The sequence below is a fragment of the Kitasatospora sp. NPDC034035 genome, from assembly GCF_055575755.1.
Window position 1 is genome coordinate 286,192 of sequence record NZ_JBVISA010000006.1, and the last position, 57,671, is coordinate 343,862.

General features: G+C 72.7%; 44 protein-coding genes, 1 pseudogene and 1 riboswitch (2 of these 46 only partly in view). Of the genes and pseudogenes, 34 read left to right on the forward strand and 11 right to left on the reverse strand.

Annotation, left to right across the window (positions count from 1 at the left end):
• Positions 1 to 540, forward strand: the 3' portion of a protein-coding gene (locus ACZ52J_RS11520) for an NADPH-dependent FMN reductase (RefSeq protein ID WP_360498732.1). Its footprint begins 54 nt before the window's first position; only the last 540 of its 594 coding nucleotides appear in the window; its start codon lies beyond the left edge, outside the window; it ends in the stop codon at positions 538 to 540.
• A gap of 86 nt (positions 541 to 626) precedes the next feature.
• Here ACZ52J_RS11520 and ACZ52J_RS11525 read toward each other — a convergent pair whose 3' ends face one another.
• From ACZ52J_RS11525 to gcvT, 7 genes are all read right to left on the reverse strand, one after another.
• Entirely contained in the window at positions 627 to 1,313 is a 687-nt protein-coding gene (locus ACZ52J_RS11525; RefSeq protein ID WP_465617715.1) for a hypothetical protein, read from the reverse strand.
• Between the two features lie 283 nt (positions 1,314 to 1,596).
• Positions 1,597 to 2,172 (reverse strand): hypothetical protein, encoded by a 576-nt coding sequence (locus tag ACZ52J_RS11530; RefSeq protein ID WP_465617717.1) that lies wholly within the window; start codon positions 2,170 to 2,172, stop codon positions 1,597 to 1,599.
• A 41-nt stretch (positions 2,173 to 2,213) separates the two neighbouring features.
• Entirely contained in the window at positions 2,214 to 4,043 is a 1,830-nt protein-coding gene (locus ACZ52J_RS11535; RefSeq protein ID WP_465617719.1) for a hypothetical protein, read from the reverse strand.
• A gap of 185 nt (positions 4,044 to 4,228) precedes the next feature.
• The gene (locus tag ACZ52J_RS11540; protein WP_465617721.1) at positions 4,229 to 5,596 is read right to left on the reverse strand and encodes an L-serine ammonia-lyase; all 1,368 of its coding nucleotides are present in this window, start codon (positions 5,594 to 5,596) and stop codon (positions 4,229 to 4,231) included.
• Positions 5,597 to 5,754: 158 nt separating this feature from the next.
• On the reverse strand, positions 5,755 to 7,023 hold the full coding sequence (gene glyA, locus ACZ52J_RS11545) for a serine hydroxymethyltransferase (protein WP_465617723.1): 1,269 nt from the start codon (positions 7,021 to 7,023) through the stop codon (positions 5,755 to 5,757).
• Positions 7,024 to 7,107: 84 nt separating this feature from the next.
• Complete coding sequence (gcvH, locus tag ACZ52J_RS11550) at positions 7,108 to 7,485, reverse strand: glycine cleavage system protein GcvH (protein ID WP_360498743.1); 378 nt, start codon at positions 7,483 to 7,485, stop codon at positions 7,108 to 7,110.
• A gap of 112 nt (positions 7,486 to 7,597) precedes the next feature.
• Positions 7,598 to 8,719 (reverse strand): glycine cleavage system aminomethyltransferase GcvT, encoded by a 1,122-nt coding sequence (gene gcvT, locus ACZ52J_RS11555; RefSeq protein WP_465617787.1) that lies wholly within the window; start codon positions 8,717 to 8,719, stop codon positions 7,598 to 7,600.
• A gap of 230 nt (positions 8,720 to 8,949) precedes the next feature.
• Positions 8,950 to 9,070: riboswitch (glycine riboswitch) on the reverse strand.
• Between the two features lie 231 nt (positions 9,071 to 9,301).
• Here gcvT and ACZ52J_RS11560 point away from each other — a divergent pair.
• From ACZ52J_RS11560 to ACZ52J_RS11595, 8 genes are all read left to right on the forward strand, one after another.
• On the forward strand, positions 9,302 to 10,105 hold the full coding sequence (locus tag ACZ52J_RS11560; protein WP_360498745.1) for an enhanced serine sensitivity protein SseB C-terminal domain-containing protein: 804 nt from the start codon (positions 9,302 to 9,304) through the stop codon (positions 10,103 to 10,105).
• 115 nt (positions 10,106 to 10,220) lie between these two features.
• A complete protein-coding gene (locus ACZ52J_RS11565) occupies positions 10,221 to 11,174 on the forward strand; it encodes an enhanced serine sensitivity protein SseB C-terminal domain-containing protein (RefSeq protein ID WP_465617725.1) in 954 nt (317 codons plus the stop codon).
• A 503-nt stretch (positions 11,175 to 11,677) separates the two neighbouring features.
• Entirely contained in the window at positions 11,678 to 12,667 is a 990-nt protein-coding gene (locus ACZ52J_RS11570; protein ID WP_360498747.1) for an ABC transporter permease, read from the forward strand.
• A gap of 54 nt (positions 12,668 to 12,721) precedes the next feature.
• Positions 12,722 to 14,488, forward strand: a complete 1,767-nt coding sequence (locus ACZ52J_RS11575; protein ID WP_360498749.1) for an ABC transporter substrate-binding protein — start codon at positions 12,722 to 12,724, stop codon at positions 14,486 to 14,488.
• 98 nt (positions 14,489 to 14,586) lie between these two features.
• Positions 14,587 to 15,597: an ABC transporter permease gene (locus ACZ52J_RS11580; protein ID WP_360498751.1), complete on the forward strand. Its 1,011-nt coding sequence runs from the start codon at positions 14,587 to 14,589 to the stop codon at positions 15,595 to 15,597.
• Positions 15,594 to 16,664, forward strand: coding sequence for an ABC transporter ATP-binding protein (locus ACZ52J_RS11585; RefSeq protein WP_360498753.1), 1,071 nt, complete (start codon positions 15,594 to 15,596; stop codon positions 16,662 to 16,664). The genes ACZ52J_RS11580 and ACZ52J_RS11585 overlap by 4 nt, the downstream gene beginning before the upstream one ends.
• 34 nt (positions 16,665 to 16,698) lie before the next feature.
• Entirely contained in the window at positions 16,699 to 17,742 is a 1,044-nt protein-coding gene (locus ACZ52J_RS11590; RefSeq protein WP_360498755.1) for an ABC transporter ATP-binding protein, read from the forward strand.
• A 158-nt stretch (positions 17,743 to 17,900) separates the two neighbouring features.
• On the forward strand, positions 17,901 to 18,560 hold the full coding sequence (locus tag ACZ52J_RS11595; protein WP_465617728.1) for a trimeric intracellular cation channel family protein: 660 nt from the start codon (positions 17,901 to 17,903) through the stop codon (positions 18,558 to 18,560).
• Here ACZ52J_RS11595 and ACZ52J_RS11600 read toward each other — a convergent pair.
• Entirely contained in the window at positions 18,466 to 19,233 is a 768-nt protein-coding gene (locus ACZ52J_RS11600; protein ID WP_465617730.1) for an IclR family transcriptional regulator, read from the reverse strand. The two genes, ACZ52J_RS11595 and ACZ52J_RS11600, sit on opposite strands and share 95 nt — an antisense overlap.
• Positions 19,234 to 19,440: 207 nt before the next feature.
• On the opposite strand from ACZ52J_RS11600, the gene ACZ52J_RS11605 reads away from it, so the two are divergent.
• The 4 genes from ACZ52J_RS11605 to ACZ52J_RS11620 all read left to right on the forward strand — a co-directional run bounded on the left by ACZ52J_RS11605 (position 19,441) and on the right by ACZ52J_RS11620 (position 23,951).
• A complete protein-coding gene (locus ACZ52J_RS11605; protein WP_465617732.1) occupies positions 19,441 to 20,622 on the forward strand; it encodes a cysteine desulfurase family protein in 1,182 nt (393 codons plus the stop codon).
• A 47-nt stretch (positions 20,623 to 20,669) separates the two neighbouring features.
• A complete protein-coding gene (gene mnmA, locus ACZ52J_RS11610; RefSeq protein ID WP_465617734.1) occupies positions 20,670 to 21,806 on the forward strand; it encodes a tRNA 2-thiouridine(34) synthase MnmA in 1,137 nt (378 codons plus the stop codon).
• Between the two features lie 178 nt (positions 21,807 to 21,984).
• Entirely contained in the window at positions 21,985 to 23,214 is a 1,230-nt protein-coding gene (locus ACZ52J_RS11615) for an alpha/beta hydrolase family protein (protein WP_465617736.1), read from the forward strand.
• 179 nt (positions 23,215 to 23,393) lie between these two features.
• Positions 23,394 to 23,951 (forward strand): Uma2 family endonuclease, encoded by a 558-nt coding sequence (locus tag ACZ52J_RS11620; RefSeq protein ID WP_465617738.1) that lies wholly within the window; start codon positions 23,394 to 23,396, stop codon positions 23,949 to 23,951.
• 16 nt (positions 23,952 to 23,967) lie between these two features.
• On the opposite strand, the gene ACZ52J_RS11625 is transcribed toward ACZ52J_RS11620, so the two are convergent.
• The gene (locus tag ACZ52J_RS11625) at positions 23,968 to 24,204 is read right to left on the reverse strand and encodes a hypothetical protein (protein WP_465617740.1); all 237 of its coding nucleotides are present in this window, start codon (positions 24,202 to 24,204) and stop codon (positions 23,968 to 23,970) included.
• An 11-nt stretch (positions 24,205 to 24,215) separates the two neighbouring features.
• Positions 24,216 to 24,437, reverse strand: a complete 222-nt coding sequence (locus tag ACZ52J_RS11630) for a P-loop NTPase family protein (RefSeq protein ID WP_465617742.1) — start codon at positions 24,435 to 24,437, stop codon at positions 24,216 to 24,218.
• An 81-nt stretch (positions 24,438 to 24,518) separates the two neighbouring features.
• Here ACZ52J_RS11630 and ACZ52J_RS11635 point away from each other — a divergent pair, with 81 nt between their 5' ends.
• The 18 genes and pseudogenes from ACZ52J_RS11635 to ACZ52J_RS11720 all read left to right on the forward strand — a co-directional run bounded on the left by ACZ52J_RS11635 (position 24,519) and on the right by ACZ52J_RS11720 (position 51,917).
• Positions 24,519 to 25,043, forward strand: a complete 525-nt coding sequence (locus ACZ52J_RS11635) for an LOG family protein (protein WP_465617744.1) — start codon at positions 24,519 to 24,521, stop codon at positions 25,041 to 25,043.
• Positions 25,044 to 25,056: 13 nt separating this feature from the next.
• Complete coding sequence (locus tag ACZ52J_RS11640; RefSeq protein WP_465617746.1) at positions 25,057 to 25,746, forward strand: SDR family oxidoreductase; 690 nt, start codon at positions 25,057 to 25,059, stop codon at positions 25,744 to 25,746.
• A gap of 36 nt (positions 25,747 to 25,782) precedes the next feature.
• Positions 25,783 to 26,793: a methionine synthase gene (locus ACZ52J_RS11645; RefSeq protein ID WP_360498771.1), complete on the forward strand. Its 1,011-nt coding sequence runs from the start codon at positions 25,783 to 25,785 to the stop codon at positions 26,791 to 26,793.
• 19 nt (positions 26,794 to 26,812) lie between these two features.
• Positions 26,813 to 29,098: an NAD-dependent DNA ligase LigA gene (ligA, locus tag ACZ52J_RS11650; RefSeq protein WP_465617748.1), complete on the forward strand. Its 2,286-nt coding sequence runs from the start codon at positions 26,813 to 26,815 to the stop codon at positions 29,096 to 29,098.
• A gap of 385 nt (positions 29,099 to 29,483) precedes the next feature.
• A pseudogene (locus ACZ52J_RS11655) lies at positions 29,484 to 31,238 on the forward strand (putative bifunctional diguanylate cyclase/phosphodiesterase); the annotation flags it as partial.
• Positions 31,239 to 31,437: 199 nt separating this feature from the next.
• Positions 31,438 to 31,734 carry an Asp-tRNA(Asn)/Glu-tRNA(Gln) amidotransferase subunit GatC gene (gatC, locus tag ACZ52J_RS11660; protein ID WP_030057414.1) on the forward strand — a complete coding sequence of 99 codons (297 nt, stop codon included), beginning with the start codon at positions 31,438 to 31,440 and terminating at the stop codon, positions 31,732 to 31,734.
• 5 nt (positions 31,735 to 31,739) lie between these two features.
• Complete coding sequence (gene gatA, locus ACZ52J_RS11665) at positions 31,740 to 33,233, forward strand: Asp-tRNA(Asn)/Glu-tRNA(Gln) amidotransferase subunit GatA (protein WP_465617750.1); 1,494 nt, start codon at positions 31,740 to 31,742, stop codon at positions 33,231 to 33,233.
• Entirely contained in the window at positions 33,230 to 33,490 is a 261-nt protein-coding gene (locus ACZ52J_RS11670; protein ID WP_360498777.1) for a hypothetical protein, read from the forward strand. Before gatA ends, ACZ52J_RS11670 begins: the two co-directional genes overlap by 4 nt.
• 87 nt (positions 33,491 to 33,577) lie before the next feature.
• Positions 33,578 to 35,080 carry an Asp-tRNA(Asn)/Glu-tRNA(Gln) amidotransferase subunit GatB gene (gene gatB / locus ACZ52J_RS11675; protein ID WP_465617789.1) on the forward strand — a complete coding sequence of 501 codons (1,503 nt, stop codon included), beginning with the start codon at positions 33,578 to 33,580 and terminating at the stop codon, positions 35,078 to 35,080.
• Between the two features lie 297 nt (positions 35,081 to 35,377).
• Positions 35,378 to 35,536, forward strand: coding sequence for a hypothetical protein (locus ACZ52J_RS11680; RefSeq protein ID WP_360498779.1), 159 nt, complete (start codon positions 35,378 to 35,380; stop codon positions 35,534 to 35,536).
• A 134-nt stretch (positions 35,537 to 35,670) separates the two neighbouring features.
• On the forward strand, positions 35,671 to 38,718 hold the full coding sequence (locus ACZ52J_RS11685) for a helix-turn-helix transcriptional regulator (RefSeq protein ID WP_465617752.1): 3,048 nt from the start codon (positions 35,671 to 35,673) through the stop codon (positions 38,716 to 38,718).
• A gap of 459 nt (positions 38,719 to 39,177) precedes the next feature.
• On the forward strand, positions 39,178 to 42,135 hold the full coding sequence (locus tag ACZ52J_RS11690; RefSeq protein WP_465617791.1) for a putative bifunctional diguanylate cyclase/phosphodiesterase: 2,958 nt from the start codon (positions 39,178 to 39,180) through the stop codon (positions 42,133 to 42,135).
• Positions 42,136 to 42,462: 327 nt separating this feature from the next.
• Positions 42,463 to 44,307, forward strand: coding sequence for an acetolactate synthase large subunit (locus tag ACZ52J_RS11695; protein ID WP_360498782.1), 1,845 nt, complete (start codon positions 42,463 to 42,465; stop codon positions 44,305 to 44,307).
• A gap of 32 nt (positions 44,308 to 44,339) precedes the next feature.
• Positions 44,340 to 44,864, forward strand: coding sequence for an acetolactate synthase small subunit (gene ilvN / locus ACZ52J_RS11700; RefSeq protein WP_238951331.1), 525 nt, complete (start codon positions 44,340 to 44,342; stop codon positions 44,862 to 44,864).
• Positions 44,865 to 45,016: 152 nt separating this feature from the next.
• Positions 45,017 to 46,015 (forward strand): ketol-acid reductoisomerase, encoded by a 999-nt coding sequence (gene ilvC, locus ACZ52J_RS11705; RefSeq protein WP_360498784.1) that lies wholly within the window; start codon positions 45,017 to 45,019, stop codon positions 46,013 to 46,015.
• A gap of 242 nt (positions 46,016 to 46,257) precedes the next feature.
• Positions 46,258 to 47,844, forward strand: a complete 1,587-nt coding sequence (serA, locus tag ACZ52J_RS11710; RefSeq protein WP_396287769.1) for a phosphoglycerate dehydrogenase — start codon at positions 46,258 to 46,260, stop codon at positions 47,842 to 47,844.
• Positions 47,845 to 48,180: 336 nt separating this feature from the next.
• On the forward strand, positions 48,181 to 48,342 hold the full coding sequence (locus ACZ52J_RS11715) for a hypothetical protein (protein ID WP_465617754.1): 162 nt from the start codon (positions 48,181 to 48,183) through the stop codon (positions 48,340 to 48,342).
• 218 nt (positions 48,343 to 48,560) lie between these two features.
• Positions 48,561 to 51,917, forward strand: coding sequence for a S8 family peptidase (locus tag ACZ52J_RS11720; RefSeq protein ID WP_465617756.1), 3,357 nt, complete (start codon positions 48,561 to 48,563; stop codon positions 51,915 to 51,917).
• Positions 51,918 to 51,967: 50 nt separating this feature from the next.
• On the opposite strand, the gene ACZ52J_RS11725 is transcribed toward ACZ52J_RS11720, so the two are convergent.
• A complete protein-coding gene (locus ACZ52J_RS11725) occupies positions 51,968 to 54,469 on the reverse strand; it encodes a YfhO family protein (protein WP_465617758.1) in 2,502 nt (833 codons plus the stop codon).
• 145 nt (positions 54,470 to 54,614) lie between these two features.
• On the opposite strand from ACZ52J_RS11725, the gene ACZ52J_RS11730 reads away from it, so the two are divergent.
• The 3 genes from ACZ52J_RS11730 to ACZ52J_RS11740 form a co-directional block, all read left to right on the forward strand.
• Positions 54,615 to 55,193 carry a Uma2 family endonuclease gene (locus ACZ52J_RS11730; RefSeq protein WP_465617760.1) on the forward strand — a complete coding sequence of 193 codons (579 nt, stop codon included), beginning with the start codon at positions 54,615 to 54,617 and terminating at the stop codon, positions 55,191 to 55,193.
• Between the two features lie 99 nt (positions 55,194 to 55,292).
• Positions 55,293 to 56,333 carry a 3-isopropylmalate dehydrogenase gene (locus tag ACZ52J_RS11735; protein ID WP_465617761.1) on the forward strand — a complete coding sequence of 347 codons (1,041 nt, stop codon included), beginning with the start codon at positions 55,293 to 55,295 and terminating at the stop codon, positions 56,331 to 56,333.
• 246 nt (positions 56,334 to 56,579) lie between these two features.
• Positions 56,580 to 57,671, forward strand: partial view of a branched-chain amino acid aminotransferase gene (locus ACZ52J_RS11740; protein ID WP_465617763.1) — the 5' portion only. 21 nt of this gene lie beyond the right edge of the window; the window shows 1,092 of its 1,113 coding nt (coding positions 1-1,092); the start codon lies at positions 56,580 to 56,582; its stop codon lies beyond the right edge, outside the window.

A 57,671-nucleotide genomic window follows, 5' to 3' on the forward strand; every position in this document is an offset into this window, starting at 1 on the left:
GGCCGCTTCGGCCCGGTCGTCGCCGACTGGCTGCTCGGTCACCTCGACGCCCGCGGCGACGCGACCACCGACCTGGTCGATCTGGTGGAGACCCCGCTGCCGACCACCCTCCCGTCCTTCGGCGGCGAACCGTCGCCGGGCGACGCCGAGTTGCTGGCCGCCGTGTCGCCCCGGCTGGAGGCCGCCGACGCCTTCGTCATCGTCACGCCCGAGTACAACCACAGCTTCCCGGCCGCGCTGAAGAACGCCATCGACTGGCACAACCGGCAGTGGCACGGCAAGCCGATCGCCTTCGTCTCCTACGGCGGCCTCTCCGGCGGGCTCCGCGCCGTCGAGCAACTGCGGGTGGTTATGGCCGAGTTGAACGCGGCGACGATCCGCAACACGGTCAGCTTCCACGGCGCCGCCCACTGCTTCGACGCCGATGGCAAGGCCATCGACCCCGCCGCCGACGCCGCCGCCAAGACCATGCTCGACCAGCTCACCTGGTGGGCGCAGGCGCTGCGCAACGCCCGGCAGGCCCACCCGTTCGCGGCCTGAGCCGACCGGCGGCGGACGACGGTTCGGGGGTCAGGGTCGGCGGGGTCCGGGTCGGCGGACGGGGGGCCGGGCCTGGCGGGCGGGGGTCAGCCGGTGGCCGCCGGGCACTGGGCGGTGAAGCAGAAGCCGGTGAGCTCCGCGTCCCGGAGGGCCTGGAGGAGGGTGGGCCAGTCGCCCTCCGGGCCGGCCACGATGACCGAGTAGGCGACGCCGTCGGGGCCGACCAGGACGTGGTCGACCGCGCGTCGGACGGTGCCGGTCTCGGCGTGGTTGTAGGAGTACTCCAGCTCGGCGGTGCCGTTGGCGGTCTGCTCCAGCCGGAGACGGCGGTAGCCCGCGGACGCCTTGGTCTCCGCGAGGTTGGCGTCGATCGACTTGGCCTGCTCATAGGGGGACTGGGTGGTCATGGAGAACACCTGGACCAGGCTGGACTGGTTCGGGGTCTCGTAGAACGTGGAGCCGTTCTGCTCCCTCCGCTGCCACCCGTCCGGGACGAGGAGGGTGAACCCGTTCGGGTCCTGGACCCGGTTGAGGTGCAGCCCGGTGGGGGTCGGCGCGGGCGCCGGGGTGGTGGGCGTGGGCGAGGGCGTGGCGGAGGGTGACTCCGAGGCCGTGGGGGACGACGAGGGGGAGCCGGACGCCGTGACCGGTGGCGTGCCCGTCAGGGTCGCCGCACCGGTCGGCTTGCTCCCGCCCTCGTGCCGCGTCAGCAGGTACCCGCCGCCGCCCGCGAGCACGCCGAGGAGCGCCCCGGCGAGGGCGGCCACCAGCACCCGCCGGGACCGCCGCGTTCCGGCGGACGGCGGGCGCCCCGGTCGAGGGGCGCGCGGTGTGATCAGCGGTGGTGCGATCAGCGGTGGTGCGACCGGAGGCGGCCCGATCGGAGGCGCGAAGGGCGGGGCCGTCGGCGGAGGGGGCGCAGGCGTGGCCGGGGGAGCCGCCGGAGGCGGAGGCGTGGCCGCCCTGCCCGCCGGCAGGTGGTCCACCCACTGCTGGCCGTCCTTGTCCCAGTACTTGCCCGTCATCCCTGCTCCCCCTGTGCTCCCCGGTCCCCGCTCAGTGCAGGAACTGCTCGATCGCCTCGACGACCGCCAGCGCCGAGGCGAGTCCGGAGACTACCGTGGTCGAGCTCCGCAGGAGGTCGCGGAGCCGTTCCAGCCGGGTGCGCGGGGCCGTGCCGGTCTGTTCGAGGGCCGTGCCGACGGCGTCCAGCTCCTGCTCCACCTCGGCCACGCCGTTGCCCTCGACCCGGGTGAACATCGGCAGGTGGCCCCGCAACTCGCGGACCGCCGCGAGCAGTTCACGGGCCGAGGCGTCGAGGCGGATCGAGGCGTCGACGGCCGTCGAGTCCTGACCGGTGGCGACCGCCCCGCCGGTCATCGCGCCGATCGATACCCCGCCGGGCGCCGGGGCGGGCACCGTCAGACCGCGCAGGTCCGGCAATGGGTCGGGCGCCCCGGCCCGCTGCGAGCGGTCCTCCGCCCGGGTGCCGGAGCCCGCGGCGACGGCCCCGCCGGTCATCGCGCCGATCGATACCCCACCGTTCGAGGCCCCATTGCTCGACACCCCGCCGCTCGCCGGTGCCGGGGGAGTGCTCTCCTCGTCCTGCGGCACGTCCTGCTCCTCGTTCATCGGAAATCTCAACTCCCTGTCAAGGACGCGAATCCGCGTCGTTAGGAGGGCTTCCCGCCGGACGGCGGAGCCGCCACTGCGCCCGACTGCGCCGTGCCCCCGTTGGTGGCGACGGCGCCGCCGCTCATCGAACCGATGTGGACCCCGCCCTCCATCACCTGGATCACGGTCTGCTCGAAGCGGTCGGTCTCGTACCCCGACCGCTCCAGCGCGACCCGCACGCCCTCGATGATCCGCTCCTCGATCGACTTCAAGTACCGTATGACGTCCAGCTCCTGGAAGATCGAGATGGTCGACGTGGTGGCGGCCTCGCGCAAGGAGACGACCGGGCGGGCGGCCACCACCAGCTGGTCGTCGTCATCCGTGCCGCCCGTGGCCCGGCGTCCGCCCGGGCGCAGCAGCGAGCGGAGCGCGGCCGGCCCGGCGGTGAACGCGGACATCGCCGGGCCGCGGCGTCCCGGTCGGGTGCCCTGCTGGGCCACCGAGTCCGCCAGCAGCTCGTAGTCGCGCCGGACCGGCCCGAGCACGTGCGGGACGACCTCCACCATCAGCAGGTTCCCCTGGGTGTGCACCCGCAACTGCACCGTCAGCACCACCTGTTCGTCCCAGGCGCCGACCCGGACCCGCAGGAAGTGCCGGCGCCGTTCGCCGCCCTCGTCGACCGCCTCGGCGATGTGCCGGGCGATCTCCTCGGGCCCGCGCGGGACCTCGCCGCGCGCCGGGCCGTACGGGAGGTAGACGACGTGCTCGATCTCCAGGTCCCGCAGGCGGTCCAGGCTGGTGTCGGCGGCGGCCTGCCGCAAGGCGGCCAGGCGCGGGATGACCAGGTCGAGTACGGCCCGGGCGATCAGGCCCTCCTCGGCGGCCGCCGGGGCGTCCTTGCGGCGCCTCAGCTCCAGGGTGAACCGCCAGACGCTGAACGGGAGTCCGGCGCCGAGGAAGGGATCGGCCGGATCGTAGACGACGAGCTGCGAGTACTGCTCGTCGGCGATGGCCCGCTGCAGCGCCGGGTAGCGCGGCCGGGCCGGCAGCCGGCGCGGATGCTTGGGGAAGTTCTCGCGGGTCAGCTCCCGGCGGAGGACCTGGGCGACGTGCAGGCGGTGCCAGCCCACTGTCGCGGCGAGCGCCAGCGGGAACAGCGTGCCCTGCCAGGCCCCCTCCTTCAGTGTGGCCAGCGCCAGTGCCCAGTAGAGGATCTGGGCGATCACGGCGAGGACGGAGAGGAGCCCGCCGGCGGCGCGCCGGGCCTCGGACGCCCGGGAGCCGCCGGGCGTGGTGGGGGCGGCTGGGGCGTAGAGCGCGTACTCCCGGACCTCCGCGGGCTTGGCGTACCAGGACAGCAGGCAGACCAGGGCGTACAGGACGGCGAAGGTCGCCGTGAACGGTGGCATGTAGTGCGAGAGCACGCCGAACACGGTGTCGGCCGCCGACTCCTGGCCGTACGGATCGTCGCCGTAGTACCCGCCGGTCAGTCCTTCCCCGTAGGACTTCCAGTCGGCGGCGGACGGTGGGTGCTGGAGCAGCGGCCAGTACTCGGTGCAGAAGAAGCCCAACCAGACCAAGGCGAGCACCGCGCCCGTGCGAGCCTCCAGTGCCCGGGCCCGGAGGGCGTGCGCCAGCACCGTGACCAGGTCGAAGCCCAGGGACGGCGGGACGGAGCGCTCGTCGTGCTCGACCAGTTCGGTGATGACACGCCGGCGGTAGTCCGGGTCGAGGTAGACCCCGGCGCAGAGCAGCCGGGTGGCCTCGGACCTCGCGTACGGCGATCCCGGCGATCCCGGTGTTCCCGACGATGTCGGCGGTGGCGCCGGCGGTGGCGGTGGAACGGACGGCGGCTCGGCGGGCCGCACCGGCCCGGGCTGGAAGGTCATCCGCCTCCCCCTCTGGCGTGAACCAACTCGCCGAGATTATGGACCTGCTGACGGTCCGTCGGCCAGTAAGAATGCGCAAGGGGAAGTGCGCGGTGAAACGCGCAGCGGGCATGCGAAGGCCCCCGGGTGGAGGGGGCTCCACCCGGGGGCCGGGGCGTCGTGACCGGCGCGCGGTCAGTGCCCGGTCAGCACTCGATGACGTTCACGGCGAGGCCGCCGCGCGAGGTCTCCTTGTACTTGATCTTCATGTCGGCCCCGGTCTCCTTCATCGTCTTGATCGCCTTGTCCAGCGAGACGTGGTGCCGGCCGTCGCCGCGCAGCGCCATCCGGGCCGCGGTGATGGCCTTGACCGACGCCATGCCGTTGCGCTCGATGCAGGGGATCTGGACCAGGCCGCCGACCGGGTCGCAGGTGAGGCCGAGGTTGTGCTCGATGCCGATCTCGGCGGCGTTCTCGACCTGCTCGGGGGTGCCGCCGAGGACCTCGGCGAGGCCGCCCGCGGCCATCGAGCAGGCGGAGCCGACCTCGCCCTGGCAGCCGACCTCGGCGCCGGAGATGGAGGCGTTCTCCTTGAACAGCATGCCGATGGCGCCGGCCGCGAGGAGGAAGCGGACGATGCCGTCGTCGTCGGCGCCCGGGATGAAGTTCAGGAAGTAGTGCAGGACGGCCGGGATGATCCCCGCCGCGCCGTTGGTCGGCGCGGTGACCACCCGGCGGCCGGAGGCGTTCTCCTCGTTGACCGCCATCGCGTAGAGGGTCACCCACTCCATCGCGTTGGCCGGCCCGATGCCCTCGGCGCGGAGCGTGCGCGCGGCAGCGGCGGCCCGGCGGCGGACCTTGAGGCCGCCCGGCAGGATGCCCTCGCGGGTCATGCCGGCCCGCACGCAGTCCTGCATCACGGACCAGATCTCCAGCAGCCCGGTGCGGATCTCCTCCTCGCTGCGCCAGGCCTTCTCGTTCTCCAGCATCAGGCCGGAGATGGAGAGCCCCGTCTCCCGGCTGAGCCGCAGCAGCTCGTCACCGGTGCGGAAGGGGTACTTCAGCACGGTGTCGTCCGGCTTGACCCGGTCGGCGCCGATCGCGTCCTCGTCGACGACGAAGCCGCCGCCGACCGAGTAGTAGGTCTTCTCCAGCAGGGTGGAGCCGTCGGCCGCGTACGCCCAGAGGGTCATGCCGTTGGCGTGGTAGGGCAGCGACCGGCGGCGGTGCAGCACGAGCTGGCTGTCGGGGTCGAAGTCGATGGAGTGCTCGCCGAGCAGGTGGAGCTTCTTCTCGGCGGTGATCCGCTCGACGTCCTTGTCGGCCTGGTCGACGTCGACGGTGCGGGGCGAGTTGTCCTCCAGGCCCAGCAGGACGGCCTTCGGGGTGCCGTGGCCGTGGCCGGTGGCACCCAGCGAGCCGTACAGCTCGGCACGCACGCCCGTCACCTGGGTCAGCAGGTCTTCGGACCGCAGTCGGCGGGCGAACATCCGGGCGGCGCGCATCGGGCCCACGGTGTGGGAGCTCGAGGGGCCGATGCCGATGGAGAAGAGGTCGAAGACGCTGATGGCCACGGGGGACGTCCTTGTCTGGTCTCGTGGAAGTACTTGCGGGCGGGGGCCGACACGGCTCGGGGCACCGCGCGCACTTACCAGTGTGCGCGGTGCCCCGGAGCCCCAGGTGTCGCGGCGGGGTGAGGCCGGTCACCCGGCCCGGACGATCACCGAAGTGATCAGAGGTTCGGGTACAGCGGGTACTTCTCGGCCAGCGCGGTGACGCGGGCCTTCAGGGCGTCGGCGACGGTCTCGTCGAAGGCGGGCTTGAGCGCCTCGGCGATGATGTCGGCGACCTCGCGGAAGTCCTCGGCCTGGAAGCCGCGGGTGGCCAGGGCCGGGGTGCCGATACGCAGGCCCGAGGTGACCATCGGCGGGCGCGGGTCGTTCGGGATGGCGTTGCGGTTGACGGTGATGCCGACCTCGTGCAGGCGGTCCTCGGCCTGCTGGCCGTCGAGCTCGCTGTTGCGCAGGTCGACCAGGACCAGGTGCACGTCGGTGCCGCCGGACAGGACGGACGCGCCGGCCTCGGCGACGTCGGCCTGCAGCAGGCGCTCGGCCAGGATCCGGGCACCGTCCAGGGTGCGCTGCTGGCGCTCCTTGAACTCCTCCGAGGCCGCGACCTTGAAGGCGACCGCCTTGCCGGCGATCACGTGCTCGAGCGGGCCGCCCTGCTGGCCGGGGAAGACCGCGGAGTTGATCTTCTTCGCGTACTCGGCCTTGGACAGGATGACGCCGCCGCGCGGGCCGCCCAGGGTCTTGTGGGTGGTGGTGGTGACCACGTCCGCGTAGGGCACCGGGTTCGGGTGCAGCCCGGCGGCCACCAGGCCGGCGAAGTGCGCCATGTCCACCATGAGCAGCGCGCCGACCTCGTCGGCGACCCGGCGGAACTCGGCGAAGTCCAGCTGGCGCGGGTAGGCGGACCAGCCGGCGATGATCAGCTTCGGCTGGTGCTCCTTGGCGAGGCGCTCGACCTCGGCCATGTCGACCTGGCCGGTCTTCTCGTCGACGTGGTACGCGACCACGTTGTAGAGCTTGCCGGAGAAGTTGATCTTCATGCCGTGGGTCAGGTGACCGCCGTGGGCCAGGTCCAGGCCCAGGATGGTGTCGCCCGGCTGGATCAGCGCGAACATCGCGGCGGCGTTGGCCTGCGCGCCCGAGTGCGGCTGCACGTTGGCGTGCTCGGCGCCGAACAGGGCCTTGATGCGGTCGATCGCGATCTGCTCGACCACGTCGACGTGCTCGCAGCCGCCGTAGTAGCGACGGCCGGGGTAGCCCTCGGCGTACTTGTTGGTGAGCACCGAGCCCTGGGCCTCCATGACCGCCACCGGGGCGAAGTTCTCGGAGGCGATCATCTCCAGGGTGGTCTGCTGGCGGTGCAGCTCGGCGTCGACCGCGGCGGCGATCTCCGGGTCGAGGGCGTGCAGGGACTGGTTGAGAACCGTCATGGTGTGGTCTTCCCGGGGAGGAGAGCGGAGGGACGGCGGGGGAGGGCGGGCCGCTGTGCTGCGGCCCGCCCGATCACGAGCGGGTCAGCTGCTGTGGGTGAGCGCGTCGTACTCGTCCGCGCTGAGCAGCTCGTCGGTGGACTCCACGCGCACCTTGAACAGCCAGCCACCCTCGAAGGGGGCGCTGTTGACCAGGCCGTTGTCGTCCAGGACGTCCTGGTTGACCTCGACGACCTCGCCGGTCACCGGGGAGTACAGGTCGCTGACCGACTTGGTGGACTCCAGCTCGCCACAGGTCTCGCCGGCGGTCACGGCGTCGCCGACGGCCGGCAGCTGCACGTAGACGATGTCACCGAGCGCGTCGGCGGCGTGCTTGGTGATGCCGATGGTGGAGACACCGTCCTCAGCGGCGGTGAGCCACTCGTGCTCCTTGGTGTACTGCAGGTGCTGGGGGTTGCTCATGGCGTCATTCTCCAGGATGGGAAGCGGGTACGGCGAAGCGGGCCGCCGCGTGGACGGCTTCGACGTGCGGGTATGGGGAAAGGCGGGTGTCGGCGGGGCGCTCGGCGGGCGCTCAGCGGGCGCGCTTGTAGAACGGCAGCGCCACGACCCGGACCGGCTCGTGCTTGCCGCGCACGTCCACCGCGACGGTGGTGCCGGGGGCGGCGTGGGCCGCGTCGACGTAGGCCATCGCGATCGGCTGTCCCAGCGTCGGGGACGGCGCGCCGGAGGTGATCCGGCCGATCGGGGCGCCGTCGGCGGAGACCACGGTGTACTCGGCGCGCGGGACGCGCTTGCCCTCGGAGACCAGGCCGACCAGCACCCGCGGCGGGTTGGCCTCGGCCGCGGCGGCGGCCTGCTCCAGCGCCTTGCGGCCGACGAAGGCGCCCTCGTTGGTGGTCTTGTCGAAGCGGACGACGCGGCCCAGGCCGGCGTCGAACGGGGTGAGGTCGGTGGACAGCTCGTGCCCGTACAGCGGCATGCCCGCCTCCAGGCGCAGCGTGTCGCGGCAGGAAAGGCCGCACGCGACCAGGCCGCGGCCCTCGCCGGCGGCGGTCAGCGCCTGCCAGATCTCCTCGGCGTCGACCGGGTGGCAGAAGATCTCGAAGCCGTCCTCGCCGGTGTAGCCGGTGCGGGCCAGCAGCACCTCGCGGCCGGCCACGTGGGCCGGGAGGATCGCGTAGTACTTGAGGCCGGGCAGGTCGGCGTCGGTGGTCTCGGCCAGGATCGCGGTGGACTCCGGGCCCTGGACGGCGATCAGCGCGTAGGTGTCGCGGTCGTCGGTGACGACGGCGTCGAAGCCCTTGGCGCGGGCGATCAGCTCGTCGAGGACCAGCTGGGCGTTCGAGGCGTTGGCGACGACCAGGAAGGCGTCCTCGCGCAGGCGGTAGACGATCAGGTCGTCCAGGATGCCGCCGTCCTCGGCGCAGATCATGGTGTAGCGGGCGCGCAGCTCACCCAGCGCGGAGACGAAGCCGACCAGCGCGTGGTCCAGCATCTCGCCGGCCTGCGGACCGGTGACGGTGATCTCGCCCATGTGGGAGAGGTCGAACAGGCCGGCCTTGGTGCGGACGGCGAGGTGCTCCTCGCGCTCGCTGCCGTAGCGCAGCGGCATGTCCCAGCCGGCGAAGTCGGTCATGGTCGCGCCGAGGGCGCGGTGCAGCGCGTCGAGCGCGGTCAGGCGGAGGGACGACATGGCCAGGAACTCCTCGGTCGGGGCACTCATGGGTGCACGCGCCGGACCGGACCCTCTCGGGGGCCGACCCTGCGCGCGGGCATGCGGCGGCGTGGGTCTCCCCATCTGTCGTCGAACCTGAGAGCTTCACCGCCCGCCGGCCCGCAGCTGTTTCCAGCATCCAGGACAGCATGGCGGCTTGCACCGTGGGTGGGCGCGCGACAGGGCCGCGCGCCGCTTTCCAGATGTGCCTAACCCGTGCGGTAGGGGGGCCTGAGAGATTCCGGGGAGGACTTGCTCCTTCGGCGCCGGCTGTGCCACTCACACACTCACTCACTGGTGCGGCACTCCGGGCTCTCCCGCGCGGGTTCGAGCGGCCGGTATGGAGTTGTGGGGCCCGCGGCGCATGCCGTCGGACGCGCACATCATGGCACGTCCCGGACGAGGAAGGGAGAGGGGACCCGGTCACACGGTGAGAGGGGAGCCGGTCACACGACTAGGGGGGAGCCGGTCACACGACACAGAGGCGAACACGAGCCCTAGACTGCTCCGCGTCGGCGCAGCAGAGGGCGGCCGACCGGCAGAGGGCGGAATCGGCGGCGCATGGGGTACCCGGTGGAGCAGCAGCAGGGGTGGGGCGGCCCGGAGGGGGCGCCGGCGGGCGGCACGTGGCCGGCCAACGAGCTGGAGCAGGTGCTGACCGCGGCCCTGGGCGACCCGGGCGCGACGCCGCGGGTGATCGAGGTGCTGGCCCGCAGCCAGGTGTGGGTGCCGCTGCCCGGCGGGGCCGACCCGCAGGGGCAGTCGCTGGACCTGCCGACCATCGAACTGGGCGGCGACCCGTACGTACCGGTGTTCTCCTCGCAGGAGGTGTTCCTGCAGCAGGCGCCGGGAATGGCCTTCGCGATCGCGCCGGTCTGGGAGTTCGCCCGCGGGCTGCCGCTGGGCGTGGGCATCGCGGTGAACCCGGACGCGGCGGTGGGCATCCCGGTGCCGCCGCAGGGCGTGGCCGAGCTGCGCCGCGGTCCGCGCCAGGACCGGTGGGAGGCCGCCGAGGACCCGGCGGCGCCTACCGGCGGCCGGGTGGCGCTGCGCGAGCCGGTGCCGGGCGAGGACCCGGAGCACTTCCTGGCCGCCTGCCGGGCCGAACTGTCGGCCCTTCCCGGGGTGTTGACCGCCCGCCGGGCGCTGGCCAGCATCGAGGGCGAGCCGACCGTGATGTTCGTGGGCGTCCAGTTGGATCCGGCGGCCCCGGCCGACCCGGCCGCGGTGAACGACGCGCTCGGCCGAGCGCTGGGAACCGCGCCGCTGCCGGGCGGCGTCCACCTCGTACTGCTCGACCTCGCCGACGACCCGGTGGTCGAGTGGCTGCTCACCCGGGTCATGCCTTTCTACACGCGGGTGTGAGCGGGGTTCGTATCCAAGGCACGTCGCCGTGGCGGTGGCCGGTGCCGCGCCATAGGGTGCGTGCAGACGGCCGACGGCCGGTGGTTCGAGGAAAGAGGCGCGGCGAGGTGGGCGCATGAGTGCGGGAACGGGAGCGGGCGGGGTGCCGGGGCCCTGGGGCCAGGCACCGGCCGGGCGCCCGGGAGCGGATCCCGGCGTGTTGGAGCACGCCCTGCGCGAGGTCGCGCCGGAGCGCTACGACGCGTACGAGCGCCTGCTGCACGCGCTGGCGGACGGCCGGGTCTGGATGCTGCTCTGGCACGGCACGCCGGGCAGTCCTGACGCGCAGTACGGGAACATGGAGATCAGCGGCCACGGCTACGCGCCGGCCGTCACCTCGCCCGAGCAGCTGGCCGCCTCCGGCTGGGGGCGGGCCCACGAGGTCGTCTCCGGCCGGGAGATCGCCGGCTCGCTGTACCGCACCCGCTGGGGCCTGTGGCTGAACCCGCACGCGCCCGGCGGCGGCGTCGGCGTGCCCTGGGCCGACCTGCGGCGGGTCGCCGCGGGCCTGGACCGGCTGCCGGCCGGTCCGCTGAAGCTGAGCGAGCCGCAGGTCAACGCCCAGCCGTTCTTCGCGCTGCTGGAGCGGCAGGCCGGCGAGGTGCGCGCGGTCCGGGCGCTGCGCCGGGCGTGGGTGCAGCCGGCGGTGGGGGAGCCGTACCTGGCGATCGGCCTGGACCTGTACGAGAGTTCGCCGCCCGCGGTGGAGGCGGTGCGCGCGCTGATGCAGCGGGCGATCGCGGTGGCCCCGGAGGGGCTCGCGGTGTCCACGGTGGCGATGTCGGACGAGTACGACCCGGTGGCGCTGTGGATGCGCGCCAACGCGCGGCCGTTCTTCGACCGGGAGGCCGGCCGCCCGGCGACCGGTCCGTACCCGCCGGTGCCGCCGCCCGCGTACCCGGGGCAGTCGATGTCGGGGCAGCCGACGCCGGGATGGGCCTACGGCACGCAGCCGCCCGCGCAGGGCTGGCAGCAGCAGCCCCAGCCCCAACAGCCGCAGCGGCCGTGGCCCGGCTACCCCGGGCGCTGATTGCCGAACCCGGTCCTGCCGAACCCGGTCCTTCAGGGCCCGTTCCCGCCGTAAATCCCGGGCCTTGAGGCCGAAGCCGAAGCCGACTTGATTGTCCGTCAAGTCGGCTTCGATGCTTTCCGGACGAATTTCCGAATTGCGCCGTCCGGCCATCTTGACATGCATGTTACAGACGTGTGAAGAGGGATATGCCGAAGGCCCGGGAGGTGCATGCCTGCAGATCACAGTTGGGCATCTGTCGGTTGTCAGGTCTGGCGTAAGCCAGTTCGGATGGCAGAGAGTTCTGCGCAACGCACCGCGCGTACTGGAACCCCACAAAGGTGAGCGCGCACGCCGACCCGTTCGACCACGCGACGCCCATCCCGCGTGGTGGCAGTGCCTGTGCACGACGCACTGCCGCGCCCACCCGCTTCTACGCACCTCCGCACGTCCGCAGCCGCACCGCCGAAGCCGGCGCCCGGCACCCGTGGGCCGGCCACCGTCGGCGAGGGGACCAACTGACCATGACCGCATCCGTCACAACCGCCGGGAACGAGCCGGAGGCACCCGCCGCCGCGAGCCCGGCCAAGAAGATCGAGGGCCGCTCCCTCGGCCAGATCGCCTGGACCCGCTTCAAGCGGGACAAGGCCGCCGTCGCCGGCGGCGTCGTGGTGATCCTGCTGATCCTGCTCGCCGTGCTGGCCAAGCCGATCGAGTCGATGTTCGGGCTCGACCCGGACGCCCTCCACCAGGACCTGCTGGACGCCGACCTCGGCGGCCTGCCGCTCGGCGACTGGGGCGGCATGAGCGGGTCCCACCCGCTCGGCGTCGACCCGCTGCAGGGCCGCGACCTGCTGACCCGCGTGATCGAGGGCTCCTGGGTCTCCCTGCTGGTCGCCTTCGGCGCGACCGTGCTGTCCAACACCATCGGCACCGTGCTCGGCATCATGGCCGGCTACTACGGCGGCTGGGTGGACACCCTGATCAGCCGTGTGATGGACGTTTTCCTGGCGTTCCCGCTGCTGCTCTTCGCGATCGCGATCTCGACCTCGCTGCAGGGCGGTGCGTTCGGCCTGCACGGCCTGCCGCTGCACATCCTGGTGCTGATCTTCGTGATCGGCTTCTTCAACTGGCCCTACATGGGCCGGATCGTGCGCGGCCAGACCCTCTCGCTGCGCGAGCGGGAGTTCGTCCACGCGGCCCGCAGCCTGGGCGCCCGGGGCCCGTTCATCCTGTTCAAGGAGCTGCTGCCCAACCTGGTCGGTCCGATCCTGGTCTACTCGACCCTGCTGATCCCGACCAACATCCTCTTCGAGGCCGGGCTGAGCTTCCTCGGTGTCGGCATCCAGCCTCCGCAGGCCTCCTGGGGCGGGATGCTCCAGGACGCGATCCGGTACTACCAGGTGGACCCCCAGTACATGGTGGTCCCCGGCGTGGCGATCTTCCTTACCGTGCTCGCCTTCAACCTGCTCGGCGACGGGCTGCGCGACGCCCTCGATCCCAAGAGCAACTGACCCTGCGTCAGGACCCTCCACCTTTTCCACATCCTCAAGGGGTTGATCTCACCCATGCGTAGGTCCCGTACCGTCGCCCTGACCGCGGCGGCTGCCGCCGCGGTCCTGGTTGTCACCGGCTGTTCCAGCTCGTCGAAGAGCGGCGACTCGTCCTCCTCGTCCTCCGCCTCGGGCGGCGGCGGAGCCAACGCGGCCACCAAGAACATCGTCAACGCCTCGGACAAGAAGGGCGGGACGGTCACCTTCGAGATGAAGGGCACCCCGGACTCGCTCGACCCGGGCAACACGTACTACGCGTACATCTACAACTTCTCGCGCCTGTACGCCCGTCCGCTGACCACGTTCAACCCGGCCGCCGGCGAGGAGGGCAACAAGCTCGTCCCGGACCTCGCCGAGTCGATGGGCCAGCCCAGCGCGGACGGCCTGACCTGGACGTACAAGCTGCGTGCGGGCCTGAAGTACGACGACGGCACCGCGATCAGCTCGAAGGACGTCAAGTACGCCGTCGAGCGCTCCAACTTCGCGCCGGACGTGAACTCCAACGGCCCGACCTACTTCCACGACCTGCTGGTCGACAACGACACGCCGTACGCGGGTCCGTACAAGGACAAGACCGGCGACCTGAAGTCGATCGAGACGCCGGACGACAGCACGATCGTCTTCCACCTGAAGCACCCGTTCGCGGACTTCGACTACCTGGTGAGCGCCCCGCAGACCGCGCCGGTCCCGCAGGCCAAGGACACCGGTGCCGACTACGTCAAGCACATCGTGTCCTCGGGCTCCTTCAAGTTCGAGTCCTACGAGGACGGCAAGCAGGCCACCCTGGTGCCGAACACCAACTGGGACAAGAGCACGGACCCGATCCGGAAGCAGCTGCCGGACAAGATCCAGCTCAAGATGAACATCGACCAGGCCACCATCGACAAGGACCTGCTGGCCGGCAACGCCCAGGTCGACCTGGTGGGTGGCGGCGTCGACCCGCAGACCCAGGCGCAGATCCTGCAGAACCCGAAGCTCAAGGCCAGCACCGACAACGCCTACGGCGGCCGCCTGGTCTACCTGGCGATCAACTCCAAGGTCGCGCCGTTCGACAACGTCGACTGCCGCAAGGCCGTCCAGTTCGCGATCGACAAGGTCTCGGTGCAGACCGCCGAGGGCGGCCCGATCCGCGGCCAGATCGCCAACACGGTGCTCCCGCCGGACATCCCGGGCCACCAGGACTTCAACCAGTTCGAGACCAAGGACAACAAGGGTGACGAGGCCAAGGCCAAGGACGCCCTGAAGGCCTGCGGCAAGGACAGCATCAACACCGTCATCTCCGCCCGCACCGAGCGCGCCACCGAGGTCGCCGCCGCGACCTCGATCCAGGCCGCGCTGAAGAAGGTCGGCATCAACGCCGAGATCCAGCAGTACCCGCAGGGCAAGTACCTGACCGACAGCGCCGGTGCCCCGCAGTTCACCCAGGACCACAACATCGGCCTGATGATGATGCAGTGGGGTGCCGACTGGCCGACCGGCTACGGCTTCCTGCAGCAGATCGTCGACGGCCGCGCGATCAAGGCCTCCGGCAACAGCAACCTGTCCCAGCTGAACGACCCGGCGGTCAACCAGCTGATCGACGACGCCGCCGTCAACCCGGACAAGGCCGCCCGCGAGAAGATCTACGGCGACATCGACAAGAAGGTCATGGACCAGGCGGTCATCGTCCCGCTGACCTACTTCAAGGTCTTCCTGTACCGCCCGGACAACGCCACCAACATGGCCTCCAACCCGGCGTTCTCGGGTGAGTACGACTCCCTGAACATCGGCACCACCAAGTAAGAGCCTGGCTCCGCATCCCTGAAGGCAGGTGAAGGCAGCGGCGCCCGCCGTCGTCCGGAAGACCCCGGACGACGGCGGGCCGCCGGAGCCGCCCAACTGTGTTTGCCTACATCATCCGCAGGATCTTCTCGGCGGTGCTGCTGCTGCTGGTCGTCAGCGCGGTCACCTTCGCGATCTTCTTCCTGCTCCCGCGCGTCGCCGGCGAAACGGCCGACCAGCTGGCCGCCCAGTACATCGGGAAGAACCCCTCACCCGAGGCGATCGCCGCAGTCAAGCAGAACCTCGGCCTCGACAAGCCGCTGTACGCCCAGTACTGGGACTTCCTCAGGGGCCTGGTCAGCGGCGCCGAGTACAAGTTCGGGCCGGAGCCGGCCACCTGCCACGTGCCCTGCTTCGGCTACTCCTTCAAGAACCACCTGGAGGTCTGGCCCGAGCTGTCCAAGCGGATCCCGGTCACCATCTCGCTGGCCGCCGGCGCGGCCGTGCTCTGGCTGGTCTCCGGCGTCGCCACCGGCGTCGTCTCCGCCCTCAAGCCGAAGTCGATCTTCGACCGGCTCTCCATGGGCATCGCCCTCGCCGGCGTCTCGCTGCCGGTCTTCTTCACCGGCGCGCTGCTGCTCACGCTGTTCAGCTACGAGTGGCCGATCCTGGACAACCTGCAGTACGTCGACTTCACCGACAACCCGCTGATGTGGGCCCGCAACCTGATCCTCCCCTGGATCTCGCTGGCCTTCCTCTACTCCGCGCTCTACGCCCGGCTCACCCGCGCCGGAATGCTGGAGACCATGAGCGAGGACTACATCCGCACCGCCCGGGCCAAGGGCCTGGTCGAGCGCAAGGTCGTCACCCGGCACGGGCTGCGCGCCGCGCTCACCCCGATCGTCACCATCTTCGGCATGGACCTCGGGCTGCTGCTCGGCGGTGCGCTGATCACCGAGCAGGTCTTCTCGCTCCAGGGCGTCGGCCAGTTCGCCGTCCAGGCGATCTCCGACAACGACCTGCCCAAGATCCTCGGCGTCACCCTGCTCGCCGCCTTCTTCATCGTCGCCTGCAACCTCGTGGTCGACCTCCTGTACGCCCTCGTCGACCCCCGGGTGAGGCTCTCGTGACCGAGCTCCAGAAGACCACGGAAGCCACTGCGCAGGCCCCGACCGGTGACCCCTTCCTCTCCGTGCGCGACCTGCGGATCCACTTCGACACCGACGACGGCCTGGTCCGCTCGGTGGACGGGGTCAGCTTCGACCTGCACAAGGGCCGCACCCTCGGCATCGTCGGCGAGTCCGGCTCCGGGAAGTCCGTCACCTCGCTCGGCATCATGGGCCTGCACCGCTCCAAGCGGGCCCGGATCAGCGGCGAGATCCGGCTCAACGGCGAGGACCTGATCGCCGCCGGCCCGGACCGGGTGCGCCAACTGCGCGGCCGCGAAATGGCGATGATCTTCCAGGACCCGCTGACCGCGATGCACCCCTACTACACGGTGGGGCAGCAGATCGTCGAGGCCTACCGGGTCCACCACCCCGAGGCGAACAAGAAGCAGGCCCGGGCCCGCGCGATCGAGATGCTCGACCGGGTCGGCATCCCGCAGCCCGACCGCCGGATCGACGACTACCCGCACCAGTTCTCCGGCGGCATGCGCCAGCGCGCGATGATCGCCATGTCCCTGGTCAACGACCCCTCGCTGCTGATCGCCGACGAGCCCACCACCGCCCTGGACGTCACCGTCCAGGCGCAGATCCTGGACCTCATCCGCGACCTCCAGGACGAGTTCGGCTCCGCCGTCATCATCATCACCCACGACCTCGGAGTGGTCGCCGAACTGGCCGACGACATCCTGGTCATGTACGGCGGCAAGTGCGTCGAGCGCGGACCGGCCGAGACCCTCTTCGACGCGCCCGAACACCCCTACACCTGGGGCCTGCTGGGCTCGATGCCGCGCCTGGACCGGGAACTGCAGGACCGGCTCGTCCCGGTCAAGGGCACCCCGCCCAGCCTGATCAACGTGCCGACGGGCTGCGCCTTCCACCCGCGCTGCCCGTACGCCGCCCTGACCGAGGGACGCTCCACCAGCGAGCTCCCGGTGCTGGCCGAGGCCGTACCCGGGCACTTCGCGGCCTGCCACCTGCCGGCCGACGAGCGGCACCGCATCTTCGCCGAAGAGATCGCGCCCCGGCTGTGAGCCCGGCCTCGTACCACCTTTCTGGAGAGAACCGATGACGGACACCCAGGCGGCCTCGATCCCCGCACCGGCACCCGCACCCGACCGCGAGCCGCTGCTGAAGGTGACCGGCCTGACCCGGCACTTCCCGATCCGCAGCGGGCTGATGCGGCGCCAGACCGGCGCGGTCCGGGCCGTCGACGGCATCGACTTCACCGTCAACGCCGGCGAGACGCTCGGTGTCGTCGGCGAGTCCGGCTGCGGCAAGTCGACCATGGGCCGACTGGTCACCCGGCTCGACGAACCGACCGGCGGGACGATCGAGTTCGAGGGCACCGACATCACCCACCTGAGCGTCGGGGCGATGCGGCCGCTGCGCCGCGACATCCAGATGATCTTCCAGGACCCGTACTCCTCGCTGAACCCCCGGCACACCGTCGGCACCATCGTCGGCGCGCCGTTCAAGCTGCAGAACGCGGTGCCCGAGGGCGGGCTCAAGAAGGCCGTCCAGGAACTGCTGGAGCTGTGCGGCCTCAGCCCCGAGCACTACAACCGCTACCCGCACGAGTTCTCCGGCGGCCAGCGCCAGCGCATCGGCATCGCCCGGGCACTCGCGCTGCGGCCGAAGATGATCATCGCGGACGAGCCGGTCTCGGCGCTGGACGTGTCGATCCAGGCCCAGGTGGTCAACCTGCTGGACGACCTCCAGAAGGAGCTCGGCCTGACCTACCTGATCATCGCGCACGACCTCTCGGTGGTCCGGCACGTCTCGGACCGGGTCGCGGTGATGTACCTCGGCAAGGTCGTCGAGATCGCCGACCGGGACTCGCTCTACCGCACCCCGATGCACCCGTACACCAACGCGCTGATGTCCGCCGTGCCCGTCCCCGACCCGCGCCGCCGCCAGCGCGGCGGCCGCGACCGGATCCTGCTCACCGGCGACGTCCCCTCCCCGATCAACCCGCCCAGCGGCTGCCGCTTCCGCACCCGCTGCTGGAAGGCCCAGGACATCTGCTCCACCCAGGAGCCGCCGCTGACGGCGCTGAAGACCGGGCACCAGGTGGCCTGCCACTTCCCCGAGAACGGCGAGGGGAGCTAAGGCGCAGCCCCGAGAACACGCCGTCGGGCGCCGCGGACGCGGGCTCCGAGCAGGCCTGAGCCACCGACGACGAAGTCCGCCCGCCCCGGCCGATCGGGGCGGGCGGACTTTCGTCACCGGTGCGGGGGCATCCCGGCCCATCAGGTACAAAGGGGACGGTGACCTCGCAGATCTTCCCCTCCGACGTGCAGCAGTCGCTGGACCTCGTCGGCATCTTCGTCTTCGCCCTCTCCGGGGGCCTGCTCGCCGTCCGCAAGAACATGGACATCTTCGGGATCTGTGTGCTGGCCGAGGTCACGGCCCTCGGCGGCGGGGTGATGCGCGACCTGGTGATCGGGGCCACCCCGGTCGCCGCCTTCACCAACCTCGGCTACTTCGTGACCCCGCTCGTCGCCGCGCTCGTGGTGTTCTTCCTGCACCCCGAGGTCGAGCGGATCAACCGCGCGGTGCAGACCCTGGACGCCCTCGGGCTCGGGCTGTTCTGCGTCACCGGCACCGCCAAGGCGCACGACTACGGACTCGGCGCGGTCGCGGCGATCGCGCTCGGCATGGTCACCGCGGCCGGCGGCGGCGTGATCCGCGACGTGCTGGCCGGGGAGATTCCCTCGCTGCTGCGCTGGGACCGGGAGATCTACGCCGTACCGGCCCTGGTCGGTGCCGCGCTGGTCGCCGCGCTGATCGGCGCGGACCGGCTCACCGGCGTCACCGGCACCGCCGCCGCGCTCACCGCCTTCGGCCTGCGGATGCTCGCCCTGAAGTACGGCTGGCGCGCCCCACGGGCCTGGCACCGCAACGGTTCTCGCACCAGCGAGGAGTAGGCGAGCCGCCGTACGCCAGCGAGATCGCCTCGGCCGTGCAGAGCAGCTCCGGCACCATCCTGGCCATTTCGGCCGGCGGCACCTGGCCGGCCGGGGCGCTCAGTGCGCAGGCCGCGACCGTCCGCCCGCCGCTGCCCGCGACCGGCGCGGCCACGCAGGTCACCGGCTCCCGGTGCTCGGCGGACTCGGCGGCCCAGCCCCGGCGCCGCACCGCCGCCAGCTCGGGTTCCTCGGGGGTGCCGTCCGCGGGCAGCCCGGCGAGCAGCACCCGGCCGACCGCCGTACCCGTCACCGGGGCGCGGCGCCCGATCCGGGACGGCCCGGCCGCCGAGGGCCCGGCCACCTCGTCCAGGTACAGCACCTCGCCGTCGTGGAGCACGGCGAGCCGGACGGTGTACCCGCTGCGGGCGTTGAGCGCGGCCAGGTACGGCGCGGCGACCTGCCGGACGTCGAAGTCCTCCAGCGCGCGGTGGGCCAGCGAGAGCACCCGGCCGCCGAGCCGGTAGCGCAGGTCGGGCTGGCGCCGGGCGAAGCCGCGCTCCTCCAGCGTGCGCAGCAGCCGCAGCGCGGTGGACTTGTGCACGCCGAGGCTGCTCGCGGCCTGCTCCAGCGAGAGCGGCGCCTCGCCGAGCGCGTCGAGCAGGGTCAGCGCGCGGTCGACCGACTGCGACATGGCGCCCCCTGGATCCGGCTGAGAAACGTCCGCCAGGCTAACCGCTGGGGGGCACAGTGGTACAAACCAGTGCCGGACGCCGGTGCCCGGCACTGGTGCAGACCAATGTTCGGGGCGTGGCCGGTCACCCCGTCCGTACCTGCGGTGGCCGGATCAATGCGCAGGGCTGGAGAGCCGAGCGGTGCCGCCCACTACAATCGGATGGTTATGCCATACCTGGACCATGCGGCGACCACGCCGATGCTGCCCGAGGCGATCGCCGCGATGTCGGCGCACCTGGGGGTGGTCGGCAACGCCTCGGCCCTGCACGCGGCCGGCCGCCGGGCCCGCCGGGTGGTCGAGGAGTCCCGCGAGTCGCTGGCCGAGTCGTTGGGCGCCCGCCCGAGCGAGATCGTGTTCACCGGCGGCGGCACCGAGTCCGACAACCTGGCGGTCAAGGGCCTCTACTGGGCCCGCCGGGACGCCGATCCGGCCCGCACCCGGGTGCTGAGCAGCCCCGTCGAGCACCACGCGGTGCTGGACGCGGTGCACTGGCTCTCCGAGCACGAGGGCGCCTCCGTCGACTACTTGCCGGTGGACGCGTACGGGCGGGTGCACCCGGAGGCGCTGCGCGAGGCGATCGAGCGGGACCCTTCGTCGGTCGCGCTGGTCACCGTGATGTGGGCCAACAACGAGGTCGGCACCATTCAGCCGGTGCGCGAACTCGCCGCCGTGGCCGCCGAGTACGGCATCCCGATGCACGCCGACGCGGTGCAGGCGCTCGGTCAGGTCCCGGTCTCCTTCGCCGAGTCGGGGCTCACCGCGCTCACCGTCACCGGACACAAGATCGGCGGCCCGTTCGGCATCGGCGCGCTGCTGCTCGCCCGGGGCGCCGCGCCCGTACCGCTGCTGCACGGCGGCGGCCAGGAGCGCGATGTGCGCTCCGGCACCCTGGACGCCCCCGGCGCCGCCGGCTTCGCGGCCGCCGCGGCGTGGGCCGTGGCGCACCGCGAGGAGCACGCGGTCACGCTCGGCGCCCTGCGCGACGAACTGGTTTCGAGGGTGCTGGCCGTCGTGCCCGACGCGGTGCTCAACGGCGACCCGGCGGCCGAAGGCCGGCTGCCCGCCAACGCCCACTTCTCCTTCCCCGGCTGCGAGGGCGACGCGCTGCTGATGCTGCTCGACGCGGCCGGGATCGAATGCTCGACGGGTTCGGCCTGCACCGCCGGGGTGCCGCAGCCCAGCCACGTGCTGCTCGCCATGGGCGTCGACCCGCTGCTGGCGCGCGCGTCGCTGCGGTTCTCGCTCGGGCACACCTCGGTGCGGGAGGACGTCACGGCGCTGGCGGAGGCCATCGGGCCGGTCGTCCAGCGGGCGCGGAACGCCGGGCTGGCGTCGGTGCGGCGCTGATATCGGCTCGGGGAACAGTCGGTTCAACCCGTACGCTTATTGGCATCATGACTGACTTCCCGGGTGCCCCGACCACTCCGTCCACTGGCCGTCTGCGCGTGCTCGCGGCGATGTCCGGCGGAGTCGACTCCGCCGTCGCCGCCGCCCGCGCCGTCGAAGCGGGGCACGAGGTGACCGGCGTCCACCTGGCGCTCTCCGCCAACCCGCAGTCCTTCCGCACCGGCGCGCGCGGCTGCTGCACCATCGAGGACTCCCGGGACGCCTGGCGAGCGGCCGACGTGATCGGCATCCCGTTCTACGTCTGGGACCTCGCCGAGCGCTTCCGCGAGGACGTCATCGACGACTTCGTCGCCGAGTACGCGGCCGGGCGCACCCCCAACCCGTGCCTGCGCTGCAACGAGAAGATCAAGTTCGCCGCGCTGCTGGACAAGGCCGTTGCCCTCGGCTTCGACGCCGTCTGCACCGGCCACTACGCCCGGATCGTCGACCTGCCGGACGGCTCGCGCGAACTCCACCGCGCGGTCGACGCCGCCAAGGACCAGTCGTACGTGCTCGGCGTCCTCGACGCCGACCAGCTCGCCCACTCCCTCTTCCCGCTCGGCGACACCACCAAGGACGTCATCCGCGAGGAGGCCGAGCGCCGCGGCCTCGCGGTCGCGAAGAAGCCGGACAGCCACGACATCTGCTTCATCGCCGACGGCGACACCCAGGGCTTCCTCGCCAAGCACCTCGGCACCGCGACCGGCGACATCCTCGACACCGACGGCACCAAGCTCGGCGAGCACGACGGTGCGTACGGCTTCACCATCGGCCAGCGCAAGGGCCTGCGCATCGGCCGCCCGGCGGCGGACGGCAAGCCGCGGTACGTCCTCGACATCTCCCCGGTGAACAACACCGTGACCGTCGGCCCGGTCGAGGGCCTCGACGTCACCGCGCTCACCGCCATCCGCCCCCGCTGGTGCGGCACCGAGCCCCTGGCCGACGGCCGCTACACCGCCCAGCTGCGCGCCCACGGCGAGGAGGTGCCGGTGGACGCCTCGGTGGTCGACGGCGAGCTCCACGTCCGCCTCGACACCCCGGCCCGCGGCATCGCCCCCGGCCAGGCCGTGGTGCTGTACGACGGCACCCGCGTCGTCGGCTCCGCCACCATCGCCACCACCGAACGCCCGGCCGTCAACGCCTGAGCACACCCGCCTGTCCCGCCCGCGCCGCCGGTTCGGGGGCGCGGGTGCGGGCGTGGGGTGGGCGGGGCCGTGGTCATCCCATTGGATGACGCCGCTGAATCCCGCGGATGACCACGGCCGGAGATTGCATTCGTCGGGCTGATTCGACGGTCCGGGCCGCAAACCTAATCTCAGGGCCATGAACCGAACCCGCCGTATCGCGGCCATCGCGGCCCTCGCCCTCGCCCTGCCCCTCCCGCCGGCCGGGGCCGCCATGGCCTCGTCGCCGTCGCTGTCGCCTTCGCTGTCGTCGCCGCCGTCCGCCACCGCGCCCGCCGCTGTCGCCGACGCCTCGACCCCGGCGGCCTCGACCCCGGCCGCCTTCCACGGCGAACTGCCCCGCCCGACCGGGCCGTACGCGGCCGGCGAGGAGGTCCTGCACCTGACCGACCGGGCCCGCACCGACCCCTGGGTACCCTCCGCCGGGCCCCGGCAGCTGACGGTGTCGATGTTCTACCCGGCCCGGCAGGACACCGGCGCGCCCGCCCCGTACATGAGCCTCGGCGAGGCGCAGGGCTTCGTGGCGACCCGGGTTCCGCCGGGGACCGGACTCCAGCCGCAGGACCTCGCGGACCTCAGGACCTACGCCTACACCGACGCGAAGGCCGCAGGCGGGAAGTTCCCGCTGGTGGTCCTCTCCCCGGGCTTCGAGAACCCCCGCGCCACACTGACCGGCCTGGCGACCGACCTGGCCGCCCACGGCTACGTCGTGGCCCTGGTCGGCCACCCCTACGAGGACTCCGGCGAGACGCTCGCCGACGGCAGCACCCCCGGATGCGCCCTGTGCGAGACCGGGGCACCGGACACGCTCCCCGACAGCCGCGCGAAGGACGTGTCGTTCGTCCTGGACCAGCTGACCGGGCACCACCCGGCCTGGCGCCTGGCCCACCTGATCGACCGCAGCCGCATCGGCATGGCCGGACACTCGATCGGCGGCGCGTCAACGCTGACGGCGATGGCCGAGGACCAGCGGATCCTCGCCGGAGTGAACATGGACGGAACGTTCTTCCCGCCGACCCCGACCGACAGCCTCAAGGGACGCTCCTTCCTCCTGCTCGGGAAGCAGAGCGACCACTCCGCCGGCAGCGGAGACCCGTCCTGGGGACAGACCTGGGCGGGCTGGGACGGCTACAAGCCCTGGCTGGCCGTCGCCGGCACGGCGCACGCCGGCTTCGCGGACATCCCCATCCTGGCCGCCGAGGCAGGCCTTCCCCTCCCCCCGGACCTGACCACCTCGCCGGAGCGCGGGATGCAGCTGACCCGGGAGTACGTCGGAGCCTTCTTCGACCGGACCCTGAAGGGAATCCACCAGCCCCTCCTCGACGGCCCCTCGGCAGCGAACCCCGAGATGCTCTTCCAGCACCCGTGATCAGCCGCCACCCAGGGCGAGTGGACAGGGGCCTCCTGCGCGCTTCGCCGCGAGAGGTGGTCTTGAGCATGAGTGACAGCGCCGGGGAGTCCCGTCCTGCTCCTACCGCCGGGCCTTCACCCGCGTGACGGATCCGGCGGCTACGATGCCCGAGGCGCACGCCCCCCGGAGAGGACGGCATGACCTTCTACGAGCAGCACCGGGACTTTATCGAGGAGTTGGAGCGGATTGCCCCGGAAGGCGTCCGGATCGAATGGTCCGGAGACACGCTGATCATGCAGGCGTCGCCGTCCAACATCCATCAGCTCAACATGGCCCAGGTGCGCAGGCAGTTCGAGCAGCACGCTCCTGACGGCTACCTCCCCAGCGAGCGGAGCGAAATCGTCAGCCCGGACGTCTCCAAGGGGCGCGAGCCGGACCTGACGTACCTGCCGGTGGAGGTCCTCTCCGGGGCGGGCAACAAGGCTCCGGCTGCGGAAGCCCTGATCGCCGTGGAGATCGTCTCACCGTCCAATCCGGGGAACGACTGGATGGACAAGCTGTACGACTACGCGGCGATGCGCATCCCGCTCTACCTCATCGTGGACCCGCGCCAGCAGACGGTGACGCTGTTCTCCGATCCGAACCACGACCGCTACCACACCCGCAGCGACCGGAAGTTCGGCGACGCGATCGGCATTCCGGAGCCGTTCGGCTTCACGCTGAGCCTGTCGGAGCTCGTTCCGTACCAGGACTGAGCTCCGGAGCCGGGCTCTACTGCACCTCGCGGTACCAGCGCCGGTGCACCAACGGCTCGACGCACAGCACCGCCGCGCCCGCGACCACGCCGACCAGCAGGGCCGCCGCGCCGCCGCCGTTCAGCAGGGCACCGACGCAGGCGGTGGCGACGGCGGCCGGCCGCAGCAGCGTCAGCGGGCCGAGGCCGATGACCATCGCCAGGGTGCCGGCGCGGAACGGCAGGGTGATGTAGGCGGCGAGCGAGAGCAGCACCGCCGCCGCGCTCAGCCGCTGGAGTTCGTACGCGCGCTGACGAGCAGCCGGTCCACCGCCACGGGGTCGAGTGCGCCGTCCCGGTCGACGGGCAGCCCGGCGACGACCCGGGCCGCGCGTCGGTCCCCGTTCTCGCGCAGCCGCCGGACGACCTCGTCGCGAGAGACCGGGAGCCGGCGGCCGTCGCACGGATCCACGGCCGTGATCAGATCGGATATCTCAAGGTGGCGCACGCGCAGCACCTCAGGGGTTGCCCGTGGTCGCCGTAATGCCGGTGAGCGGGGGCGCCGGGGCGTGATAGACCAATCAGCACTATGAATATCTGCGTTTTCTGCTCCGCGTACTCGCTCGATGACCGCTACACCGCCCCCGCCGCCGAGTTCGCCCGGCTCCTGGGGGAGGGCGGGCACACCCTGGTATGGGGCGGCTCGAACGCCGGCCTGATGGGCCTGCTGGCCGACGAGGTGAAGGCGGCCGGCGGGACGCTGGTCGGTGTCATGGTCGAGATGCTGAAGCACAAGGGCTACGTCGGCGCCGACGAGCTGGTCATGACCGGCGACCTGGCCGAGCGGAAGGCCGAGCTGGCGGCCCGGGCGGACGCGATCGTCGTCCTGGTGGGCGGGCTGGGCACGCTGGACGAGGTCACCGAGGTGCTGGAGCTCAAGAAGCACGGGATGTTCGAGAAGCCGGTGGTCGTCCTGGACACCGAGGGCTTCTACTCGGGCCTGCGGACGCAGTTGGAGCGGATGGACGCCGAGGGCTTCCTGCCCCGGCCGCTCGCCGAGCTGATCACCTTCGCCGACACGCCCGCCGAGGTTTTTGCGCAGCTCAAGGCCTGAGAGGATCGGAGCCATGGCTGCACATCTGATCACCGGCGCCGGCTCCGGCATCGGCGCCGTCCTGGCCGGGAAGCTCGCCGAGCGCGGGGACGACCTCTGGCTACTGGCCCGCGACGCCCGCCGCGCCGCCGAGCTGCGGGAGCGCTTCCCCGGGGCGAAGACCCTGGTCGGCGACCTCGGCGACCCGGCCAAGCTGTCCTGGGCCTTCGGGCACCAGGCGCTGCCGATCGAGCTGGACTCCCTGCTGCACGTCGCGGGCGTCGTCGAGCTGGGCACGGTCGGCGACCTGCCGGTGAAGGCCTGGCAGGAGACGCTGAACGTCAACCTGGTCGCCCCCGCCGAGCTGACCCGCCTCCTGCTGCCCTCCCTCCGCCTCGTCAAGGGCCACGTGGTCTTCGTCAACTCCGGTGCGGGCCTGAACGCCCACGCCGAGTGGTCGGCGTACGCGGCCGGCAAGCACGGCCTGAAGGCGCTGGCCGACTCGCTGCGCGCCGAGGAGCACGCGGGCGGCGTCCGGGTCACCTCGGTCTACCCCGGCCGCACCGCCACCGCGATGCAGGTCAAGGTGCACCAGCAGGAGGGCAAGGAGTACGACGCCGAGCGCTGGATCGAGCCCGAGTCCGTGGCCAAGGCGGTCCTGGCCGCCCTGGACACCTCCCGGGACGCGGAGATCACGGACATCACCGTCCGCCCCGGGTACTGACCGACCCGGCAGGCGCCGCGCACTAGGCTCGGACGGGTGAGCACTCCCCACCCCTTCCCCGACCTGCGCGGCGCCGCCACCGGTGTCGGCTCGCTGCCCGGTGTCGACGCCCGTGAGGCCGCCAAGACGGCCACCGGCGCGTTGGAGCACCTGCCGTTCCTGCCCGAGCTGCCCGCGCGCGGCCCCGGCGCCGACATGATCGGGCGCGGAGCCGGTTTCCTCGTCGAGCTGTTCGCGCAGACCGAGCCCAGCGGCTGGCGGTTCACCGACCGGCCCGGCCGGGACACCAAGCGCGCCCACTCCTGGCTCGGCGAGGACCTGGACGCCCTGGAGGAGTTCACCCAGGGCTACCAGGGCGCGCTGAAGGTCCAGGCCGTCGGCCCGTGGACGCTGGCGGCGAGCATCGAGCTGAAGTACGGCGAGAAGGCGCTCTCCGACCACGGCGCGTGCCGGGACATCGCCGGCTCGCTCACCGAGGGCCTGCGCCGCCACCTCGCGGACGTCCGCAAGCGCGTACCCGGTGCCCAGGTGGTCCTCCAGCTCGACGAGCCCTCGCTGCCCGCCGTCCTGACCGGCTCGGTGAAGACCGCCAGCGGCTTCCAGCGGCTGCGCGCCGTGGACCGGCAGGTGGCCGAGGAGGTGCTGCGGGAGGTGATCACCAACCTCGACGCGCCGGTCGTGGTGCACTCCTGCGCCCCCGAGGTCCCGATCCCGCTGCTGCGCCGCGCCGGGGTGGCCGGCGTCTCCCTCGACTTCGCGCTCCTCACCGAGCGGTCCGACGACGACCTCGGCGAGGCCGTGGAGGCGGGCACGATGATCCTCGCCGGTGTCGTCCCCTCCACTGACCAGGCGGTGTCCGACCCGGCCGGTAGTGTCCAGGGTGTCAGGACCTTGTGGCGCAGGCTCGGGTTCGCCCCGGAGCTGCTGGGCCGTCGCGTGCTGGTGACGCCGACCTGCGGGCTGGCCGGGGCCTCCCCGGCGTACGCGCGCAAGGCGCTGTCCCAGAGCGTGCGGGCGGCGCAGAGCCTGGTGGACAACCCGGAATGAGAACGTAGGAGGGCTTGCGGTGACGGCTGTCGAGGGCAAGGACGTCCCGGCGGAGGTACGGCGGCGGCACGCCGAGCTGGCGCAGGAGGTCACCGACCACCGCGTCCGGTACTACGAGCAGGACGCGCCGGTCGTCACCGACTCCGAGTTCGACGCCCTGATGCGCGAGCTGGAGGCGCTGGAGGCCGAGCACCCGGCCCTGGCCACCCCGGATTCGCCCACCCAGAAGGTCGGCGGCGCCCCCACCGAGCTGTTCGCCGAGGTGGAGCACCGCGAGCGCCTCCTCAGCCTCGACAACGCGATGGACGACGAGGAGCTCGCCGCCTGGGCCGAGCGCGTCGCGAGCGAGCTGCACGGCATCGACTACCACTACCTGTGCGAGCTCAAGGTGGACGGCCTGGCCGTCAACCTCACCTACGAGAACGGCCAGTTGGTGCAGGCGGCGACGCGCGGTGACGGCCGGGTGGGCGAGGACATCACCGCCAACGTCCGCACCATCAAGGAGATCCCGCACCAACTCAAGGGCGACGACATCCCCGAGCTGGTGGAGATCCGCGGCGAGGTCTACTTCCCGACCGAGGCCTTCGAGGCGCTCAACGCCTCGTTCGTGGCGGAGAACGAGCGCCGCCGCCTGGAGAACGAGGAGCGCGCCAAGGAGGGCAAGCGGCCCCGGGCGATGATCCGGCTGTTCATGAACCCCCGCAACGCCGCCGCCGGTTCGCTGCGCCAGAAGGACCCGCTGGTCACCGCTTCCCGCCCGCTGCACATGGTGGTGCACGGCATCGGCGCCCGGATCGGCTTCGACATCGACAACCAGTCGCACGCCTACCGACTGCTGCACGACTGGGGCCTGCCCACCGCCCGGCACAACAAGGTGGTGAAGACCCTCGACGAGGTGCGGGCCTTCATCGGGCACTTCGGCGAGCAGCGTCACTCGGTCGAGCACGAGATCGACGGCGTCGTGGTCAAGGTGGACGAGATCGCCCTGCAGGGCCGGCTCGGCGCCACCTCCAAGTCCCCGCGCTGGGCGATCGCCTGGAAGTACCCGCCGGAGGAGGTCACCGGCAGGCTCGCCCAGATCCGGGTCGGCATCGGCCGCACCGGCCGGGCGACGCCGTTCGCGGTGCTGGCCGAGCCGGTGAAGGTGGCCGGTTCGATGGTGCAGTACGCGACGCTGCACAACCAGCAGGTCGTCAAGGCCAAGGGCGTGCTGCTGGGCGACACGATCGTGCTGCGCAAGGCCGGTGACGTGATCCCGGAGATCCTCGGCCCGGTGGAGAACCTGCGGGACGGCACCGAGCAGGAGTTCGTGATGCCCTCGCACTGCCACGAGTGCGGGGCGGAGCTGCGCCCGATGGCCGAGGGGGACATCGATCTGCGCTGCCCCAACGCCCAGTTCTGCCCGGCACAGATCCGGGAGCGGATCGCCTTCCTGGGCGGCCGTTCCTCGCTGGACGTCGAGGGCCTCGGCTACGTCGCGGCCACCGCGCTGACCCAGCCGCTGGAGCCGACGGAGGCGCCGGTGCGGGACGAGGGTGACATCTTCGGGCTGACGATGGAGCAGCTGCTGCCGATCCAGGTGCTGGTGCGCGACCAGAAGACCGGCATGCCCAAGCTGGACGACCGGACCGGCAAGGAGAAGAAGGCCACCTTCTTCGCCAACCAGAAGGGCGAGCCCAAGAAGACCGCCGCAATCCTGCTGGAGAACCTCGAGAAGGTGAAGGAACGTCCGCTCTGGCGGTTCCTCAACGGTCTCTCGATCCGGCACGTGGGGCCGGTCGCGGCCCAGGAGCTGGCCCGGGAGTTCCGCGACCTGGACCGGATCTTCTCGGCCACCGAGGAGGAGCTGGCCGCGGTCGAGGGGGTCGGGCCGATCATCGCCCGGTCGGTGGTCGAGTGGTACCAGGAGGAGTGGCACCGGCAGATCCTGGAGAAGTGGCGTGCCGCGGGTGTCCGCTTCGTCGAGGAGTTCGCGGACGAGGAGGAGGCGGAGCGCCCGCTGGAGGGTCTGACCGTCGTGGTGACCGGCACCCTGGCCGGCCACACCCGGGACGGCGCCAAGGAGGCGCTGACCTCGCGCGGAGCGAAGGTGACCGGTTCGGTTTCGAAGAAGACCGATTTTGTGGTCGCTGGTGACAACCCAGGGTCCAAGTACGACAAGGCTGTTCAGCTCGGACTGCCGGTCCTGGACGACGCGGGCTTCGCCGCACTGCTGGCCGGCGGACCGGCCGCCGCCCGCGCCCACCTGGGACTTCCGGAGCCGGAGGAGGCCGCCGAGCCGTCGGAGGCGCCCGCCGAGGGCTGACCCGGGGCCGACCCGAGCGGCGGGTGGCCGAATCCGTGTTGTTATCGTCCTGATGCAACGTCACCGGGTGCCGTGCAGTGAAAGCGGGCATTGTGTCACTGTGTGACACTCGGGCGGGTCAGCGCGTTTCCGGTTGTCCGAAAGTCTGCCCACCGGGTGGACCCCGGCATACCCTGGAGCGCAACAGAATGTCAGCAGGGGTGGGGGCACCGGCTGTGCCGGTGCTCCTCGGGGTCGCTCCATGCCCGGCAGCTGTCGGTACCGGCACGGTGCCTCACCGTAAGGCGGCCTGACGGGGCGGGCCCGACGGAGGACAGGGCTTATGGATCGTACGACCGGCGGTGCGCCCACACGCCCGCCGCAGGGGGTGGCAGGTGCGGTCCTGCTGCTCGGCGTGCTGCTGGCCGGAGCTGCGCCGCTCATCCCGCTGGCCGTCCTGGTCTACCGGTACGAACCCGAGCTGCTGCCGCTGTTCGCGGTGCCCCTGGCCGTGCTGGTCGCGGCCTGGCGGATCGCCCGGGACCGCGCCCGCGACCAACTGACCGACCCGCTGACGGACCTGCCCAACCGTCAGGCCCTCCTGCTGGCCGCCCAGGAGGCGATCGCCGAATGCGACCCGGGCTTCAGCGTCGGTCTCATCCTGCTTGACCTCGACCGCTTCCGATCACTCAATGACACACTTGGTCATACGGCCGGTGACCGCCTGCTGGTTCACATTTCCCGCCGACTGCACCGCGCGCTGCGCTCCGGCGGACCGGCCGGCAGCGCCACCCGGGAGTCCATCGACGACGTCTTCGCCGGGCTGCCCCGGCACTACCGGCGCGGCCGCCCGATGGTGGCCCGGATGGGCGGCGACGAGTTCGCCGTCCTGCTGCCCGGCATCAACTGCCCGGACAGCCTGGAACGTGTCGCCAAGGCACTGATCGCCGAACTGGCCGCCCCGATCCGGCTGGACGGGCTGCTGCTCGTCCTGGAGGCCAGCGCCGGCGTCTGCGTCTACCCGCAGCACGCCCAGGACGCCGAGTCGCTGCTGCGCCGCGCGGACGTCGCGATGGGCCACGCCCAGCGCGGCTGCAGCGGCGTCGCCCAGTACGACGAGACCCAGGACGCCGACACCCCCTACCGGATCGGACTGCTCGGGGACCTGCGCCGGGCCCTGGAGACCGGCGAGGTACAGCTGCACTACCAGCCGAAAGTGGCCTTCGACGGCCGGGTGGTCGGCCTGGAGGCCCTGCTGCGCTGGGACCGCCCCGGCCAGGGCCGGGTCTCGCCGGACGAGTTCGTCGGGCTCGCCGAGTCCAGCGGCCTGATGCCCCGGCTCACCGACTACGTGCTGGAGGCCGCGGTCGGCCAGCTCGCCTACTGGCGCGACCAGGGGCTGCAGGTGCAGGTCGCGGTCAACGTCTCGCCGCGGGACGTGCTCAACCCCGGCTTCGCCCAGCGCGTCGCCGGCCACCTCGTGCGCCACCAGGTGCCGGCCCACGCGCTCCAGCTGGAGATCACCGAGCGGCTGCTGCTGGACGACTCCCGGCGGGCCGCCGACACCCTCGCCGAACTGCGCGGCTACGGCGTGGGGATGTCCCTGGACGACTTCGGCACCGGGCACTCCTCGCTGGTGCGGCTGCGCAGCCTGCCCGTCGGCGAGCTGAAGATCGACCGCTCCTTCGTCTCCCGCATGGTCATCGACGACCACGACGCGGCGGTGGTGCGCTGCTCGGTGGAGCTCGCCCACTCGCTGGGCCTGACCGTGGTCGCCGAGGGCGTCGAGGACGACGAGACCTGGGAGCGGCTGCACTGCATGGGCGTGGACGCCGTCCAGGGCTGGCTGGTGTCGGCCGCGATGCCGGCCGAGCAGGCCACCGCCTGGCTGCTGGTGCACCGCACCGGCGCCCCGCCGGTGGAGCGACTGGGCGCGCCGCCCCAGCTGCGCGCCGGCTTCCAGTCGGTCCAGGGCATGCCGGTCCAGGGCAAGCCGATCGTCCAGCCGGCCATCCCGCCCGTGCTGCCGCCGACGCTCCCGCCCGTGCTGCCGCCGGTGATGCCCCCCGTGCTGCCGCCGGTGGTCCAGGCGGCGCAGGCCGCGCAGATGGAGATCAAGGCGCCGAGCGCGCAGAGTTGGGCCCGCTTCCGGTCGCAGTGACGGACGCGGCGGTGGGGGCGCCGGCTCGGCGGTGACGGGCGCCGCGGCTCACTCGTTGGCCGGTGGCCGGGCCGGGCCCCATAGGATGGGTCCAAAGACCATGAGGACGGAGCGCCGAACCCGGCTGCTCCTGCCCGGGCCCGGCACCGCCCGCAAGGCACCGCCGGGTCTCACCAGAACTCACCCTGAGGATCGCTGCATGCCTGGCATCACGCGCGAGGAGGTCGCCCACCTCGCCCGGCTGTCGCGTCTTGAGCTGAAGCCCGAAGAGCTGGACCACTTCGCCGAGCAGCTCGACGTGATCATCGGCGCGGTCGCCCGCGTTTCCGAGGTCGCCGGACAGGACGTCCCGCCGACCTCCCACCCGCTGCCGCTGACCAACGTCATGCGCGCGGACGAGGTGCGGCCCTCGCTCACCCCGGAGCAGGCGCTGTCCGGCGCCCCCGCCGCCGAAGAGCAGCGTTTCCGTGTGCCGCAGATCCTCGGGGAGGACTGACCGAGATGACCGAGCTGATTCGCTACACCGCCGCCGAGACCGCGGGCGCCATCGCCAAGGGCGAGGTGTCCGCCGTCGAGGTCGCGCAGGCGCACCTGGACCGCATCGAGGCCGTCGACAAGAAGGTCAACGCCTTCCTGCACGTCGACACCGAGGGCGCGCTGGCCGCCGCCAAGGCCGTCGACGAGAAGCGCGCCAAGGGCGAGGAGCTGGGCCCGCTGGCCGGCGTCCCGCTCGCGCTGAAGGACGTCTTCACCACCAAGGGCGTCCCCACCACCTGCGGCTCCAAGATGCTCGAGGGCTGGATCCCGCCGTACGACGCCACGCTGACCTCCCGTCTCAAGGACGCCGGCGTCGTCATCCTCGGCAAGACCAACATGGACGAGTTCGCGATGGGCTCCTCCACCGAGAACTCCGCCTACGGCCCGACCGGCAACCCGTGGGACCTCACCCGCATCCCCGGCGGCTCCGGCGGCGGTTCGGCCGCCGCGCTGGCCGCCTTCGAGGCCCCGCTGGCGATCGGCACCGACACCGGCGGCTCGATCCGCCAGCCCGGCGCCGTCACCGGCACCGTCGGCGTCAAGCCGACCTACGGCTCGGTGTCCCGCTACGGCCTGGTCGCCTTCTCCAGCAGCCTGGACCAGGGCGGCCCGTGCGCCCGCACCGTGCTGGACGCGGCGCTGCTGCACGAGGCCATCGCCGGGCACGACCCGCTGGACTCCACCTCGATCGACGCGCCGGTCCCGGCCGTGGTCGAGGCCGCGAAGATGCGCGACGTCCGCGGCATGCGGATCGGCGTCGTCAAGGAGTTCGCCGGCGAGGGCTACCAGGCCGGCGTGATGGAGCGCTTCAACCAGTCGGTGGAGCTGCTGCGCGAGCTGGGCGCCGAGGTCGTCGAGGTCTCCTGCCCGTCGTTCACCCTGGCACTGCCGGCGTACTACCTGATCGCGCCGAGCGAGTGCTCCTCCAACCTGGCCCGCTTCGACGCGATGCGCTACGGCCTGCGGGTCGGCGACGACGGCACCCGCTCGGCCGAGGAGGTCACCGCGCTGACCCGTGAGGCCGGCTTCGGCGACGAGGTCAAGCGCCGCATCATCCTGGGCACCTACGCCCTCTCCTCGGGCTACTACGACGCCTACTACGGCTCGGCCCAGAAGGTCCGCACGCTCATCTCGCGGGACTTCGACGCGGCCTTCGCCGGCGTGGACGTGCTGGTCTCGCCGACCACGCCGACCACCGCCTTCCCGATCGGCGAGCGCGCCGACGACCCGATGGCGATGTACCTGGCCGACCTGTGCACGATTCCGTCGAACCTGGCGGGCAACGCGGCCATGTCGCTGCCGGTCGGCCTGGCGCCGGAGGACAATCTCCCGGTCGGCCTGCAGATCATCGCACCCGCGATGGCGGACGACCGCCTGTACCGCGTGGGCGGCGCCGTCGAGGCCGCACTCAACGACAAGTGGGGGCACACCCTGCTGGAGGAGGCACCGGCACTGTGAGCAAGATCGAGAAGGCGAAGGCCCAGTCGACTTCCTTGAAGGGCTTCAAGCACTCGAAGCCCGGCCTGTGGCTGTCCATCGGCACCAGCGCCTTCGGCGCGGTCTCCATCGCCAAGGACGTCCGCAAGGCCCGCGAGGAGAGCGACACCCTCAAGCTGGTCAACGCCCTGGTCGGCGCCGCCGCGCTGATCACCGGCACCGCCCTGCTGGTGCGCGAGCTGCGCCGGCTGGGCTCCGACGACGTGCTGCTGGGCTGAGCCGAGCGCCCAGGCCCGGCCCCGCGCGAGCGGCGGCCGGGCCCGTACCTCCCGAGTCTTTAGTTGAGAAGGGACGCTGTGAGCGTCATGACCCTGGTCTCCTACGAGGACGCTCTGGCGTCGTACGACCCGGTGATGGGCCTTGAGGTCCACGTCGAGCTCGGTACCAAGACCAAGATGTTCTGCGGCTGCTCGACCGAGCTGGGCGCCGAGCCGAACAGCCAGACCTGCCCGACCTGCCTGGGCCTGCCGGGCTCGCTGCCGGTGGTCAACGCGGTCGGCGTGGAGTCGGCCGTCAAGATCGGCCTGGCGCTGAACTGCGACATCGCCGAGTGGTGCCGGTTCGCCCGGAAGAACTACTTCTACCCGGACATGCCCAAGAACTTCCAGACCTCGCAGTACGACGAGCCGATCGCCTTCAACGGCTACCTCGACGTGCAGCTCGAGGACGGCTCGACCTTCCGCGTGGAGATCGAGCGCGCCCACATGGAGGAGGACACCGGCAAGTCCAGCCACGTCGGTGGCGCGACCGGCCGCATCCACGGCGCCACCCACTCGCTGCTCGACTACAACCGGGCCGGCATCCCGCTGATCGAGATCGTCACCAAGCCGATCGAGGGGGCCGGCGAGCGCGCCCCCGAGGTCGCCAAGGCGTACGTCGCCGAGCTGCGCGAGGTCATCCGCTCCCTCGGCGTCTCCGAGGCCCGGATGGACAAGGGCCAGATGCGCTGCGACGTCAACCTGTCGCTGCGCCCGAACGGCACCGAGAAGTTCGGCACCCGCTCGGAGACCAAGAACGTCAACTCGCTGCGCAGCGTGGAGCGGGCCGCCCGGTACGAGATCCGTCGGCACGCCACCGTGCTGAGCGACGGCGGCACCATCGTCCAGGAGACCCGTCACTTCCACGAGGACGACGGCAGCACCACCTCGGGCCGGATCAAGGACAACGCCGAGGACTACCGCTACTTCCCCGAGCCGGACCTGGTGCCGGTGGCCCCCGCCCGCGCGTGGGTCGAGGAGCTGCGCGCCGCCCTGCCCGAGCTGCCGCGGGTGCGCCGCGCCCGGCTGCAGGCCGAGTGGGGGCTGTCCGACAAGGACATGCAGTCCGTCCTCAACGCCGGTGCGGTGGGGCCGATCCAGGAGACCATCGCGGCCGGTGCCCCGGCCGACCAGGCCCGCAAGTGGTGGATGGGCGAGCTGGCCCGCCGTGCCAACGAGACCGGCACCGAGCTGAGCGAGCAGCCGATCACCCCGGTGCAGGTCGCCCGGGTCGCCGCGCTGGTCGCCGAGGGCAAGCTGAACGACAAGCTGGCCCGCCAGGTCATCGAGGGTGTGCTGGCCGGCGAGGGCGAGCCGGACGAGATCGTCGAGAAGCGCGGCCTGGCCGTGGTCTCGGACGACTCCGCGCTGGGCGCCGCCGTCGACCAGGCGATCGCCGAGAACGAGGGGATCGCCGCCAAGATCCGCGACGGCAAGGTCCAGGCCGTGGGCGCGCTGGTCGGCGCGGTCATGAAGGCCACCCGCGGCCAGGCCGACGCCGCCCGCGTGAAGGACCTGATCCTCGAGAAGCTGGGCGTGGAAGGACAGTAAGCACAGCCTGGAGAAGCCGGGCGGCTCCGCCTGAGCGGCTTCTTCCCAGGGCACCTAGGCTGTCGACCCTTCCTTCCTAAGGCGCCTAAGGCATCTAAGGCCCTCTAAGTAAGGTCTAAGGCCCGGTCTCACCCCCGTAATGGGGTGAGGCCGGGCCTTAAACCTTTCCCGGCGCCCGATCTAAGGCCTCCGGGCCCCCGAAGATCGGGCACGCTCCCGATGCCGCACCCCCCACTGGGAGAGGAAGCTCTTACCTGTCAGCAAGACAGCAGTGAGAACCCACAAAGGGGACCTGAAGTGATCGAGTACCAGACCTTCCAGCAACACGCCCACGAGCTCGTGGCCCGCGCCGAGCACGAGCGCCTGGTGCGCGAGGCCAAGGAGGCACGCCGCCTGCGGCAGCGTCCGGTGGCCACCCGCTTCCAGCGGCGCCCCGTGCGTCAGCCCGAATGCTGACGGTGCGGCACCAGGGCGGTGCCGACGGAGTTACGGAGGGGGAGACGCTGCGAGTGAGCGTCTCCCCCTCCGGGCGTTCGCCAGGGGAGATAACCCCTCGGCCGGTCCCCACCGGCTATGGCATGCTCGCCTCCATGCAGCAGATATCGGTCAGCCCCGTCTTCGTCGGCCGTGGCAGCGAGATCACCGAACTGACCGACGCGCTGCGCCGGGCGGGCACCGGCAGCCCGCAGGCCGTGCTGATCGGCGGCGAGGCCGGCGTCGGCAAGACCCGGCTGCTGGAGGAGTTCCTGCAGCGTGCCGCCGACCGGGGCGCGGTCACCTCGCTCGGCAGCTGTCTGGAGGTCGGCGCCGAGGGCCTGCCCTACGCGCCGCTGGCCGCCGCACTACGCCGGCTGCACCGCTCACTGGGCGCCGAGTTCGAGGCCGCGGCGGCCGGCAGCGAGGGCCATCTCGCCCGCCTGATCTCCGAGTTCGGCGAGGCCGACGGCGAACCCAACGACGAGTACGGCCGGGCCCGGCTGTTCGAGCACACCGCGAGGCTGTTCGAACGGCTCGGCGCGGAGCGTACCCTCGTCCTCGCCGTCGAGGACCTGCACTGGTCCGACCGCTCCACCCGCGAACTGCTCGCCTTCCTGGTGCGCACCCTGCACCGCTCCCGGGTGCTGCTGGTCGCCACCTACCGCAGCGACGACCTGCACCGCCGGCACCCGCTGCGCCCCTTCCTCGCCGAGCTCGATCGGCTGCGCACCGTCCAGCGGCTGGAGTTGGCGCGGTTCGTCCGCCGCGAGGTGGCCGCCCAGCTGGCCGGGATCCTCGGCACCGCCACCCCCGACCGCCAACTGGTGGACCGGATCCACCGCCGCTCGGAGGGCAACCCCTTCTTCGTCGAGGAGCTGGCCACCGCCTTCGAGGACGGCTGCGGCGCCGGGCTGACCGACTCGCTGCGGGACATCCTGCTGGTGCGGGTCGAGGGCCTGGACGAGGAGGCCCAGCGGGTGGTGCGGATCGCCGCCGAGGGCGGCTCGCACGTCGAACACGCCCTGCTGGCCGCCGTCCTGGACGACGACGAGGAGGCGCTGATCGAGGCGCTGCGGTCGGCCGTCGGCGCCAACATCCTGCGTCCGGACAGCGAGGGCGAGGGCTACCGGTTCCGGCACGCGCTGGTCCGCGAGGCGGTTTCGGACGACCTGCTGCCCGGCGAACGCCACCGGATCAACCGCAAGTTCGCGCTCGCCGTGGAGGCCCAGCCGCAGCTGGTCTCCTGCGACGCGCTGCCCGCCCGGCTGGCCAACTACTGGTACCACGCGCACGACCCGGCCCGCGCCCTGCCGACCGCCCTGGAGGCCGCCCGCGCGGCCCGCCGCCGCAACGCCTTCGCCGAGCAGCTTGGCATGCTGGAACGGGCCCTGGAGCTGTGGGACATGGTCTCCGAGGAGGTACTGGCGCACACCCTGCGCCCCTACGACTGGGCCGAGACCTACCCGCCGGGCTCCTGCGACCACAGCGCCGCCGACGAGGAGTGCGACCGGATCCAGCTGGAGGACGTGCTGGCCGAGGCGGTGGTCGCGGCCCGGCGCTGCGGCGACCGCGAGCGCGGTCTGAGCCTGGCCAAGCGCGGGGTGCGGCTGGTCGACGAGACGGTGCACCCGGTGCGCGCGGCCTGGTTCCGGATCAACCGGGCCCGGATGCTGGGCAGCCTGCGCCGCTCCGGCGACGAGGCGGAGATCAGCCACGCGCTGCGGCTGGTGGAACCGCTGCCGCCGTCGGCCGTGCAGGCCGAGGTGCTCGCGCTCGGCGCCGGCTCGGCGATGCTCAAGCAGCCCGGGCCCGAGCACCTCGAACTCGCCGAGCGGGCGATCCGGATCGCCGAGCAGGTCGGCGCGCACGCGGTCGAGGTGCACGCCCGGATGACCCTCGGCGGCCTGCGCTACGACGTGCACGGCGACGCCGAGGGCGGGCTGGCCGAGCTCGCCGGGGCGGTCGAGCGGGCCCGCCGGCTGGGCGTGCCCGACCTGCTGCTGCGCGGCATCAACAACCTGGCCAGCATGCAGCGCGGGCTGGGCCGGGCCGAGGACGCCGTCCGGCTGGCCCGCGAGGGCCTGGAGTTCGCGGACGGCAACGGCCTGCTGCGCAACGTCGGCACCATCCTGACCGGCAACCTGGTCGAGGCGCTGACCGACCTCGGGCGGGTCGGGGAGGCCGCCGAGGTGCTCGCCGCCTGCGAGCTGACCAGCCTGAGCGGTACCCACGCCGAGTTCCTGGACCGGATGCGCGGCGAACTCGCCCTGCTGCAGGGCGACCTGCCCACCGCGGCGACCATGCTGGCGCAGGCCCGGTCGGCCAACCGGGTCGGCCAGGTCCAGCACAGCGTGCCGATCAGCCGGCTGGCGGTGCGGCTCGCCGCGCTCGGCGGCCGACCGCTGGAAGCCCGGGCCGAACTGCTCGCCGCGCTGGCGGAGGGCGGACGGCTCGGCCACGAGTCCGACGTCTACCCGCTGCTGGCCGAGGCCGCCGGGGTGGAGGCGGACATCCGGGGCCTGCCGCAGGCCGCGGCGGGCCGGGCCGAGGCGCTGGCCGCGATCCGGGAGGCGGCCGCCGTGCTGCGGCCCAGGGCGCCGCTGCACCATGGCTGGGCCCGGCTGCTGGAGGCCGAACTGGCCCGCGCCGAGGGCGCCGACACCCCCGCGCTGTGGGGCGCCGCGCTCGAGGCGCTGCGGCCGACCGGCCTGCCGTTCCCGCTGGCGCTCGCCCTGCTGCGGGCCGCCGAGGCCGAGGTGCTGGCCGGGCGGCGCGAGGCCGGGGCCGAACTGCTGCGCGAGGCGGCCGAACTGGCGGCCGTACGGGACGACCGGACGCTGGGGGCGCAGATCGCGGGCCTCGCCGAGCGGGCCGGGCTGAGTCTGGCCCCCGCCGAGCGGGCGGCGGCGGAGCCGGCTCCGGCCGCGTCCGTCGGGGACTCCTTCAACCTCACCCCCCGTGAGCGGGACGTGCTCCGATTGCTCGCGCGCGGCTGGACCAACCGGCAGATCGCCGAGGAGCTGTACATCTCTCCGAAGACCGCAAGCGTGCACGTCTCCAACATCCTGGGCAAGCTCGCGGTCGGCGGCCGGGGCGAGGCGGCCGCGCTGGCGCACCGGTTGCGGCTGTTCCCGGACGATCCGGCACCGTCCGGCCGTTGAGACCCGGCCCCGCCGCCGGGGCCGGACCGCTCGAGGGCGGTCCGGTCCCGGCCGCGGGGCGCTGCCGTGTGCTCCCGTGTGATCCCGTGCGCGCCGCGTGAGCCCCCGCCCGCGCGCCGCCGCCAACCGGGCCGATCCGTCGGAATCGAGGGCATTTCCCCACCCTTGCGCCATTACTCTAAGTTGAGTGTGTGTGTCATTGAGTGACGGATTTGGTGTAGGGTCCATTTTGGGAGCATCGGTGCGGTGCGGCGACCGGCAGGCCGCCCACCCCCTGGGCCACCGTCCTGACGGGGCGCCAGGTCACCGCGTACGGCCGAGAGGTGCGCGTCCGGTGGCCCGTGGCCGGGGCGCGAGGCCCCGGGCCGGAGGGGGAGAGGCCGAGTGAGCTCCACCGATACGGTGTTGCCCGGAGCCGGACGCCCGGGCGCGCCGCCCGCCGATACGTCCGCCGTCGACATGCCCGCGCCCGCCCGGCGCGGCCCGCTGCGCCGGCTCCTGGAGAGCCGCACGCTGCCCGGACTCGTCCTGGGCGCACTCTGCCTGGCCTACGCCATGGGCGCCGCCGCCGGCTGGGGATCCCGCCGACTGTCCATCTTCATGGGCGACTTCGGCCTGGCCGCGGCGGCCCTGGCGGCCGCGCTGTCCTGCTTGGTGTACGGCTGCACGGTCGGCGGGCACGCCCGCCCGGCCTGGCTGCTGTTCGGCCTCTCCTCGCTCATGGTCGCCTTCGGCAACGGCACCTGGGGCTGGTACGAGCTGGTCGTGCGCACCCCGCTGCCCCAGGACTCGCTCGCCGAGTACGCCTTCCTGCTGTTCGCCCCGCTCGCCATCACCGGCGTCCTGGTGCTCGCCCAGCGCCCGCGCTCCGCGGCCGGCTGGCTCTGCCTACTGCTCGACGGCTGGCTGATCGCCGGCTCGCTGTTCACCCTCAGCTGGAGCCTGGCGCTCGGCCGGATCGCGGCCGGCGAGGACGGCTCCCCGCTGCGGCTGGCCCTCAACCTGGCCTACCCGGTGCTGGACATCCTGCTGGTCAGCCTGGTGGTCGGGCTGCGCTTCGGCGGCCGGGACGGCAACCGGGCGGCGGTGCACACCGCGATGCTGGCGCTCGCCGTCACCGTGCTGTGCGACGCCCTGTTCACCTCCCCGGAGCTGCGCAGCAGCTACCACTCCGGCGAACTGCTGGACGCCGGCTGGTTCTCCGGCAGCCTGCTGCTGGCCTGGGCGCCGTGGTCCCAGCGCTGGCGCCGCCCACTGCGCGAGCACCCCTCGGCCGGCGGCCTGCCGCGCCGCCGGGTGGCCACCACCTTCAGCGTGCTCACCCCGTACGCGGCCGCCGCGGTCTGCACCGCCGGCATCCTCTACAACGCCCTCGGCGGGCGTGCGTTGGACCGCGTGGTGGCCGCGGCCGCGTGCACCGTCGGGCTGGCGCTGATCCTCAGGCAAGGCGTGATGCTGCTCGACAACCTGTCGCTGGCCCAGGAACTCGCCCACAAGGAGGCGCACTTCCGCTCCCTGGTGCAGGGCTCCAGCGACGTCATCATGATCGCCGGGGGCAACGGCGTGCTCTCCTACGTCTCCCCGGCCGCGCTCGGCGTGTACGGGCGGGACCCGGAGGAACTGGTCGGCGGCAACCTGCTGGACCTCGTCCACCCCGAGGACGTGGACCGGGTGCTCTCCGAGGTCCGCCGTTACCTCGCGCGGGTCCGGCTCACCGCCCACCGCGTCCCCGGCACCGCCGAACCCTCCGCCCGGGTGGAGTGCCGGATCAGCTCCGGCGGCGGCGAGTGGCTGCACGTCGAGTCCACGGTCAGCCGGCACCGCGACGGGCTGCTGCTCAACAGCCGGGACGTCACCGAACGCGTCATGCTCCAGGCCCAGTTGCAGCACAACGCCTTCCACGACCCGCTCACCGACCTGCCCAACCGGGCCCTGTTCACCCAGCGCCTGCGGGCCGCCCTCGGCGCCCGCGGCCAGCAGGGCGAGGCGGGCGCCGGGATCGCCGTGCTCTTCCTCGACCTGGACGGCTTCAAGGCGGTCAACGACTCCGCCGGGCACCAGGTCGGCGACGAGCTGCTGGTGCAGGCCGCCCGCCGGCTGCAGGGCGCCGTCCGCTGCGGGGACACCGTGGCCCGGTTCGGCGGCGACGAGTTCGCCGCGCTGGTCTGCGGCCCGCTCGGCCGCCTCCAGGTCCAGGAGCTGGCCGAACGGCTGCGCGTCGCGCTCTCCGAGCCGTACTGGATCGGCGGTGCCGAACTCGGCGTCGCCGCGAGCATCGGCATCTCCTTCGGCACCCCCGAGCGCGGCCCGGCCGGCGACCCCAGAGCCGCCGCCGACGAACTGATGCGCAACGCCGACCTCGCGATGTACCGGGCCAAGTCCGAGGGCAAGGGCCGCGTGGTGCTCTACACCCCCGCGATGCGGGCCGACCTGGAGCGCCGCACCGAGCTGGAGGAACGGCTGAGACTGGCCGTCCGGGAGGGCGGCTTCACCCTGCTCCACCAGCCCGTGGTGGACCTCGCCGACGGCACCGTGGCCGGTGTCGAGGCGCAGGCCCGCTGGCGCTCGGCGGGCGGCCTGCTGCTCACCCCGGCCGAGTTCCTGCGCTCCACCGAGCACGGCGACGCGTCCACCCGGTTCTCCCGCTGGCTGGTCCACGAGGCGGTCACCGCGGCCGCCGCCCGGCGCGGCCTGGGCCGCGGCCGAGGCGTACCGGAACCCGTCCCGGTGGCCGTCCGGCTCTCCGCCGAGCGGCTCTGCTCGCCCGGGCTGTACGAGACGGTGGCCGCCGCGCTGCGCGACAGCGGCCTGCCGGCCGGCGAGCTGGTGATCGAGGTGGCCCGGATGGGACCGGACTCGCTCGCCGACGAACTCGGCCGCCGGCTGGCCGCGCTGCGCCGGCTCGGCGTCTCCACCTGGCTGGCCGGCTACGGCGCCGGCAGCGGCTCGCTCGGCGCCCTCGCCCGGCTGCCCCTGGACGGCCTCAAGCTGGACCGCACCCTGGTCCAGGACCTCGGCGAGTCCTCGCTCGCCCGCACGCTCGCCGGGCACGCCCTGCGGCTCGGCCGCGACCTCGGGATGGCCACCGCCGCCGAGGGGGTGGACCTGCCCCGCCAGGTCGCCGTGCTGCAGGAGCTGGCCTGCGGGCAGGCCCAGGGCTCGGCCTTCGCGCCGACGCTGGACGAACCCCGGCTGCGCCGCGCGCTGGCCCGCCGCGGCTACCCGCTGCCGAAGCCGCTCGGCCCGCTCTCCGCCCGGCGCGGATACCCGGCCGCCGACACCCGGACGAGTGGCCGCCCGGACTCCGCGCCGGGACGTGTCGTACGTCACCACGGGGGCGCTGACCTGCCCGAACACCGGGCCGCTACTGGTCCGGCAGGTGGTCCGCATGGCGAGACGGTCATCCCACCTGCTTGACACGCCACCCTGGACGGGAGGATGGTCGTTGCCATGCGCACCCGAATTCTCGTACTTGGCGGGCGCGTCGGCTGACAGGGCTCGCTCGCCCTGCTCGTGACAGACCGACGCGCCACCCCTCGCATGCCCTTGGGCACGAGGGGTTTTTTGTTGCACTGACGCTGTTCCACCCCGCAAGACCCCTGGCCTCGACCCCCCGAGAACCTCCGACTCGTCGGAATGAGCGGGACGATTGAGGCAGAGCCGGCGATCGACCCGGACCGGGACCCCACCTCGCAGCACCGGGGCCCGCAGCCGGGTCGGCAAAACCCGAGAAGAGACAGGCAGATGACCGAGCACGCCGCATCCCCCCGCCGCGGGGACAACCCGGCCGCCAACGCTCCCCAGCACGTCGTCGAGACCATGACCGGCGCCCAGTCGCTCATCCGCTCGCTGGAGGCCGTAGGCGCGGACACCGTCTTCGGCATTCCGGGCGGGGCCATCCTTCCCGCGTACGACCCGCTGATGGACTCCGCCAAGGTGCGCCACATCCTGGTCCGCCACGAGCAGGGCGCCGGCCACGCCGCCACCGGATACGCCCAGGCCACCGGCCGGGTCGGGGTCTGCATGGCCACCTCCGGCCCGGGCGCGACCAACCTGGTCACCCCGATCGCCGACGCCTACATGGACTCCGTGCCGATCGTCGCCATCACCGGCCAGGTCTCCTCCAAGGCGATCGGCACCGACGCCTTCCAGGAGGCGGACATCTGCGGCATCACGATGCCGATCACCAAGCACAACTACCTGGTCACCGACCCCGCCGAGATCCCCCGGGTGATCGCCGAGGCGTTCCACATCGCCGCCACCGGCCGCCCCGGCCCGGTCCTGGTCGACATCGCCAAGGACGCGCTGCAGGCGACCACCACGTTCCGCTGGCCGGTCGAGACCGCCCTGCCCGGCTACCGCCCGGTCACCAAGCCGCACGCCAAGCAGATCCGCGAGGCCGCGAAGCTGCTGGTCGGCGCGAAGCGCCCGGTGCTCTACGTCGGCGGCGGCGTCATCAAGGCGCAGGCCACCGCCGAGCTGCGGATCCTCGCCGAGCTGACCGGCGCCCCGGTGGTCACCACCCTGATGGCGCTCGGCGCCTTCCCGGACAGCCACCCGCAGCACCTGGGCATGCCCGGCATGCACGGCTCCGTCCCGGCCGTCACCGCCCTGCAGAAGTCCGACCTGCTGTTCACCCTCGGCGCCCGCTTCGACGACCGCGTCACCGGCAAGCTGGACGGCTTCGCCCCGTACGCCAAGGTCGTCCACGCCGACATCGACCCGGCCGAGATCGGCAAGAACCGCCCGGCCGACGTGCCGATCGTCGGCGACGCCCGCGAGGTGCTCGCCGACCTGATCGTCGCCGTCCAGGCCGAGTTCGACGCCGGCCACAAGGGCGACTACGCCGAGTGGTGGGAGAAGCTCGACGAGTGGAAGACGACCTACCCGATCGGCTACGAGCCGGCCCCGAGCGGCGAGCTCTCGCCGCAGCAGGTCATCGAGCGGATCGGGAAGCTGGTCGGCCCCGAGGCGATCTACGCGGCGGGCGTGGGCCAGCACCAGATGTGGAGCTCGCAGTTCATCCGCTTCGAGAAGCCCGGCACCTGGCTCAACTCCGGCGGTGCCGGGACCATGGGCTACGCCGTCCCCGCGGCGATGGGCGCCAAGGCCGGCCGCCCGCAGACCCCGGTCTGGGCCATCGACGGCGACGGCTGCTTCCAGATGACCAACCAGGAACTGGTCACCTGCGCCCTGAACGACATCCCGATCAAGGTCGCGGTCATCAACAACGGCTCGCTGGGCATGGTCCGGCAGTGGCAGACGCTGTTCTACAACCAGCGGTACTCCAACACCGTGCTGCACGCCGGCCCGGGCCACGACGGCATCGAGCCGCCGGCCCAGGGCACCCGGATCCCCGACTTCGTCCTGCTGTCCGAGGCGATGGGCTGCGTGGGCCTGCGCTGCGAGCGCCCCGAGGACCTCGACGCCGTCATCAAGCAGGCGATGGAGATCAACGACCGCCCGGTCGTCATCGACTTCATCGTCCACCAGGACGCCATGGTCTGGCCGATGGTCGCGGCCGGGACCAGCAACGACGAGATCCAGTTCGCCAAGGGCGTCCGTCCCGACTTCGGCGACGACGACTGAACCGCCCCCATCCAGAGCGACTGAGGAACCACATGTCCAAGCACACCCTCTCCGTCCTGGTCGAGAACAAGCCCGGCGTGCTCGCCCGCATCGCCTCGCTGTTCTCCCGTCGGGGCTTCAACATCGACTCCCTCGCCGTCGGCCCGACCGAGCACCCGGACGTGTCCCGGATGACGATCGTGGTCAACGTCGAGGACCTCCCGCTGGAACAGGTCACCAAGCAGCTCAACAAGCTCGTGAACGTGATAAAGATCGTCGAACTCGACCAGGCCGCTGCGATCCAGCGGGAACTGGTCCTGGTGAAGGTCCGCGCCGACAACGAGACCCGGTCGCAGATCGTCGAGATCGTCCAGCTGTTCCGTGCCAAGACCGTCGACGTGTCGCCCGACGCGGTGACCATCGAGGCCACCGGCAGTTCGGACAAGCTGGAGGCCATGCTCCGGATGCTGGAGCCTTACGGCATCAAGGAGTTGGTCCAGTCCGGCCTGGTCGCGATCGGCCGCGGCGCCCGTTCGATCACGGACCGGTCGCTGCGCGCCCTGGACCGCAGCGCGTAACCCGCGCGTCCCACCCGCCCGTCGCCCGCCACCGTCCTTCCGACGGCGCGCCGACGCGCGGCACCCCTCGAGCAAAGACTCATACCCCCGCCGGGTGCGAATACGGTAGGCACCGCGTACCCGGCACCCATCACGCAAGGAGATGTGCCCCCGTGGCCGAGCTGTTCTACGAAGACGACGCCGACCTGTCCATCATCCAGGGCCGCAAGGTCGCGGTCATCGGCTACGGCAGCCAGGGCCACGCCCACGCGCTGTCCCTGCGCGACTCCGGCGCGGACGTCCGGGTCGGCCTGAAGCCGGAGTCCAAGTCCCGCGCCAAGGCGGAGGAGGCCGGCCTGCGCGTCGTCACCCCGGCCGAGGCGGCGGCCGAGGCCGACGTCATCATGATCCTGGTCCCGGACCCGATCCAGGCCGACGTCTACGCGGCGGACATCGCCCCGCACCTGAAGGCCGGCGACGCCCTGTTCTTCGGCCACGGCCTGAACATCCGCTACGGCTTCATCAAGCCCCCGGCGGACGTCGACGTCTGCATGGTCGCCCCGAAGGGCCCGGGCCACCTGGTCCGCCGCCAGTACGAGGAGGGCCGCGGCGTCCCGGCGATCGTCGCCGTCGAGCAGGACGCCTCGGGCAAGGCCTTCGCCCTGGCGCTGTCGTACGCCAAGGGCCTGGGCGCCACCAAGGCCGGCGTCATCAAGACCACCTTCACCGAGGAGACCGAGACCGACCTGTTCGGTGAGCAGGCCGTCCTCTGCGGTGGCACCGCCGCCCTGGTGAAGGCCGGGTTCGAGACCCTGGTCGAGGCCGGCTACCAGCCGGAGATCGCCTACTTCGAGTGCATGCACGAGCTGAAGCTCATCGTCGACCTGATGTACGAGGGCGGCCTGGAGAAGATGCGCTGGTCGGTCTCCGAGACCGCCGAGTGGGGCGACTACGTCACCGGCCCGCGGATCATCACCGACGCCACCAAGGCCGAGATGAAGAAGGTCCTCGCCGAGATCCAGGACGGCACCTTCGCCAACACCTGGATCGCCGAGTACAAGGCGGGCCTGCCCAAGTACCACGAGTACAAGAAGGCCGACGAGGGCCACCTGCTGGAGACCACCGGCAAGAAGCTGCGCTCGCTGATGAGCTGGGTCGACGACAAGGCCTGAGCATTTCCGGGTCGTTCCGGCGGCCCGATCTCGTAACTTCCTTGTACAAGTAGGCTGCTCTCGTCCGGGTGATTTCGCCGGACGGGAGCAGCCTGGCACCCAGCCCGTCGATACACTCCGAGTGCGCGTCAGGCCCACAGCGTCGTGCGTCTACCTACGCGGCATGCCACCTTCCCCCGCCCTTCCACGCCACCTTCGTGCCGGGGGAACCGCAGAGTTAAGGACACACTGTCGTGAGCACTGTGACATCCAAGACCGCCGTCGTTCTGATCGCCGAAGAGCTGTCGCCCGCCACCGTCGACGCCCTCGGTCCCGACTTCGAGATCCGCCACTGCAACGGCGCCGACCGCACCGAGCTGCTCACCGCGATCGCCGACGTCGACGCGATCCTGATCCGCTCCGCCACCAAGGTGGACGCCGAGGCGCTGGCCGTCGCCCGCAAGCTCAAGGTGGTCGCCCGCGCCGGCGTCGGCCTGGACAACGTGGACGTCGCCGCCGCCACCAAGGCCGGTGTGATGGTCGTCAACGCGCCGACCTCCAACATCGTCACCGCCGCCGAACTCGCCTGCGGCCTGCTGATCTCCGTCGCCCGCAACATCGCGCCGGCCAACGCCGCGCTCAAGCAGGGCGAGTGGAAGCGCAACAAGTACACCGGCGTCGAGCTCAGCGAGAAGACCCTCGGTGTCGTCGGCCTCGGCCGGATCGGCGTCCTGGTCGCCCAGCGGATGTCCGCGTTCGGGATGAAGATCGTCGCGTACGACCCCTACATCCAGGCCGCCCGCGCCGCGCAGATGGGCGTCAAGCTGGTCACCCTCGAGGAGCTGCTCGAGGCCTCGGACTTCATCACCGTCCACCTCCCCAAGACCCCCGAGACCATCGGCCTGATCGGCGACGAGGCGCTGCACAAGGTCAAGCCGACCGTGCGCATCGTGAACGCCGCCCGCGGTGGCATCGTGGACGAGGAGGCGCTCGCGAGCGCCCTGCGCGACGGCCGGGTGGCCGGCGCGGGCCTGGACGTGTACGCCAAGGAGCCGTGCACCGACTCCCCGCTGTTCGGCTTCGACAACGTGGTCGCCACCCCGCACCTGGGCGCCTCCACCGACGAGGCGCAGGAGAAGGCCGGCATCGCGGTCGCCCGGTCGGTGCGCCTCGCGCTGGCCGGCGAGCTCGTACCGGACGCGGTGAACGTCCAGGGCGGCGTGATCGCCGAGGACGTCCGCCCGGGCCTGCCGCTGGCCGAGAAGCTCGGCCGGATCTTCACCGCGCTGGCCGGCGAGGTGGCCGTCCGGCTCGACGTCGAGGTCCGCGGCGAGATCACCCAGCACGACGTGAAGGTGCTCGAACTGTCCGCGCTGAAGGGCGTGTTCGAGGACGTGGTGGCGGAGACGGTGTCCTACGTCAACGCCCCGCTGTTCGCCCAGGAGCGCGGTGTCGAGGTCCGCCTGACCACCTCCAGCGAGAGCCCCGAGCACCGCAACGTGATCACCGTGCGCGGCACGCTCGGGAACGGCGAGGAGATCGCCATCTCCGGCACGCTGGCCGGCCCCAAGCAGACCCAGAAGATCGTCGGCGTGGACGCCTTCGACGTGGACGTGGCGCTCACCGACCACATGGCCTTCTTCAAGTACGAGGACCGTCCCGGCGTGGTCGGCGTGCTCGGCCGCCACCTCGGCGACGCCGGCATCAACATCGCCGGCATGCAGGTCGCCCGCGACGGCGGCGGCGCGCTGGCCTCCATCACCGTGGACAGCGAGATCCCGCAGGAGGTGCTGTCGGTGATCGCCGCCGAGATCGGCGCCCGCTTCGCGCGCTCGGTCGACCTGGGCTGATCCTTCCGGCCCGAGCAGGGCCCGGACCGCCGTTCGTACGGTGGTCCGGGCCCTGCTGCGTTCTCCCGGGTGGGTCCCGTCTCAGATACTAGGAAATCCAAGTATTCGTGCAGACACGGCCGGGGCGGGGCCTTACCGTGGAAGAGCCATACGGTGTGCCGCCCCTGTAGCCAGGGCGTGCGGCCCGTGTGCGCGTGCGCCCTCACGGGCAGGCGATCCCTGCTCCCGCGCGTTCCCTCCCGCCACCTGCCGCCACCCCTCTTGGGACGCTGTGCGGCACCTCCGTCTCCACCCTCTTGTCGCGTCCTCCAGCGCGCCGCTTCCAAGGAGCCCGGTATGCCCTCCACCGCCGACCGCCACGCCACTCCCGCCCCCGCCGCCACCTCCGTCCGCGCCCCGCGCCGCCGCCGGTCCGCCGAGCGGAACACCTTCGCGGCCGCCGCCCTGCAGCGCTCGCTGGACCGCCGTGACAACGGCGGTGCGACCGGCCACCTCTGAGCGGCACCGCGGGTGGCGTTCATCGGCCTACTGGGCCGAACGGATTGACGGTGTGTCACCCCGTAGGGTGCAACCCCGGTCCGTTCGAGGGACGTTGCTCGCCCGGGCTGGCGCGATCATCCTAATTTGGGGCCCCCGGAAGGGTGATCGACGTCCGCGCGGGCGGGCGTCAGCGGCACGCGGTGCGGATCAGTCCCCCGGCCGGGGGAGAGGGCCCAGTGCGTCTGCCACCCGTCCGCCGACCCGTCGCCCGGATCGGCCTCACCCTGGCCCTGCTGGCCGGGAGCGCCGTCCTCGCCGCCACCCCGGCGGTCGGCGGCCCACCGACCGCGGGACCGCCAGCCGCCGGACCGCCGGGGGTCGGCCGAACGGCCTCCGTCCTGCTCGAACTCACCACCGAGGCGGCCGGCCCCGCCTGGCGGCGCGCCGCCGACGGGGCCCGGCGGGAGCGGCGCTCCCCGGAGGCCGTCCGCCGGGAGGCCGCGCAGGCCGGCGCCGCTCAGCGGGGCCGGGCCGGGGACGCGCTCGACCGGCTCGCCGGGGCCGTCCACCGGGCGGCGCCCGCCGCCCGCGAGCTCTACCGCACCCGCACCCTGCTCACCGGCCTCGCCGTCAGTGCGCCCGCCGACCGGCTGCCCGCGCTGCGGGCGCTGCCCGGCGTCGGGGCCGTCCACCCGATCGTCAACAAGCGGCGCGACAACGCCTACTCCGTCCCGCTGACCGGCGCCCCGCAGGTCTGGGCCGGTGACTCCGCGCCCGCCGGCAACACCGGGCAGGGCGTGCGGATCGGCATCATCGACAGCGGCATCGACTACACCCACGCGGACTTCGGCGGCCCCGGCACCGAGGAGGCGTTCCGCTCGGTCGAGCGCGGCAAGCCCGCGCCGCCCGCGCTGTTCCCCAACGCCAAGGTGGTCGGCGGCAAGGACCTGGTCGGCGACGACTACGACCCCGACCCGGCCTCCCCGCACCACCAGCCCGTGCCGCACCCCAGCGACAACCCGATCGACTGCGTGCGCAACGGGCACGGCACCCACGTCGCCGGCACCGCGGCCGGGTACGGCGTCACCGCCGACGGCCGGCCCTACGCCGGTCCGTACGGCCCCGGGCTCGACCCGGCCTCGTTCAAGGTCGGCCCCGGCGCCGCCCCCGGCGCCCAGCTGTACGCGATCCGGGTGTTCGGCTGCGACGGCTCCACCGACCGCCTCGCCCAAGCCCTCGACCTGGCCGCCGACCCGGACGGCGACGGCGACCTGGGCGACCGGCTGGACGTCGTCAACCTCTCGCTCGGCAGCCGCTTCGGCAGCACCGACGACACCGACGCGCTGGCCGTCGACCGGCTCGCCGCGCTGGGCACCGCCGTGGTCGCGGCCGCGGGCAACGAGGGCGACGTGTACGGCATCGGCGGCAGCCCCGGCACCGCCGCCCGGGCGATCACCGTCGCCGCCTCCGTCCACGGGCACGCCGACGTGGACGGCATCACCGTGCTCGACCCCGCCGCCACGGCCGGAGTCGTCCCGGCGCACTGGAGCGAGCGCTACCGGGGCTGGGCCACCGCCGACGTCAGCGGCGAACTCGCCCTGCCCGCCGACCAGTCGGACGGCTGCACCGCCTTCAGCGAAGCCGACCGGCAGCGGCTGGCCGGGAAGATCGCCCTACTCGCCTGGAAGACCGGCGAGGCCGACCGGCCGTGCAACTCCGGCCCGCGCGCCGACCACGCCGCCGACGCCGGAGCGATCGGCGCGCTGTACGCCGCCGACACCGACCACCTCGCCGAGATCGCGGGCAACGACCGCATCCCGGCCGTCCTGCTGGCCCACGCCGACGGCGAGCGGCTGCGGCAGGCCGCGGCCGCCGGGCCGGTCCGGGTCCGGCTCGCCGCCCCCGCCAACCCGCTGCACGGCTCCGTCGCGCAGAACCAGCCCGCCCGGGCCGACACCCTCACCGACTTCACCTCCCGCGGCATCGGCGTGCCCGGCGTGGTCAAGCCCGACCTGGCGGCCCCCGGCGAGACCATCTGGTCCGCCCTGGTCGGCAGCGGCACCGGCGGCCAGCGCGAGAACGGCACCTCCATGGCCGCCCCGCACGTCGCCGGGCTCGCCGCGTTGGTCCGTGCCGCGCACCCGGACTGGCCGGTCGAGCAGCTCAAAGCCGCGCTGATGAACACCGCCACGGACACCTACCTCGGCGACGACCACAGCGGGCCGGTCTACGGGCCCGAGCGCACCGGGGCCGGCCGGGTCCAGGCGGACCGGGCGGTCCGCACGCCCGTCGTCGCCTACTCGGCGGGCGAGGGCACCGAGGAGGGCGGCGTCGGAATCTCCTTCGGGCCGGTCGAGGTCGGCGGGCCGACGGCGCTCGTACGTGACATCGAGGTCCGCAACCACGCGGACTCGCCGCTGAGTTACCGCACCGGCTACGCGGCGGCCACCGAACTGCCCGGCGCCTCCTTCGAGGTGGCCCCGGCCCGGGTCGACGTCCCCGCGGGCGGCACCGCACGGGTACGGGTGACGCTCTCCGTCCCCGGGGAGCTGGGCCGCGCGCCCGACCCCACCATCGACACCGTGCAGGGCGGCAGGGCCCGCAGCTACCGGGGCGAGCTCTCGGGACGGGTGCTGCTGACGCCGCTCGCGAACGACACCCTGCCCCGGCTGCGGATCCCGGTGCTCGCCGCCCCACGGCCCGCGAGCGACCTCGCGGCGACGGCCACCGTCCGGACCGCCCGGGACGGCACCCTTGTCACGGTCGGCGGCAGCGCCGCGCCCGGCGCCACGCCCGGACTGGTCACCGCCCTCGCCCTCGGCGGCGAAGGAGCGCGCTGGGCCGACTGCCCGCCCGGCAGCGGCGCCGCCGTCGGGCCGGGCGCGGGCATCCGGCCCGAGGACGCGGGGGAGGAGACCGGCCCCGCGCAGGACGTCTGCGTCGAGCACCCCGGCGAACGGTCCGCGAACCTGCGAGCGGTCGGCGCCGCCGTCGACCACGAACTGCTGTACGTGGGAGCGCAGTTGTGGGCCCCTGCGGCCACCCCGGTCGGGCTGTACGGCGTGCGGGTCGGGCTGGACACCGACGGGGACGGCAGCACCGACGTCATCCTCAAGGCCGACCGGCTGCGCGGCAGCGATGTCCTGGTCTCCCGCGCCCTCGACGCCCGCACCGGAGCCGAGCTCGACGTCCAGCCGCTGAACGCCCGCTGGGGCGACACCGACACCGCGCTGCTGGACAGCGACGTGCTCGTCCTGCCCGTCCGACTGGGCGCCCTGCCCGGCGTCGGCCCCGGCCACAGCACCGTCCACTACGGCGTCTGGACCGGCGTCGCCGCCTCCGGTACACCGGACCCGGCCGAGGCCTACGCCGCCATCGGCCTGCGCGGCACCCGACCGGTCGTCCCGCTGGACGTCCTGCACCCGGCCCTCGCCGCCCGGGCCGGCCTCATCGGCCCCCCTGCGGTGCTCGCCCCCGTGGGCCCGGGCACCGTCCTCGACGTGCACCGCACGCCGGGCGACAGCTCCCGGCTCCTGCTGCTGCACCACCTCAACCCGGGCGAGCGGCGGGCCCAGGTGCTGACCCTGCCCTGACCCCCGGCACCCGACCGCAGGGGCGGCCCGCCGACCACGGCAGGCCGCCCCTACGCGTTCGGGGCCTCCTCGGGGTTCGGGGCCGCCTGGGCGGCGCGGCGGTCCCGGCGGGGGGTGCGGGTGGGGCGGCGGGTGAGGCGGGCGAAGACGGCGACCAGGGCGAGGGCGGCGGCGGTGGCGGAGGTGACGGTGAGGCCGTCGGTGAGGCCGGGCGGGCGGAAGGAGCAGGCGATCCGGGAGGCACCGGGGCCGAGGGGGACGCCGATCATGCCCAGGACCGGGGTGGGGGCGGCGTAGCGGCCGCCGTCGACGGCGCAGGTCCAGCCCTCGGTGGCGGGGACGGAGAGCAGCGCGGTGCCGGTGGAGCCCGCCGGGAGGGCGGCCGAGAGGGTGTGCCCGTCGGCGTCGACGCGGGTGGCGCCGGTGGCGGTGAGGCGGGCGACGGCGGCGTCCAGGGCGCCGGTGCGCAGGCAGCCGATCGGGCGGGCGGGGACCTGGCTGACGGTGTCGGACCGCAGCGTCACCCGGACCACCCCGTCCGCCGGGACGGTCCCCAGCCGGTGGATCGCCACGGCCGTGGTGGGCTGCTCGCCGTCGCTGCGGTAGCTGGTGCCGAGGCCGCTGACCGTGCCCCGGTACCAGACGCCCTGGAAGAACGCCGTCGAGCCGGGTGTGCAGGCGGCGGTGAGGACGGTGCCCTCGTCGCCGGGCGGCACCGACCAGCCGCTGGTGCCGTGCAGGGTGGGCGCCGGGCCGCCGGCCGGGACGGGCAGCGGGGCGTCGTACACCTGGCTGCCGAGCAGCGACTCCTGTCGGGACCAGACCGAGGAGGTGTCCGGCCGGGCGGTCGGCGCCAAAACGGTGACCAGCGGCGGTGCGGCGGCCCGGCCGGGGGCGAAGCCGTACGGTGGCGGACCGTCGTCCAGGTGGGCGTGGACAGCGAACAGCGCCTGCCCGACCGGGTCGGTGACGCTCGCGGTCTGCCGCCCGCCGGCCGTCCAGCCCGCGCCGAGGTCGTGCAGCAGCAGGGCGGTGACGGTCGGCAGGTAGCCGCTGAAGTAGCCGCCGCCCTGGCCGCCCAGCAGCAGCGGGTCGTTGGTGGTGAAGGTGTGCGGGCCGGGGTCGCTGCGGCCGTGCGGCCAGTCGTCGGCGGTGCGGACCGCCGCGTGCCCGGCCCGCACCGCCGCCGGGGGGACGCTGTCGGAGGGGGCCGCGCCGAGCGCCGCGTACCCGGACCAGACGGCGTTGCCGAGCACCGCGCCGCCGATCACCCAGGTGGCGAGGGTGTTCGCCCGGCGGTCGGGGTGCCGGCGGTCCAGGATCCACAGCGCGGCGAGCAGGACGGTGCCGCCGACGGTCAGCAGCACCCAGGTGGCCGGGCGGACCGAGTGACGGGTCGCCGCCAGCGCGGCGATCACCGTGACCACGGCGGCGCCGCCCAGCAGGGTGAGCGGGTCCGGCCGGTGCGCCAGCGACACCCAGCCGGCCAGCACCAGCAGCCCGCTGAGCACGAAGGCGACCCGGTACGGGCCGCCGGCCGGGATCGCCAGACCGTGCCAGACCAGGACGGTCGGGGTCCAGAAGAAGCCGAGCACCACCAGCACCAGCGCCGCGCACCAGGCCGCCCGCTCGCGCGGCCGCACCCGCCGGTTGAACGGCAGCCCGCACACCAGCAGCAGCCCGAACAGGCCGATCGCCACGTCCGGCAGTGCCCGTCCGCCGTGGGTGGCGGGCAGCAGCTGGGCGAGGTGGCCGCCGAGGCCGGACGGGCCGAGCGGCTGGACCGGGGACTCGGGCTGGGCGCCCCGCGCGGCCAGGACCGCGACGAACAGCACCGGGGAGGCGAGCAGCACCCCGGCCGTGGCCATGGTGACGGCCCGGCCGGTCGCCCGGACCCGCTGCCGGAACGGCCTCGAGGTGGAGGCCAGCCGGACGGCGAAGAGGAGTCCGGCCGCCAGGGTGGCCAGCGCGGCGGTGTACAGGTTGCCGGCCCAGGCCAGGGCGACGCAGAGGGCGCCGGCCACCCATCGCCGCTCGTGCAGGCACCAGTCGGCGGCGAGGCCGAGCAGCGGCAGCGAGACCAGGCCCCAGAGCCACATCGGCGCGGCCCCGCCGACGTCCAGCACCCAGGCGCACAGCCCGTACCCGACGGCGGCGAGCACCCGCAGCCGGTGCGGGCCGGGGTGGAGGCGGCCGAGCAGGTGGGCCATCAGGGCGGTGCCGAGGCCGATGGTGGCGAGGGTGACCAGGAGGACGGCGAGTTCGCCCCGGTCGCGGGGGAGGAGCGCGGTGAGCCAGGAGAACGGGTTCATCAGGTAGGCGAAGAAGTCGGCCAGGAACGGGACGCCGTACCCGCTGTTCCAGTTGAACAGCAGGTCCCCGGCGGTCTCCCCGTGCAGCAGGTCCCACAGGTGGGCGTGGTACGGCACCGCGACCGCCTCCGCCCCGGCGGGCCACCGCCCGCGCAGTCCGGCCGCCAGCGCGTACCCGGCCATCGCCAGCCCGGCCGCGCCCCCGCAGACCAGCACCTCCCGCCGCCGCTCGCCCCTCACCCACGCGCCCCGTTCTGCCAGTGACCCCGGACTTCGCCACCCTAAGCGCGCCCCCGGCGCGGGATCCGACGTACGCGCTCCTTCAAAGGAGTGGCGTCCGGGAAGGCTTGGCCGAGTAGCCTGAGAGGGCCGTCAGGATGCCCGTATGGGAGGAACCGTGAGCGTCGCGCCGTACCCCGACTGGATCCGGCCTCCTGTCAGCGGCTACGTCGCCGAGGACCTGGACCGGCTGCCTGATCTCCCGCCGCACACCGAGCTGCTCGACGGGAGCCTGATCTTCATGAGCGCACAGACGAAGTTCCACATGCGGACGTTGCGCAGGTTGGAACGGGCGCTGGAGGGCGCTGTCCCGGCGGGGTGGGAGGTGTGGCGGGAGATGACGGTCAAGCTGAACCGGCGCGACCGGCCCGAGCCCGACCTCATCGTGGTCGACGAGCGGGGCGACACCGGGCCGAGGCAGACGATGTGCGAAGCGGAGGACGTGCTGCTGGCCGTGGAGGTGGTGTCCCAGGAGTCGCAGGAGCGGGATCGTGACACCAAACCCCGGAAGTACGCTGCGGCCGGCATCCTGCACTTCTGGCGGGTGGAGGGTGACGACGAGGGCCGCCCGATCGTCTACGTGTACGAGCTGGACCCGGCCACCAGGGCCTACGGTCTGACCGGCATCCACCACAAGCAGCTGAAGGTCGATCAGCCGTTCCCGGTCGAGATCGACCTGAGCTGACCTGAGCCGACCCGCCCCGACCTGACCCGTGCCGACCTGACCCGTCCGGATGGTGGACGCCAGGTGTCAGCTCCTGGGACGCCGGAGTAGGGTCCGAGCATGTCTCGCACCATTCGTCTCGCAGTTGTCCCGGGTGACGGCATCGGCCAGGAAGTGGTGGCCGAAGGCCTCAAGGTCCTGGGCGCCGTGCTTCCCGCCGATGTGAAGCTGGAGACCACCGAGTACGACCTCGGGGCCCGGCGCTACCACCGGACGGGGGAGACGCTGCCGGACGACGTGCTGGCGGAACTGAAGTCGCACGACGCGATCCTGCTGGGTGCCATCGGCGACCCGAGTGTGCCGTCGGGGGTGCTGGAGCGCGGGCTGCTGCTCAAGCTGCGCTTCGCCTTCGACCACCACATCAACCTGCGTCCGGGTCGCCTCTTCCCCGGGGTGACGTCCCCGCTGGCCGGCGCGCCCGACATCGACTTCGTGGTCGTCCGCGAGGGTACCGAGGGCCCGTACGTCGGCAACGGCGGCTCGCTGCGCACCGGGACGCCGCAGGAGGTGGCCACCGAGGTCAGCCTGAACACCGCGTACGGCATCGAGCGCGTGGTGCGCGACGCCTACCGCCGGGCCCAGGCGCGGCCGCGCAAGAAGCTCACCCTGGTGCACAAGAACAACGTGCTGGTGCACGCCGGGCACCTGTGGACGCGGATCTTCGCCGAGGTCGGCAAGGAGTTCCCCGAGGTCACCACCGACTACCTGCACGTCGACGCGGCGACGATCTTCTTCGTCACCCAGCCCGAGCGCTTCGACGTGATCGTCACCGACAACCTGTTCGGCGACATCCTGACCGACCTGGCCGCCGCCGTCACCGGCGGGATCGGCCTGGCCGCGAGCGGCAACATCAACCCGAGCGGCGAGTTCCCGTCGATGTTCGAGCCGGTGCACGGCTCGGCGCCGGACATCGCCGGCCAGGGCAAGGCCGACCCGACCGCCACCGTGCTGTCGGTCGCCATGCTGCTGGAGCACCTCGGCTTCGCCGCCGAGGCCGCCAAGGTCGAGGCCGTCGTCGCGGCCGACCTGGCCGAGCGCTCCGGCACCCGCAGCACCTCCGAGGTCGGCGACGCGCTCGCCGGCCGAGTATCCGCCGGCTGACGGGCCGGACCCAGGAGCGGACTTCCGGCCGACGGGCCGGATCCGACAAGGTTTCCGGCCAGGTGGGCCGGACCGCATAACCGCAGCTTGCAGCTCTCAAAGGAGCGGGCAGCTGTTCGGCACGGCCCTCTGGATGCGAGTATCGACAGTGGGCCGTGTCGCTGTGCGTCCGTTCCGGCGTTCGATCGCTGAAACGTCCCTGCGGCGGTGGCGGCCCGGACCAACCCCACGGTGAAGGAAACAGCCATGAGCACGCCCACCCAGGCGCCCATCACGTTCGACCTCAAGCCCTCCGCCCACCCGCTGCCCGCAGCGGAGCGCGAGGCCCGGCTGGCCAACCCCGGCTTCGGCCGGGTCTTCACCGACCACATGGTCACCATCCGCTGGACCGAGGGCGTGGGCTGGCACGACGCCCAGCTGGCGCCGTACGCGCCGCTGGAGATCGACCCGGCGAACATGACCCTGCACTACGGCCAGGCGATCTTCGAGGGCCTGAAGGCCTACCGCCAGGCCGACGGCTCCATCGCCACCTTCCGTCCGGAGGCCAACGCCGCCCGCTTCCAGGCCTCGGCCCGCCGTCTGGCGATGCCCGAGCTGCCGGTCGAGACCTTCGTCGAGGCCGTGGAGCTGCTGGTCCAGCAGGAGCAGGAGTGGGTCCCGAACGAGCCGGAGCAGAGCCTCTACCTGCGTCCGTTCATGTTCGCCACCGAGGTCGGCCTGGGTGTCCGCCCGGCCAACTCCTACCTCTTCATGATCATCGCCTCGCCGGCCGGCGCCTACTTCCAGGGCGGCATCAAGCCGGTCTCGGTCTGGCTCTCCAAGGAGTACGTCCGGGCCGCGCCCGGTGGCACCGGCGCCGCCAAGTGCGCGGGCAACTACGCCGCTTCGCTGGTCGCCCAGGCGCAGGCCGCCGAGAAGGGCTGCGACCAGGTGGTCTGGCTCGACGCCGCCGAGCACCGGTGGGTCGAGGAGATGGGCGGCATGAACCTGTACTTCGTCTTCGGCGAGGGCAAGGACGCGAAGATCGTCACCCCGGAGCTGTCCGGCGCCCTGCTGCCCGGCATCACCCGTGACTCGCTGCTCCGGCTCGCCGGCGACCTCGGCTACGCCGTCGAGGAGCGGAAGATCTCCACCGACGAGTGGCAGCAGAGCAACGCCGACGGCACCCTCACCGAGGTCTTCGCCTGCGGCACCGCCGCCGTCATCACCCCGGTCGGCTCGGTGAAGTCCGCCGCCGCCGACTGGACCGTCGGCACCGGCGAGCCCGGCCCCGTCACCATGGAGCTGCGCAAGGCGCTGCTGTCGATCCAGGGCGGCCAGACCCCCGACACCCACGGC

Coding starts and splice junctions, on each gene's coding strand:
- ACZ52J_RS11530 (WP_465617717.1), bottom strand. CDS start 2,172: ATGAACGAGGAGCAGGACGTGCCGCAGGACGAGGAGAGCACTCCCCCG.
- ACZ52J_RS11535 (WP_465617719.1), bottom strand. CDS start 4,043: ATGACCTTCCAGCCCGGGCCGGTGCGGCCCGCCGAGCCGCCGTCCGTT.
- glyA (WP_465617723.1), bottom strand. CDS start 7,023: ATGACGGTTCTCAACCAGTCCCTGCACGCCCTCGACCCGGAGATCGCC.
- gcvH (WP_360498743.1), bottom strand. CDS start 7,485: ATGAGCAACCCCCAGCACCTGCAGTACACCAAGGAGCACGAGTGGCTC.
- gcvT (WP_465617787.1), bottom strand. CDS start 8,719: ATGTCGTCCCTCCGCCTGACCGCGCTCGACGCGCTGCACCGCGCCCTC.
- ACZ52J_RS11560 (WP_360498745.1), top strand. CDS start 9,302: ATGGGGTACCCGGTGGAGCAGCAGCAGGGGTGGGGCGGCCCGGAGGGG.
- ACZ52J_RS11565 (WP_465617725.1), top strand. CDS start 10,221: ATGAGTGCGGGAACGGGAGCGGGCGGGGTGCCGGGGCCCTGGGGCCAG.
- ACZ52J_RS11570 (WP_360498747.1), top strand. CDS start 11,678: ATGACCGCATCCGTCACAACCGCCGGGAACGAGCCGGAGGCACCCGCC.
- ACZ52J_RS11575 (WP_360498749.1), top strand. CDS start 12,722: ATGCGTAGGTCCCGTACCGTCGCCCTGACCGCGGCGGCTGCCGCCGCG.
- ACZ52J_RS11590 (WP_360498755.1), top strand. CDS start 16,699: ATGACGGACACCCAGGCGGCCTCGATCCCCGCACCGGCACCCGCACCC.
- ACZ52J_RS11600 (WP_465617730.1), bottom strand. CDS start 19,233: ATGTCGCAGTCGGTCGACCGCGCGCTGACCCTGCTCGACGCGCTCGGC.
- ACZ52J_RS11605 (WP_465617732.1), top strand. CDS start 19,441: ATGCCATACCTGGACCATGCGGCGACCACGCCGATGCTGCCCGAGGCG.
- mnmA (WP_465617734.1), top strand. CDS start 20,670: ATGACTGACTTCCCGGGTGCCCCGACCACTCCGTCCACTGGCCGTCTG.
- ACZ52J_RS11615 (WP_465617736.1), top strand. CDS start 21,985: ATGAACCGAACCCGCCGTATCGCGGCCATCGCGGCCCTCGCCCTCGCC.
- ACZ52J_RS11620 (WP_465617738.1), top strand. CDS start 23,394: ATGACCTTCTACGAGCAGCACCGGGACTTTATCGAGGAGTTGGAGCGG.
- ACZ52J_RS11635 (WP_465617744.1), top strand. CDS start 24,519: ATGAATATCTGCGTTTTCTGCTCCGCGTACTCGCTCGATGACCGCTAC.
- ACZ52J_RS11640 (WP_465617746.1), top strand. CDS start 25,057: ATGGCTGCACATCTGATCACCGGCGCCGGCTCCGGCATCGGCGCCGTC.
- gatC (WP_030057414.1), top strand. CDS start 31,438: ATGCCTGGCATCACGCGCGAGGAGGTCGCCCACCTCGCCCGGCTGTCG.
- gatA (WP_465617750.1), top strand. CDS start 31,740: ATGACCGAGCTGATTCGCTACACCGCCGCCGAGACCGCGGGCGCCATC.
- gatB (WP_465617789.1), top strand. CDS start 33,578: ATGACCCTGGTCTCCTACGAGGACGCTCTGGCGTCGTACGACCCGGTG.
- ACZ52J_RS11685 (WP_465617752.1), top strand. CDS start 35,671: ATGCAGCAGATATCGGTCAGCCCCGTCTTCGTCGGCCGTGGCAGCGAG.
- ACZ52J_RS11690 (WP_465617791.1), top strand. CDS start 39,178: ATGCCCGCGCCCGCCCGGCGCGGCCCGCTGCGCCGGCTCCTGGAGAGC.
- ACZ52J_RS11695 (WP_360498782.1), top strand. CDS start 42,463: ATGACCGAGCACGCCGCATCCCCCCGCCGCGGGGACAACCCGGCCGCC.
- ilvN (WP_238951331.1), top strand. CDS start 44,340: ATGTCCAAGCACACCCTCTCCGTCCTGGTCGAGAACAAGCCCGGCGTG.
- ACZ52J_RS11715 (WP_465617754.1), top strand. CDS start 48,181: ATGCCCTCCACCGCCGACCGCCACGCCACTCCCGCCCCCGCCGCCACC.
- ACZ52J_RS11730 (WP_465617760.1), top strand. CDS start 54,615: ATGGGAGGAACCGTGAGCGTCGCGCCGTACCCCGACTGGATCCGGCCT.
- ACZ52J_RS11735 (WP_465617761.1), top strand. CDS start 55,293: ATGTCTCGCACCATTCGTCTCGCAGTTGTCCCGGGTGACGGCATCGGC.